Below are 57,671 nucleotides of genomic sequence, written 5' to 3' on the forward strand. Positions count from 1 at the left end.
ATCATTGCATCTGCGTCATTGCGCTGCTTGAAAGATGCAATTTGCAGGGTGTATTCATAGCTGGCGCGTGGGGCTACTTTAGGTTGGGGAACTTCCACTTCCATTTTTGGCAGCTCGGTATAAAACTCAAACTCAGGTTCTTTAGGTTCAGCTTTGATTGTCTTGGCTGGTGGTTCTTTTTTATCCGCTGCTGGCTTGGCAGGTTCTTTTTTAGCAGGCGATGTTTTTACTGGGGACTTTTTAGCAGATGCAGTTTGCTTAGATGATGTGTTGTTATTTGCCTGAGCAGGTGCAGTGTCGGTGTTTTCACCTAGCCACATTAAAACGGCACCAAAGCTGCCTAAAAGAATTAAAATACAACCAATTAGCAATATTTTTTTACTAAAACCATTCGTTTGGCTGTTTTTTCTTCTATTTGATGTTGTGCGATTAGAGGCAGTACGAGTTGATGTTTTTCGGGCTGCTGGCTTTCTTGAAGAGAGGCGACCTGAACCACCGGGATCAGATTTCCCTCGGCTGGCTGCTGGTTTTTTGCGTTTACTCGCAGGTGTTTTAGCAAAATCCCGTGGCATAAATATTGTATTTCCGTTTCGCTTCTGTCTTGAGCTAGTGTTTTGGGTTCGAACGCAAATGTTAGTACTGCTAATTTGGCTCGGAGTTCATTTCAGTATGAGCTGTAATTCTGAAAATCTCTGCTTGGGAAGACCGCAAGACAAACTCATATGTGATAAGCAATCATTATCAGCTTGCTGAATTTTGGTGCAAGTGCCAAATGAATAAAAGCTGACATTTTAATATAAATCTTGCGGATCAATATCAATTGACCAGCGATAGCGGCTATTGGCTGGTTGCAACCAAGGTTGGTTCAGTAAAATAGCCATCGCCTGATGCAGACTACGTCGGTCATCTGCCTGTATCAATAGTTGTTGCCGGTATCGGTTGGCCCGTTTTTCCATGGGCGCAGCTAAAGGCCCCATTTGCATTAAACTGCCACTGGAAATTTGCTTTAGGCAGTCTGCCATTGGTTGTAATATTTTTTTTGCTGAATCGGCGTTAATTGCTTCGGCGCGTAGCATTGCCATATGACTAAATGGCGGCAAAAGAGCCTGTTCTCTTAATTCCAGCTCTTGCTGTGCCCAACTGTTATAGCCCTGTTTCAGCAAACCTTGTAATTGAGGGTGCTCCGGTTGGCGACTTTGCAGGCAAACTTCACCGGCGAGCTCGCCTCGGCCAGCTCGCCCGGCAACTTGAGTGACCAACTGTGCTAGTTTTTCTCCGGCTCTAAAATCACCACTGAAAAAAGCCCCGTCCACATCAAGAATGCCGACCAAAGTCACTTTGGGAAAATGATGGCCCTTGGCCAGCATTTGCGTTCCCAGCAAAATCATCGGTTCACCGGCATTAATTTGTTGCAGAATTTTATCGAGGCTGCCTTTTTTTCGGGTTGAATCTCGATCAACTCGAAGCACTGGCCAGTCATCGAATGTTTGAGCCAGTTCTTGTTCTAATCGTTCAGTGCCCAAGCCAACTGGCACCATATTTTCACTTTTACAGTCGGGGCAGGTTTCTGGCAAACGCCGTTGATTATCACAATGATGACAATGCAGCCGGTGCGGATTTTGGTGCAGTGCCATTTTTGCATCGCAACTGGGGCATTGAGCTAGCCAGCCGCAGTCATGGCACATTAACACTGGCGAGAAACCACGGCGATTGAGAAACAATAAAACCTGTTGATTACTTTCCAGCGTGCGGCGAATTTTATCGCGCATGGTTGGGCTTAAACCTGCGTTCAAATGACAGCTGCGAATGTCGAGCAAAATCTTGGTCGGTTCTTTGGCGTCACTGGCGCGATGGGTCAGCTTGAGCAGCTGATAGCGATCGGTATTGGCGTTGTGCAAGCTCTCTAATGCTGGCGTTGCACTACCTAATACTACGGGCACTTTTTCCATTCGAGCTCGAACGACTGCTAGGTCTCGGGCGTGATAGCGAAAGCCTTCCATCTGCTTGTAAGAATTGTCGTGTTCTTCATCGACAATAATCAGCCCCGGTGACTGCATCGGCGTGAAAATCGCCGAACGGGTGCCGATGATTACTGCCGCTTCGCCATTGCTGGCGGCTTGCCAGGCTCGAAGTCGAGCGGTGTCGGTTAACCCGGAATGTAAAACAACCACCGGCTGACGAAATCGGGCGCGGAAACGTTGCAAGGTTTGCGGTGTTAAGCCAATTTCTGGCACCAGCACTAAAGCTTGCTTGCCTTGAGCAACCACGGTTTCGATTGCTTGCAGATACACTTCTGTTTTACCGCTGCCAGTAACACCTTCAAGTAAAAAAGCGGCGAAGTGACCTTTATCTTTATCTTCTGATTGGGTTTTAGCGTTAATGCTGTCGACGGCGAATTGCTGCTCTTCACTGAGCGTGAGTGCGCTTGATGGCGCTTCCTCGGGAAGATCTAATGCAGCGGGTCTTTCGATCGATTCAATCCAGCCTTTTTCTTCTAGAGCTAGTAATGGCTGACGAGACTGACCTGCTGGCCGAAGCAGTTGTTCGTCGATGGTTTGGCTGACTGGCGAGTCGGGTTGCTCTTGCTGCATGAGGTTGTGCAGCTGCTGCATGACTTCCAGCTGTTTTTTGGCGCGTTTTACCACATTCAATGAGACTTTTTTGCCACGCTCAGTCAGTTGCCAGTGGATGGTTTGTGGTAACTGATTGGGTTGACCTTTACGTAACAGAATCGGTAAAGCATGAAACAGCACATCACCTGCTGGGTGGTGATAATAATTAGCGGCCCATAAGCATAATCGCTGCAATGAATCAGTCATGGCTGGCTGACTGTCGATCAATTGAGCAAATTTGAGTTTTTCTGGCGGGCAGTCAGTGGAATCGGGCAGGGCAGTGATAATGCCGGTGCGCTTGCCTCGGCCAAAAGGAGCCAATACTCGAAGACCTATCAATTTAACTTGATGGGGAGTTGCCGCTGAATCATCAATACTGGCCTGACTAGCAGATAGCAGCGGGTCTCCGTTAAGTACCGGATCTAATTGAGTGTCTAATAGATAGTCGAAGTGTTGCCGAAGCGGCCCAGGCAGAAGGACGCGAATCAGTTGGTGTTTCAGCATCGTGTCAGTCTACTGTTTTTTTACAACCTGTTAACACTAAAGTGATCAGACAAAGTCCGCTTAGCGTTAACAGGTCGATGGGGCAAATCCAATCAAAGTGAAAGCAGTTGAATTACAGGCCTTCAGGCCAAACAAAGCCTTTGGCGGCCAACTCTTCACGAGAAAGGGCTTCCAGTTCGTGGGGCAGTACAATCCAGTCATTTGATCCGAAAGTGCGCTGATAAAAATCAGGCAACATATCGACCAAATTGTTCTCTGGTTTGTAGTAAAGCGCTGCAGTCATTACATGTGCTTCATCACAATCAATTTCATTGATCACTTTTTCGTAAACCGCTTTAAAGGTCTTACCGCGATCAAAAATATCATCAACAATCAGCAACCGGCTATCTGGGTTCATGCGTGCTGCTAATGATTTAAGATTCTCTACTCGCACTTCTTCATCGGCTTCAAATACACCGGTGTAAGACTGAGCATGGATCGTCGTGAAAGCTTTTGGTTTGCCTGACAGTAAGGCAAACACTTCTTGCATATAGATTGAGATTTGCGCACCGCCGCGGGTAATACCGGCGATCACATCAAAATCGTGCCCTTCTTTAAAAATGTTGCTAGCTAGCTGCCAGCAATCGCGCTCAAGCTGCAAAGCGTCAATGAAGATTTTGTCGGTCTGGCTCATATCAACCTCTTCGGAATAACCAGTGGGATCATAATGAAAAACTCGCCTTGCGGGCCTGATTTCACAAAAGGCTCCCTGCACAAAAAATTGCATAGGGAGCCTTCTATACCGAAACCATTCCAAGATGTGTGCTCAGGGATCCCCAAGGGCTGGTTTATAAACGTTTTATGCTTCGTTATTGATTTTGAAAAGGGAAAATACCATTCGCTTCAATCAATGCCTTGCCTGAAACATTTCTAATTCCAGCTGAACCTTACACCTTGGAATAGCTTGGGTATAAGCAGGGATGGTAGCAGGCAAATATTTTAGAGCAATGACTCAGTTCGCTTTGAATCTAATCTAATCGGATCAGTTTTCGATAACAAGTCTGGCAACTGTTTGTTGTATATTGACTTTCGTCGTTTTTTTTCGACAACTTGTTGTTTGAATTTGCTTGTAGTTGCACTGCGACTTGGATATTATGCCCGCCTCGCGTGGTGCCTGACACATTTTACCCTGCTTGCCAGCAACTGCTGAAGTGGTGGTAACCAACGTGATCAGGTGGCGACGTATATCATCACACTGAGGTTTTACCATGAAAGCTGATATCCATCCTAGCTACGCTGAAATTAGCGTAACTTGCTCTTGCGGCAACAAATTCCAAACCAACTCTACTGGTAAGGACCTGACTCTGGACGTATGTTCCAAGTGTCACCCTTTCTATACTGGTAAGCAGAAAGTTATGGACACTGGTGGACGTATCGACCGTTTCCGTCAGCGTTACGCGAAGAAGTAATCAGATTTCGGGCAGACGATTTTCTCGTCTGCCCAATCTTATTGTTCAGAATAACTTTCCTTCTCCTTGTTTTAATCCCTCTCGATACCAGTCAATTTCTGCTGATTTTATTTTCGGCTCTATTTTCTCACTCAGTTTCTGACAGCTTTCCTTTTATTGATTTTTTGTTAGCTAATTATTAGTGCTTTTCAATTCCAGTATCTGAAACTAACAAACAATGACGGTCTGGTCATAATTCTTATATTGGATCTATCTTGAAGTGGCTTGGGTATAAGGCTCGCTACATCAACACCGGGTAAGTGTGTTTGTTTTACTATGCGTGCCCGAATCTCTCTGATTGATCAAGCTGTTAATACAGCAGTTAATGGGAATAAATCGAGTTTTGTTCTCTCAAACACTGGTCAGTAGTTAACAATTTGTTTATTCTGCTAATCCTTTTTATCTACTGTTTTGCTGCCTATCTCTAGGTTGCTGACAGCAGTAAAGCTAGTGCAGAAGAAGTAACTGGAAAGCATCATGTCCAACGACCAAAAAAAAGCAGCACTGGATTATCACGAGCTGCCACGCCCCGGAAAAATTAGCGTAGAAATCACCAAATCCACTACCACTCAGCATGATCTGGCCATGGCCTACAGCCCGGGTGTCGCAGAACCTGTCCGAGCAATTGCAGAAGATCCAGAAAATGCCTATCGCTTCACCAGCAAGGGTAATCTGGTCGGTGTGATTACCGATGGCACAGCCATTTTGGGCTTGGGCAATCTTGGCGCGCTGGCGTCGAAACCTGTAATGGAAGGCAAGGGTGTTCTGTTCAAGAAATTTGCTGGAATTGATGTATTTGATATCGAAGTGAATTCAGAAAGCTCTCAAGCCTTTATTGAAACTGTGGTTCGCATGGCACCTACTTTCGGTGGCATCAACCTAGAAGACATTAAAGGACCTGAGTGTTTCGAGATTGAACAAGCGATTGCCAGCAAGCTCGATATTCCAGTATTTCATGATGACCAACACGGTACCGCGATTATTATTTCTGCCGGACTGCTCAATGCGCTAGAAGTCCAGAAAAAACAATTGTCTGACTGTAAAATTGTCATTGTAGGTGCTGGTGCTGCTGGCATTGCTGCCGGGCATTTATTGCGCGCGCTGGGCATGCCTAAACAGAATTTATTGATGGTTGATTCTCGTGGTGTGATTCACTCTGGTCGAAGTGATCTGAACGCTTACAAGCATGCTTTTGCTGTGGACAGTGAATGCCGCACGCTAGCAGATGCCATGAAAGATGCCGATGTATTTATTGGAGTCTCTGGGCCAAATATTCTTAAGGCTGAAATGCTGGCCAGCATGGCTGATCGTCCGGTGGTGTTTGCATTGTCAAACCCGGATCCTGAAATTAGCCCTGAGTTGGCGCATCAGACCCGTGATGATTTGATTATGGCGACTGGCAGAAGCGATTATCCCAACCAGGTGAATAACGTTTTATGTTTCCCATTTTTGTTCCGCGGCGCTTTAGATGTTCGTGCCAGCAAAATAAACCGGGAAATGCAGATTGCTGCAGTACATGCGATTCGTAATCTGGCAAAAGAAGAAGTACCCGCGGAAGTGCTGCAGGCTTATGGTGTTGAGAAAATGGAATTTGGCCGGGATTATATTATTCCAACCCCATTGGATTTACGCCTAATCGATGTGGTTTCTCCTGCGGTTGCTCAGGCTGCTATTGATACCGGTGTTGCCCAGTTAGATTACCCTTACAGCCAGTTCCCGCCTTCGCATATTTTCTGTCGTTAATCGTCAGATAATTAAAAACCGGAGCCATTGGGTTCCGGTTTTTTTATAAAAATTTACATTTTTAAATGATTAATCAATTTTAACAATTTATTATTGTTGGCTGCTGGCTTTGGATTCTAAGCTTTAAATACTTTTATCTATAAATATTTATAGATTTATTTAATGCTGATTTTATTGATTTTAAATAGAGAAAATTGAAAGAGATTGTTGGCCGAGCAAACCTTTTGCGAGTGCCCAGCCAATAATTAAACTAACCGCCTGAACCACCTTGAGAAGGGTGAGCGTAATAGCAGTTTTGAGCGGTTCGTTCACTGGCGGTTAGTCGATAACAAGCTGGAAGAGATTGGCTGGCAATTGGCTGACCATTTTCATCTGCTGTCCAGTGGATGATATGCCCGCTTAGTGCGGTTTGTTGAGGGCCAGGTTGACCATTAAAATGCTGGGCCAAGCTTTGGCTGTTAATTGCTGGGCCTGAACCGCCGCCGGCAGAACTGCCATTGGCAAAAACAGAGCTGCTAATGGTTAATGCTACGTAACCATTCAGCATGTCACACCAACCGATCCAATTTCTCCTGAATAAAGTCCGGCCATTTACCCGCAAATAATAACGACAAAGCTTCCCCAACACCGACCCCATTTTTTTGGCAGGTCGATATATAGCTCCGGATTCTGCAATACGCTTTCACGCCATCCCATGAGCGGAAGCAGCCTGATATCTTCTGCTGAACCTTGCTCATACGGAAGTCCCGTTCACCCTGATTATTGGTAAACGGTGCTCGGGTATTACTCATAAACCGCAGCACGTCTGCTTCAAAATCTCGCAGCCGTTCTAATAAATTTCTCGATTTACTTCGTGCTAATTTCCCTCGTTTTAATTGACCTTTTTTATCCGCTTTTTTTGGCTCAGGTGCCGGGCATTCCCGGTCACCTGCTTTTAATATTTTTCGATATCGCTTCACCCATTTTTGACACTGCTTTTCATCCAACTCACCCCCCGCCTCATTGACTGCTGTATTCATTTCATAAAGCAGATCTTCCATTGCCTTGGCCCACTGCTGGCCATCTTGCTCATGGGCTCGCGCCAATTCACGTACATGATGGGCGTTACACAATACATGCAAGCACAGCACAAATCGGTAGTAGCTTTTCCAGTGATCGTGTACCAATAAACCGGTAAATTTAGGCAAGATGTCGATCGCTTCCATTGCCTCGATACCTCTTGATTCATGCGCTTCAATCCACGTCCAGCGGTCATTGCTCGCGACATGTAGCCACTTTCGTTTACCATTGATATTGACGCCGGTCTCATCGGCATGAAGCAAATCTCCAGCACGCAAAATAGTCGGTACTAACTGATCAAATGGCTTCAGTCGATGAAAAGCTTCCGGATTAACATTGGCAAGGCTACCGGTGCGGATTGGCGCATCCAATATCTCAGCGAAGTGCTTTTGAGTCCGTTCATAAGGAATCAGCTGGTAGCTCGACATATAAACCGCGTTGGCTTTAAACTCATTGCCATATTGTATTGGCCGAGTGACCCCTTGCGGAAACTCAGCAACAAACTGGTTACCCTGCTCGTCTTGTAGAATCTGCGCCCGATATTCGGTGACATATCGGGTAATACGAACATCAACTACTTGGCGGCTTTCACTGCCAACAACACGGTATTTTCCTTTCGGCAATTGGCTACGATCAATCGTAATATCCAGCACTTCATCTGGGTCTTTCACCGGTGATAAATTACTGCCTTTATGGCCAGGCTGCCCGCCTGGGTTTTTATTGCTTTTGGCGCGCGATTTCTTTTCTCGATTAGGATCTGCCGATGGCGGAATGCTGGAGTTTTTGCTGTTTAGCCCTTTGCTATCAAGCAATATCTTAACGACGAGCATCAGCATACGAACCATCGCCACCAGTTCGGGCGGTAAGCTTTTGCTTTTGGCTAACAATCGCTCGGTTTCAGCGATGGTTTTATTAATTTCGATTGAGTCCATGCGGTTATTATCGCACAGGTTTTCAGGGTGGTTTTTTTGTCTCTGAGGCTTACTGTGGCGACTTTTTAGAAGCGGAATGCTGATGCGCTATTCTGAGCAAAAAACATTGATAATCAGGTGTGTTAATAGCAGTTTAATGCGGCGTTTAAGTGGTATTCTGAAAGAGGTGCTTAAATTCGGGAAAATATCAAAAAACCTGTCAAGCGATTTTTATATTAAATTGTGCTGAATGGTTACAATGCTACGAACAATAAAAGTGAATTTTTCATATGCCATCCTTGGTTAACTGCTTTTGAGCGGAATTGTTTTAAACAATTTTCGCTATCCAACTAACTTAGGTTTGTTGCTTAGGCATATGACTAGCTATTGAGAAAAGCGTGAACTGACGCAGCTTTTTACCCCTGAATAAATTAATTCAGGGATAAAAAAAACTGATTTTGGCGGGTTTATTTGGATTTAAATCTGAATGATCATGCTTGTTGCAGGGAAGCTTGCTTCTTTTGTTCTAGCAATTGTTTCCAAGCGATGATCTGTGGTGGCTGATTAATCCGAGGTGATTGGCTGCCTTGTGATTGCTCCAAATGATCAAGCACTTCACCCATCGCCACCGCCTTTCGTTTGTGGATAAATAAACCACGCACATGCGCAATGGCGTAAAGCTTACCGCCTGAGACAAAGCGCTGCTCTACATAAAAGTACTTTTCATCCCAGCCGACCATCCGGGTTTCCAGAGTAAACTTTTGAAATGGACTCAGCTCACGTATATAAGAGATCTCTTGGGCGTTCATGATCACTTTCCAACCACGTTTGACCACGCTAGAAAGTTGCCCCATTTCTGCCAGCATCCAAGTTCGGCCTAAATCCATCATGCCTAGATAACGGGAATTGGTTAGGTGTAGATTGATGTCGCAATCATGCGGCCAAACTCGAAAATGCATGTGGCTAGCTTGTTCAAGTGTAATAAATTGTTTGATGGTTCTGATTCTGGCAATCAGTAATAACAGGCGTAGATACAGGTTCATAGTCAATCATCTGCCGAGGCAGTTTTGCTCTTTTAAACTGAAGCGGGCCGCCATCTATATCGAATTCAAACGGGCGTTTCAATAGTTGACTGTTTATGTAGGTTATTTTCACAGGGTATATCTGAATGTTGAAGCAGTTGTCAGGTGAGCTGGTTGGTGAACAAGTTATTAAGAAAAGTCGCTTTATTGTATTGGCCAGATTTTGTCCTGATCGAGCAGCATTAGCTGAACTAAGAAAAGACGCTGAGCAGCGTTGGCCCAATGCGCGTCATTATTGTTGGGCATGGACCAGTGCCGGAACAGTACCAGCAGATATGGCGATGTCAGACGATGGTGAGCCAAAAGGAACTGCCGGAATGCCGATGTTAAAAGTGTTGGAGCTGGGTGGTTGGCGGCAAACCGGTGCGGTGGTGATTCGGTATTTTGGCGGAATAAAGCTTGGAACCGGTGGCCTTGCCAGAGCTTATGCAGGCACCTTGCAACAAATGCTGGAGCAGGCGCAGGCGCAAACCATTCCGTGGGTACCTAGAACTAATTTTTCTCTGATCGCTGATTTTTCAGTGCAATCGAGTGTGCAGCATATGCTGCAAAAGCTATCCATTATTATTAATGAGACCCGTTACTCTGGACGGGCAATTTATCAATTGAGTATGTCTCAAGAGGAACAACTTGCTCTTGAAAGTGAGCTAAAAGGTTTGCCCTGGCAGTCTTTCGTATTAAAAGAGCAATAATTTATCGAGGTTAATTTTCCCGTTATCTTTAGTGTAATTGTCTGCAAAACAACAGCGACGTCTAGCACAGATTAGTTTTTAAAGTTTTGATCAATTTTGATTTTGTATCGCTACAAAACGTAAACTATCTAGCTTTGCCTTTTCGGCTGTGTTATCAAACCAGTAACGTCAGGTTCGGTTGTGCTAGCTTCGGTTTTACCGGGCAGTTGCTGGGGTAGTAATGGGCTCATATAAGAAAGCTCTGTATTTAATAACAATTTTATGTCTTTCAGTTTTCTTCAATGCAGTATCTGCCGAGCAGGTGATGAGATTGGAATCGGCTGAGACGGTTTATCGCCCGGGTTTTGTTGCCCGATATCTGGAAGACCCACTTGCTGAGCTAAAGCCGCGCCATTTAAGACAAGCGATGTGGCAAGAGAGCTTTCTACCTACCAGAGGATCTTGGCCAGGGTTTGGTCTGAGTCAATCTGCGTGGTGGTTGACCTTTATTCTGGATAACCAATCTAAAAATACGGAAGTTTGGTGGCTAGATATTGGCTATGCGCCATTAGACAGTCTCGAGCTTTATGTATTGAACCCGTCGGGTTACCCGGAGCTGGTTGGCAAGAGCGGTGACCTATCGGGTATTCCCAAAGCGTATCGTTCTACCGGTCATGGTTTATTCAAGCTGGATATTACGACCGGCACTCGGAAAACCTATTTCTTAAGGGTGCAATCTGACAGCTTTTTAATGCTGCCAATAAAGCTGGTTTCGACCGATCAATTGTTGACTTCTACTCGAATTGAATCTTTGTTCAAAGGCATATTTTACGGTGGCTTGTTGGTATTGATTGCTTATAACTTGCTGCTTTTTACTGCTATTCGTGACACCAGTTATTTGTTGTATGTTTTTTATAGTCTGATGATTTTTCTCAACAGAGCCAGTGTTGATGGTTTGGCATTAGAGTTTTTCTGGCCAGGTGCGGTGGAATTTAACGGCCGAATGCCAATGATCAGTCTGGGGCTGGCATTAATGCTCGGCCTAATGTTTATGGGGCGGTTTTTAAAAACTGCCTATGAAATTCCGTGGCTGAAACAGATTTTATATGGTTTTTATGCATTGCTTTCGGGCTACACATTGCTGAGCTTGTTTGGCGAGCTTCGCTTAGGTGTCTGGTTGTCTGGCCCGATTATGATGCTGTGCTTTGCTCTGGTGGTGGCGGTTGCTGTTTGGTGCTTATGGCAGGGAGATAGAGCTGCTCGATTCTTTCTAGCAGCTTGGCTGGCATTAATGCTGGGGGCGATGATTAATGTTTCAGCTAGCTATAGCTGGTTGCCGGTTAATTTATTTACCTTGTATAGCGGCCACATAGGCGCAGGAATTGAAGCAGTTTTATTATCACTTGGTCTGGCTGAAAGAATTAGCCGTGATCGGCATTTAAAAGCCAATGCGCTGCAAAAGCAGCGAGATATGGCTCAAGAATTACAGCGAGCTGAAGAACGAATGATTCAGCAGGCATTTTCTGACCATTTAACCGGCCTGCCAAATCGCGCCAGTCTGGTAGCTAGAATGCGTAGCCTGACGCTTATTGGCGGACGGTATCAATTGGTGCTGCTGCAACCCATGCGTTATCAGCAAATAAAAAATACATTGGGACATGAACAAGCTGCCAAGTTACTGGTGTCTTTGGCCGGCAGAATTAGCAATTTATTACGAGACTATCCCGGTGTTCTTAATCTAGATCGACCGGCAAGAGATGCTGCGATTGCAGTTCTTGAAGGCCCTGCTTTGGCATTTATTGTTCGTACTCGTGATCAGTTGGAGCGAATCGAAAAACGATTACAAAAACTGCAACAGCCGCAAGATATTGGTGGCATGCGACTAGACCCAGGTCTGCGCGTTGGCGTTTCTAGTTTTCCAGAGCATGCTTCCCACCCGGAATTGTTACTGCAATATGCCCATGTTGCAGTAGAGCAAGCCGAAGCAAATAATAGTTTTCTGGCCTGTTATCAAGCAGAGCAGGACCCTTACAGTGAGCGACATTTAACACTGCTGGCTGATTTATCACATGCCATTAAGCGCTCGCAATTGGTGTTGGCATATCAACCTCAGTGTGATTTGGACAGCGAGCGGATTATCGGAGTGGAAGCACTATTACGCTGGCGTCATCCTAAAAATGGTTGGGTATCTCCGGCTGAATTTATTCCGATGGCAGAGCAAGGCGGCATGATGCGCGAGTTAACCCACTGGTTAATGGAAGTTGCATTACGCCAGTTGGGAATATGGCGTGAGCGGGGAATTGACATCAGCATGTCATTAAATTTATCTGCACAAAATTTGCTGGAGCCAGATCTTCCTGAAAGATTCAGCCGTTTGTTGGATAAATATCGGTTAAACCCAAAACAGCTTATCTTGGAGATTACTGAAACTACCATGATGTCCGATCCCGATCAGGCATTGATTATTTTGAGTAAATTCCATGAGCTGGGTATTCAGTTATCGATTGATGACTTTGGAACTGGCTATTCTTCGATGGCTTACTTACGCAAATTGCCGGTGAATGAAATTAAAATAGACCGCTCATTTGTTGTTGGTATGGTGCAAGAAAAGCAAGATGCACTGATTGTTAAAACCATTACGGTGATGAGTCACAATCTGAATTTGAAGGTGGTTGCTGAAGGTGTCGAGGATCTGCAGACGATGCGTTTGTTAAGAAAAATTGGCTGTGATGTGGCGCAAGGGTGGTTTATTGGTCGGCCGGTATCAGCCAGTGAGATCGAGCGCTTAATGCTGCAGCTACCCGATGTTCATCCGGTAGCTGCTTTAAGCTGATTGTTGTTAACGCAGAGGGTTATTCAAGGTATGTCGCACTAGAACAATTCTTCTGCGTTTTGTTGTTCACCAGTTTCTGTGCCGTTATTTTCATTGCTTTGTTCGGTTTGGCTGACGGCTTCCACTTGAGTCGTTTGTTCAGGTGCATTTTCATGACGGAATGCTTCAAAAATTGCTTTTGGATCACCCGATTGCGCTAATAAACCATTTTCTGGATCAATTCTTAAGGTCACAATTCCATCAGGCTGGGTAAGTGTTGCTTCAGGTGTTTCTTTTAATGCCTGCTTCATAAAGCTAATCCACATCGGCAAAGCGGCGCGTGACCCAAACTCATTGCGACCCATGCTGCGTGGTGTGTCAAAACCGGTCCATGCGATTGTCACTCGATCGCGATTGAAGCCGGAGAACCATGCATCAATGAAATCATTAGTGGTGCCGGTTTTACCTCCAATATCCTGTCGTCCCAAACTACGTGCTCGGCGCCCGGTACCCTTGCGAATTACATCTTGTAATACTGAGGTCATTAACCAAGCATTTCTAGCATCTAACACTCGTGATGCAGCGAGTAATGTTTCCTGCTCACCTTCGTTAATTAATTTCAATTTGTTACTAGAAGGTTTTTCAAACAGTGGTTGATAGCGTGGCATTTTTAAACGATCACAAGTTAAGTCTTCGCAAGCAAATTGAACCTGTTGTTGAAATAACAGTTCGCCGCGAGTGTCGGTAATTGATTGAATCGCCCATGGTTCAACCAAAAAGCCACCATTAGCAAAAACGCTGTAACCACGAGCCATTTCAATAGGGGTTACTGAGCCTGAGCCTAAAGCTAACGACAGGTTTGCTGGTAGCTGCTGAGTATCAAAGCCAAACTTTTTAATGTGCTTGAGGGCATTTTTAACCCCCATGCTGCGTAAAATTCGAATCGATACTAGGTTGCGAGATTTATACAAAGCTTTGCGTAATCGAGTAGGGCCGCCGAATTTTCCACTGTCATTTCTTGGTCGCCAAACATCTTCCAATCCAGCATCTTTTAAAACGACTGGAGCATCGTTAATGATGCTGGCTAAAGTGAAGCCATTTTGCAGCGCTGAGGAGTAAATAAAAGGCTTAAAGCTCGAACCAGGTTGGCGGTTGGCCATAGTCACACGGTTGAATTTACTACGAGAAAAATCATAGCCTCCAACCAAGGCTTCTATGGCACCTGAGTCGGGGTTTACTGAAACTAATGCGCCATTAATTTGCGGTAGCTGCGCTAAATTCCAAATAGGTTCTGCAAAAGCAGCCCCGGGATCTTTTGTATTGGTTTTACGTTGTCGAATACGAACCACATCACCTGGTTGAATAATGTCACTGGCTGTTTTTGGTCGAGCACCAACCTTGTTGTCATCAATATAAGGTGCAGCCCATTTCATGGCTGGCCAATCTAGTTCGACAATTTCCTGAGAACCTAAAAGAATTTTTGCTGACCGCTCTGCTACTTGGAGTACCAGTGCTGGGAGCAGATCCGCAGAAGAGCCAATTCTACGAAGTTTTTTGGCTAAAACAGGTAGGTCAGGAATTTCAGATAAGGTTATTTTTGACTCTGCACCTCTCCAGCCGTGGCGACGATCATAATTGGTTAAATTATCGCGCAATGATTGGTTGGCAGCCTGCTGTGCCGTACCAATGATCGATGTTTTAACGATAAACCCGTCGGTATATGCTGCTTCACCATAGCGAGAAACTAACTTTTCACGAGCCATTTCTGCAACATGAGGTGCTTCAACTTCAATATTTAAGCTATGGTATTTGGCTGTTACCGGTTGCGCTGACGCTTGGTCATATTCGCTGCGCGTAATTTGCTCCAATGACAGCATTCTGCGCAAAACATGATTGCGTCGAACTAATGCCCCTGAAGGGTTGCGAATTGGATTTTTGGAAGAGGGTGCTTTTGGCAAGCCGGCAATCATCGCCATTTCAGCAAGCGATAACTCATTCAATTGTTTGCCGTAATAAACTTCGGCTGCCGAAGCGATACCGTATGATCGTTGGCCAAGAAATATTTTATTGAGGTAAAGTTCTAGGATGTCTTGTTTTGTGAGCTCGCGTTCAATTTTTAGTGCTAGTAGAATTTCTTTTAATTTTCGGGTGTAGGTTTTTTCACGGCTAAGGAAAAAATTACGGGCAACCTGCATGGTTATTGTACTGGCACCTTGTCGCTTTTCGCCGGATATCAAGTGAACTACTACCGCTCGAGCTACGCCGACAGGATCAACTCCCGCATGCTCGAAAAAACGACTATCTTCTGTTGCCAGAAATGCTTTAACCATATCCTCAGGAACTTGTTCCAGGCGAACAGGTTTACGGCGCTTTTCACCAAACTCAGCAATTAATTGATCATCTGCGCTATAAACACGGAGCGGTGTTTGTAACTTGACGTTTTTTAGTGCAGCTGTTTCTGGTAGTTGTGGCAAAAGATAAAAGACCGTCGAGAGGCCTGCCAGAACAACGAAAAAAGTCAGTGCAGCTGAGCCGATCAGACCGATTCTGATCACGCGACGAAAATTTATCATCAAAATCTCTTGAAATTACACAGGATAGCGACTGCATTATATAGGATTGAAATGATTTGGGGCAGGAACTATTACGCAATCAATAATGAGTTGTTGTTAGCTTTAGTGGTCGTTATCCTCGGATGTGCGGCAGCGCAAATTTTTACTGCTTCAGATTCACAAATACTCGAAATAGACGATGCTTATAGGGAATAAGCGCTTGATTCCCAGTAGTGCAAGTGTACTATTCGATGAGAAAGGCATAATCAATAAGGACTGTTGGCGGGATCAATATGTTTCCATTTCTTCGTGGAAAGCAACAACCTCTGATTGGACTAGATATCAGTTCAACTTCGGTAAAGCTGTTAGAACTTAGTAAAGTTGGCACGCGTTATCGGGTTGAAAGCTACGCAGTAGAGCCTCTGCCACCAAATGCGGTGGTTGAGCGTGATATCAAGGACGTCGATGGAGTTGCTGAGACTGTACGTAAGCTGATTGACAGAGCTAGGCCTAATGCAAAAGGGGTCGCAATAGCAGTAGCTGGATCAGCCGTTATAACTAAAGTGATCCAGATGGAAGCGGGTCTCACTGAAAATGATATAGAAAGTCAGATAGCGGTAGAAGCAGATCAATACATACCTTATCCACTCGATGAGGTGAGTCTAGATTTTGATGTCATGGGTTCAAACCCTAAGGACGCATCAAAAATGGATGTGTTGTTGGCTGCATCTCGAAGCGAAAATGTTGATAGCAGAGTTGCTGCAGTTGAAATTGCTGGATTAACTCCTTTGGTTGTTGATGTTGAAGCTTATGGTATGGAGCGAGCTTTCCACCTCGTTGCAGATCAATTGCCTGGTCGAGGTGAAGGTCAAACCATCGCAGTAATGGATGTAGGTGCAACCATGTCTACACTTTCTGTGCTACATGACCGTAAAACTACCTATACCCGGGAACAGGTTTTCGGAGGTGCTCAGCTTACTGAAGAAATTCAGCGTCGTTACGGTTTATCGTATAGCGAAGCGGGTATGGCTAAAAAGCAAGGCGGATTACCTGACGATTATGTGCCTGAAGTTTTAGAACCATTCAAGGAAGCAGTGGTTCAGCAAGTGACGCGTTCTCTCCAGTTCTTCTATTCATCCAGTCAATATACTGAGATTGATCAGATTGTTTTAGCAGGTGGTTGTTCTTCAATCGCTGGCTTGGATGATTTGGTAGAAGAAAGAATCGGTACCCCTACAGTGGTTGCCAATCCGTTTGCTGAGATGTCGTTGTCCTCCAAAGTTAGCGCTCAGGCACTCAGTAATGATGCCCCTGCGTTGATGATCAGTTGTGGACTGGCGCTAAGGAGTTTTATCAACGATGGCAAGTATTAACCTTCTAGACTGGCGCGAAGATCGGCGAGATAGGCGGAAGAAGGAATTCATCACTGTCCTCGTCAGCGTAGTGGTTGTTTGTCTAATGCTACTGTTTCTGACTCATATGGTTTATGAGTCATGGATTGACGGTCAGCGTCAGCGAAACAATTATCTTAAAAATGAAATTTCAGTATTGGATCGGCAAATTCGAGAAATTCGGGAGCTGGAAGACCAGCGTCGTCAACTCGAAGATCGCATGAATGTGATTCAAAAGCTGCAATCCAGTCGGCCTCAAGTTGTTCGATTATTTGATGAAATTGTTCGGGTCATGCCGGATGGTGTTTATGTCACTAAAATCGAACGCAAGGGAAAGCTGATTTACCTTGAAGGTCGTGCTGAGTCGAATACGCGGGTTTCTCGCTTAATGAGAAATATCGATGAGTCTGATTGGTTAGATAAACCAGTACTCAGCGTAATTCGTGAAGCTAAAGGTGGCCAAGGCGGTGCAAGTCGCGAGTTCCGTCTGACCTTACGTGAAGGTCAGCCTGAGCAAGAAAACTCAGAAGCGGAGCGGGGGTGATAAATGGCAATTGACTTAAAAACCTTTGGCGATGAACTCAATAACCTGGATCCACATCCAGGAAATTGGTCAGCAGCGGTAAAAACTTTTTTTATCATTCTTGCTGTAATTGTTGTATTGGCGGCTGGTTATTACTTTGTAGTTCAAGATCAAGGCGCTAAATTACAACGTGAGCAAAAGCAAGAGCAGACGCTACGTACTCAGTTTGAGGCCAAACAGCAGAAAGCTGCCAACATCGATTTGTATAAAAAACAAATGGTGGTGATGCAAGACTCTTTTGGAGCACTGCTTCGACAGCTGCCAGCTGAAACCGAGGTTCCAGGGTTGTTGGAAGATATTTCCCACACTGGTATTTCAAATGGTCTAAAGTTCAACGTGATTAATCTTCAAGCTGAAAATGCCGTTGAGTTTTACGCTGAATTGCCAATTTCGATAGAAGTCATTGGTGAATATCATCAGCTGGGAGAATTTGTGAGTAATGTAGCGGGATTACCGCGAATTGTGACATTGCACGATTTCTCGATTTCTACCAGCAAGAATAAAGAAAATAAGTCACGCCTTGCGATGAAAATTCAGGCCAAGACATATAGGTACAGCGTGGAGGGTGAAGGATGATCAAAAAACTCCATCTGTTGCTAGTTTTATCTATTTTGGGTTTGACTGGTTGTGAAGAGACGAACCTACAAGGACTGGAAGGTTGGGTAGGTGGCGTCAAGAGCAGGCAACCAGAAAAAGTCAGACCTTTACCTGAAGTGAAGCCATATGAAGCTTTCGTTTATCAGGCAATAGATTTACGTAGTCCGTTTATCAACGCATTCCAAGATGTAGCAGAAACCACCGAAATTACTAGTGATAATGGTATTCGGCCAGATGCAGCAAGGGTGCGGGAAGTATTGGAAGGTTATCCACTAGATACACTTTCAATGGTAGGTGTGCTGCGTAATGACCTAGGAGTATGGGCCATTATCAGGGACAAGGAAGGAACTGTGTATCGAATTGCAAGGGGTAATTACCTAGGCACTAACCATGGCCGGGTAGATACTATTGAACAAGATCGCATTGAACTGACAGAGATTATTCCAGACGGAAGAGGTGGTTGGATGGAACGACCAACAACTCTTGGACTGGATCAGTGAGAAAAAGGGGCTGGGTGATGATAACAAGATGGACTGAGCGTATGGGAAATACACTGAGCCTTGCCAGGGCAAACCTGAAAAGGACATTGGCAGTAGCATTAGTTGCAATGTTGCAGCTGTTTTTTATTCAGGGTGCACTAGCACAGGAAAATCCGGTTTTAGAAAGCGTTGATTTTAGCGTTTTACCGGGTGATCGAGTTCAAGTTGATTTGCAATTCAATCAGCAAGTAGCGCTTCCACAAAAATTTTCTACCAATAGTCCAGCTCGTATTGCTCTGGATTTCGAAGGCGTCAGCAATGCTTTGGAGCGTCGCTCCTTACCAATTGGTATTGGCCTTGCTAAGAGCATGACCGTCGTTGAAGCTCAGGGACGTACACGAGTTGTTTTTAACTTGGTGAGCTTAGTTCCTGATGAAGTGACTAGTGAAGGTCGGGTGATTCGTGTTCTGCTAGGTGCCGATGGTGCAGCAGCTCCAGTAATAGAATCCACTTCTGCAGTAGCCTCTTCTTCTCCTGCTTCAGCATCTCGAGCAATCGACAGTATCGATTTCAAGCGCGGCGATGAAGGCGAAGGTCAGGTGGTGATTCGTTTTAACGACCCGCGCACTCCAGTCGATTTACGTCAGGAAGGAAGCCGCATATTGGTAGATTTAGTTGATTCTGCCATCCCAGCTGATTTAATTCGTCGCTTAGATGTAACTGATTTTGCTACTCCGGTTCGTTTTATCGATGCCAGCCAAAAAGGCGGCAATGCCCGAATTAGCATTGAAACTTCAAATGACTTTGAGCACCTGGCTTACCAAACAGACAACGTCTTTACTGTTGAATTCAAGCCGCTGACTGCTGAAGAAAAAGAACAACTCGAAGAGTCTCGCTTCCAGTTCACCGGTGAGCGTTTATCGCTTAACTTCCAAAGCATCGAAGTTCGTGCAGTATTGCAGCTGATTGCTGATTTCACTGGTCTTAACATGGTGACCTCTGACTCAGTGCAAGGCACTTTGACGCTACGTTTACAAAACGTACCTTGGGATCAGGCACTGGATATTATCCTGAGAACGAAAGGTTTGAGTAAGCGTCAAACGGGTAATGTAATTCTTGTTGCTCCTTCTGAAGAAATTGCAGCGAATGAAAAACTGCAGTTAGAAGCAACTAAGCAAGTTGAAGAGTTGGCTCCATTGCGCTTGGAATTCATTCCAATCAACTATGCAAAAGCAGCTGAGCTTTCATCGTTATTATCAACTGGCGGACAAGGTCTGCTGTCAGAGCGTGGCAAGGTAAGCATCGATGAACGAACCAATACTTTAATGGTTCAAGAAACGGCAGCTCGTCTTGATGAAATCCGTAATCTGATTGCCCAGCTGGACGTTCCAGTTCGTCAGGTGTTGATCGAAGCTCGTATCGTCATTGCTGATAACAGATTCCGTGAAGAGTTGGGGGTTCGCTTTGGCCTTTCAGATCGCAACTCTGACGGCGCACTTTCTGGTAATATCGATGGTAACGACACATTGCGTGCCGGTAATACGCCTTCAGTTAATGATCGGTTGTTGGTTGATTTGCCAACAGTCAGTTCTGCAGCTGGTTCTGTTGCATTCCAGTTGTCACGAGTGACTGATGGCACCTTGCTAGATTTGGAATTATCAGCCTTGCAAAATGAATCTCTGATTGAAATTGTCGCCAGCCCTCGTTTGATTACATCAAACCAAAGTGAAGCGTTCATTGAATCAGGTGAGGAAATCCCATATCAGAATGCGACTTCAAGCGGTGCAACATCGGTTGAATTCAAGAAAGCAGTTCTGAGCTTGAAGGTGACGCCACAGATTACTCCAGACAACCGGGTAATCATGGATCTCAGCATTAGTTTGGACTCTCGCGGTGAAGATACCACTGAAGGTCCTGCAATCAATACTCAAGAAATTAACACTCAGGTATTGATTGAAAATGGTGAGACCGTAGTATTAGGCGGTATCTTTAACCAAACCAAGACAGATACCATTAACAAAGTACCTGTTCTGGGAGATCTACCATTTGTGGGATGGCTATTCCGCCGCACTATTAATGTAGATGACAAGCGTGAGCTTCTGATCTTCGTAACACCTAAGATCATCAAAGACACCCTGTCAGTACAATAACTAACGAACCAGCCGCCACTTTTAACGAGGTAGCGGCTGGTTTGCGTTTGTGGTTAGTGTTATTCTTCCGCAGCGCAAAATGTACTTGTTCCCGCCAAAGAACAGTCTTCACTTCTATCCAGTTGTATTTTCGGAAGTTATGAGACGAACAGCTAATATTTTTCTAGTTGGCCCCATGGGTGCCGGCAAGAGTACCGTCGGAAAACAGCTTGCCCGAGTGTTGGGTAAAGAGTTTGTAGACACGGATCAGGAAATCGAGCGACGCTCTGGCGCCGATATTTCCTGGATTTTTGATGTCGAAGGTGAGGATGGTTTTCGCAAACGCGAAGCCAGCGTCATCGACGAATTAACCCAGAAGCAAGGGATTGTCCTGGCTACTGGAGGAGGCGCTGTCGCTGATAAAGACAGTCGTGCTCGTCTGGCTGCCCGTGGCACCGTGGTTTATCTGGAGGCTTCAATTGAGCAACAGCTCGATAGAACCAACAGAGACCGCAATCGTCCGTTGCTCAGTAACTCCGACGACCCTCGAGAGGTTCTGGAAGCATTGATGGCAGAACGTGATCCTATGTATCGCGAAATTGCCGATATGATTGTTCCAACAACTTCCCGTACGGTTAAGTCGGTTGCTAATGAGATTGTTGAGAGCCTGAGGCTCTAATGAGGTAGCTGTGACGCTAGATGTAAACCTCGGAGAGCGAAGTTATCCTATCCATATCGGAACGGAGCTGCTCAATAATGCTGAGCTAGTTGAATCTTTAGTGATTGATCGGCAAGTGCTGATTATCACTAACGATACAATTGCTCCGTTATATCTGAGGGCGACTGAAAAGTTGCTGTCTAGTGCTGGCACGCTATCTTCATTGATCTTGCCTGATGGTGAGGCGTTTAAAAACCTCACTACCTTAAATCAGGTATTTGACCGTTTGTTGACCCTAGGATACAGCCGTAATTGTATCCTGGTGGCGCTGGGTGGTGGTGTAATTGGTGATATGACCGGTTATGCCGCAGCCAGCTATCAACGCGGTGTCGATTTCATTCAAATCCCTACCACACTATTGGCTCAGGTGGATTCGTCTGTGGGCGGAAAAACTGGCGTCAATCACCCGTTAGGCAAAAACATGATCGGTGCTTTTCATCAGCCTAGGCTGGTATTAGCAGATATGAATAGCCTAAAAACCTTGCCTGATCGTGAATATGCAGCAGGTTTAGCGGAAGTGGTTAAATACGGCATTCTCGGCGATAGCGAATTTTTCAGTTGGCTTGAAGTCAATGCTGAAAAACTGCTTGCCCGGGATCCAGTGCTGTTGGCACAAGCGGTTGAGCGCTGCTGTCAAAATAAAGCAACCATAGTAGCTGAAGATGAAAAGGAGTCTGGTAAACGGGCACTTTTAAATCTGGGGCATACTTTTGGTCATGCGATTGAAGCACATATGGGTTATGGCCGTTGGTTACATGGTGAAGCGGTTTCAGCAGGCATGGTAATGGCTGTCGATCTGGCCCAACGATTGGGCTGGTTAACCGAACAAGATGTAAGCAGGGTACGCCAATTATTATTGGTTATGCAGTTGCCAGTAGAAGGCCCGGCTGAAATGGCAGTCGATGATTATTTGCCAAGAATGGCTGTGGACAAGAAAAATCTAGACGGTCGGTTGCGTCTGATCTTGCCCCGTTCGATTGGTTGTTGTGAGATGGTTAGCACCGTAGACCATCAATTGTTGTGCGAGACTTTGCGCTCCTGTTCGGCCACTCGATAAGTTTTAAAATACTATTTTTTAAATAATAACGAGCTGTCGGATTTTCAACGATAACTTGAACCAGACATCACGGATTTCTGATGAGCAACACTGCACCTGATCTGCAGGCAAAATCTGCACCTTTTCTGCCTTCAGACCAAGTTTCTGAAATGCTTGAGCAAGCTATTTATATGGCGCGCTTTAGCGACCTTCTTTTATTGGTATCCGGTGATTCGGGAAGTGGCCGCACCAGTTTTGCTCGCGAGATCATTCGTCGTGCAGCAGATCTTGATGTGCTGGAACTCGATGCACTGAATATTAATAGCCTGGAACATTTGCAAAATGCGATCTGCCAAAACATTGGCCTTGAGCAAATGCGCTTGCCCGGGGATACGTTAATTCCACTATTTGTGGACCAGCTATTACAAAATCACAGTCGCGCAGCCTCACTGCTGATTGTTGATAATGCTGACCGATTAGATCTTGAAGCCTTAACCTGGCTGGTGAATTTACAAAAACATGCCCGCCAGAAAAAACTCCGACTGCCAATTTTATTTACCGCAGAACCTAATTTTGAACATCGAATGGTGTTATTGGAAGATCAGGTAGCTTCTGGCCAGCAATATACTTTTCACCTTCATTCGATGGATCGTGAAGAAGCGGCCTCTTGGTTAAACCACCCTCTATTACTTCGCGCGCTCCGACGAGATCCTCTCGGTAGCGAACAGATTGATAATATCTGGCAACAGGCCGATGGCCTGCCAGGTAAAATGCTGCAGCTGCTCAATATTGAAATGCTCGAAATCCCCAAGCCAAAATCGGGAAAGACAGGATTTGTTTTTGCGGCTGCGGGTTTACTGGTTGCCTCATTTGGGATTGCCTGGTGGGTTAATGGCGGTACTGATGCCATTTTTGCCAAAGAGCAATTACCTGAGTGGGCTGCCAAATCTCAACCAACAACTCCAAAGTTTGAAGTCAGAGATGAACCTCCAGCAGAGCCGATTCGTTTGGCAGATACCAGCACTATTATTGAGTTGTCGTCAGAAGCTGAAGCTCGGCCAAAATTAGTTGAGTTAGACCGCCAGCCGGTGTTATCGACCGAGCCAGCAGAAAGCGCCCTTGCTGTTGAAGCAGATACTGCGAGTGAAGCTTTGGTAGAACTACCTGTTCAACCTCTCGACGAAAAACCTCAATTAGTAGCTGAAGCTCAACCAGTACTGTCTGAACAACCAACAGTTATTGCAGTTATTGAGCCGTTAGAAACAAAAACTAATACCAAACCACAGCAGCCAGTTATTGAAACTGCTGCGATTGAAGCGCCAGTCGCTGAAGAAATTATTCCTGAGCTGGAATCTGTTGAAATTGATGAAGTTGAAGCGCCACCACTTCAGCTGGTGGATGCCGCAGCTAAGGCAACCAATCAGCCGCTAGTTGTCGAGAATCAGCCAGTCCCAGAAAAACCAGTAGCGGCAAAGCAAACGCAGAAAGTAGCAAAAGCAGTACTAGAAATAGAGGTGGAAGCTGAGCTTTCTGAAGTAGAGCCTGAGGCCAAATCAGCGCCTGCCACCAAGCAGGAAATGACTCGCTGGGCTGAGCAGGAAATGGAAATTCAAGCCAGAGATAGCAAGCACTGGACCATGCAGATTTTAGCCGCATCCAAGCAGAAGATTCTGGACAAAGCGCTTAAAGAATATGGGTTAGCCGATAGTACGAATTACTACCGAGTCATGCGTAACGGCAAGATTGGGTATGTGCTGATCTACGGTAATTTTCCTAGTAAGCAGGCTGCATTTGATGCTGTCTCAGCCTTGCCTAAAGAAGTGCGTAAGTCCAAACCATGGATTCGCCGCTACTCAGTAATTCACAAGTCACTCGGCCAAGTGGAAGTTGATCTGAAATAATCTGACTGGCTATCATGACGATTGCAAAGGCTCGCTACGGCGGGCTTTTTTTTGTGGATGCAACATATATCTGAAGGTGTTTGATACTTTTCGAATCTCTGGGGTATGAACCGGAAGAACCCCAGCCAAAAAATCCTAATAAAAGATGGTTATTAATTACATCTGCAAAAGATGTTTTTTTTGCTGCAATTTCGTCTTAATTAAGAGTAGATTAGGCTCTGAAGCCCAGCCGGGCGGCTGTTTGTGCTATCAAGACATTGATAGTAGAATGAGCGACCATTTTGCCCGGAAAAAATTATCAGTCGATTGAAATGTAACAAAAAAGACTGACTGGGCAGGGTATTCAATCCAGTAGCAGAAAAATGGCCACCTTATGCGTAGTAGCTTGTACAGTCCAGATCTGGATCGGGATAACTGCGGCTTCGGCCTGATTGCACAGATGGATGGTGAGGCGAGTCACCACCTGTTGCAAACCGCCATCGACTCTCTAGCCCGCATGACCCACCGTGGTGGTGTTGCGGCTGACGGAAAGAGTGGCGACGGTTGTGGTCTCCTGATTCAAATGCCGCATGGTTTTATGCGAAACCAAGCAGAGCAAATGGGTATCAACCTCACTGATAGATTCGGTGTTGGTATGGTATTCCTCAGTACCGATTCAGCCAAAGCGTCCGCTGCCAAGGACGTATTGGAACAGAAAATTAGTGAACAAGGGTTAGTCCCTGTTGGCTGGCGTGAAGTGCCAGTTAATCCACAAGCCTGTGGTGATCACGCTAAAACCATTCTTCCGCAAATGGAGCAGGTGTTTATTAATGCACCGGCTGGCATGGACGAAGAAGCCTTCGAACGTCGTTTGTTTGTTGCTCGTAAAAAAGCCGAACAAGCGCTGGTCGATGATTCGGTTTTTTATATCCCGTCGTTTTCATCACGCGTTGTGTCCTACAAGGGCCTCGTGATGCCTGACGATCTGCCGGTGTTTTATCCGGACCTGAATGACGCACAAATGGCGACTGCGATTGCGGTTTTCCACCAGCGTTTTTCTACCAATACGCTTCCTATGTGGCATTTGGCACAACCGTTCCGCTTTTTAGCGCACAACGGCGAAATCAATACCATTGAGGGTAACCGTAACTGGTCGGTGGCACGCGCCAAGAAATTTGTCTCGGCTGAATTGCCTGAGCTGCCAGAACTTCACCCATTGGTGAACCGTACAGGTTCCGATTCTTCTAGCTTGGATAATATGCTGGAAGTGCTGGTTGCTGGCGGTATTGACCTATTCCGTGCACTTCGCATGTTGATTCCACCGGCATGGCAAAACGTTGAAACCATGGAGCCAGATCTTCGGGCTTTCTATGAATTCAATTCCATGCACATGGAACCGTGGGACGGCCCCGCCGGTATTGTTTTAACCGACGGTCGTTATGCAGTGTGTACTCTGGACCGTAACGGTTTGCGTCCATCACGTTATGTGATCACCAAAAACCGCTACATTACTTTGGCTTCTGAAATCGGTGTTTGGGATTACGATCCTGAAGACGTAGTCGCTAAAGGTCGTCTCGGCCCAGGACAGATTCTGGCGGTCGATACCCAGGAAGGAAAACTGTTAACGCGCGATGATATCGATAACGCGTTGGCGAAAAAGCATCCTTATAAGCAATGGCTGCGTCAGCGCTCCATTCGTATCGAAGCACAGCTGGAAGAAACCGGCGTGGCGCTTTCGCAATTAGATGCTGAAGAATTAAAGCAGCACCAGAAAATGTTCCAGCTGACTTTTGAAGAGCTGGATGAAGTGATTCGGGTGCTCGGTGAAAGTGGTCAAGAAGCCACCGGTTCTATGGGTGATGACACCCCGATTGCCGTGTTATCTACGCGAGTTCGCTCGCCTTATGACTATTTCCGCCAAAAGTTTGCACAGGTAACTAATCCACCGATAGATCCATTGCGTGAAGCGATCGTGATGTCGTTGGAAACCTGTATTGGTCAAGAACTGAATGTTTTTGACGAAACCCCCGATCATGCCCACCGAGTGCTGCTCGATTCACCCGTATTAACCCACGGCAAGTTTGCCCAAATTGTTGGCTTGGAAGCTGAAGGTTATGGCGTTGAGCATATCGAACTGCAATATGACGCAGATGGCGACCTGAAACAAGCGGTTGAAAAACTTGCCGATCAGGCGTGTGAAGCGGCTAAAGCCGGTAAGGTTGCAATTGTCCTGAGTGATAGAAATATCCAACCGGGAAAATTACCGATCCATGCTGCATTGGCTACCGGCGCGGTATTCCACCGACTGGTGCGTGAAGGCCTGCGTTGCGATTCCAACATTATTGTTGAAACGGCCACCGCACGTGATTCACACCATTTTGCGGTATTGCTTGGTTATGGTGCGACTGCGGTTTATCCATATCTGGCATTTGAATCACTGACCGAATTGGTAGAACGCCAATCGTTACCGGTGATTCCTGCCCAGGCAATTTTGAATTTCTGCAAAGGCATCGATAAAGGCCTGCGTAAGATTCTTTCGAAAATGGGTATCTCGACCATTGCTTCTTATCGTGGCGCACAATTGTTCGAAGTCGTTGGCCTGTCCGATGAAATTGTCGATTTGTGTTTCACCGGTTCAGTAAGCCGTATTCAGGGTTCTGAGTTCTCTGACTTGCATAAAGATCAGCAAGCACTGGCCAAAACTGCCTGGAACCAACGCAAAAAAATTCAGCAAGGTGGTTTGTTGCGCTACGCCCACGAAGGCGAAGATCACGCATATAACCCCGATGTCGTTCGTCAGCTGCAAGATGCGGTGCAAACCGGCAGTTACGACAGCTACATGACCTATGCTGGCATGGTTAACAACCGCCCTGTTTTGGCGTTGCGTGACCTGTTCAAGTTGAAAGATGCTTCACCAATTTCGATTGATGAAGTCGAAAGCGAAGCTGAGATCCTCAAGCGCTTTGACTCTGCTGGTATGTCTTTAGGTGCCTTGTCGCCTGAAGCACACGAGTCATTGGCAATTGCCATGAACCGACTCGGTGGTCGATCTAACTCCGGTGAAGGTGGCGAAGCAGTTTATCGTTACGGCACCGAGAAGATGTCGAAAATTAAGCAGATTGCTTCTGGTCGATTTGGAGTGACGCCGCATTACTTGGTCAATGCAGAAGTTCTGCAGATCAAAGTCGCCCAAGGTGCCAAGCCAGGTGAAGGCGGACAGCTGCCGGGCCATAAGGTCAACAGCTTAATCGCCGAACTGCGTTATGCAGTTCCCGGTGTCACGCTCATTTCACCACCGCCGCACCATGACATCTATTCAATTGAAGATTTAGCCCAGCTGATTTTCGACTTGAAAGAAGTCAATCCAAAAGCTCAAGTGTCAGTGAAACTGGTTGCAGGCCCAGGCGTGGGTACGATTGCTGCCGGTGTCGCAAAAGCTTATGCAGATTTAATTACCATTTCCGGCCACGACGGCGGTACTGGCGCATCACCACTGACTTCAGTGAAATATGCCGGTACACCTTGGGAATTGGGACTGGTTGAAACCCAACAGGCATTGATCAACTCTGATCTGCGTGACCGGGTAAAAGTACAAACTGACGGCGGTCTAAAGACCGGCCTTGATGTCATCAAAGCGGCAATTTTTGGTGCAGAAAGCTTCGGCTTCGGTACTGGCCCAATGGTCGCATTAGGTTGTAAATACCTGCGGATTTGTCACTTGAATAACTGTGCCACCGGCATCGCGACTCAAAATGACAAGCTGCGTAAAGATCACTTTATCGGCCTGCCAGAAATGGTCATGAACTACTTCAAGTTCATTGCCCGTGAGACCCGCGAGCTTATGGCGCAACTGGGTATTCGCACCATGCAAGAACTGATCGGTCGGACTGATTTGCTGTTATCAGCACCTCAAACCGAGCGTCAGGGCAAGCTGAACCTGCTGCCTTTGCTGGCGCCTTCTGCTGAAGGTAAGCCACGTTCTTGTGCCGTTGAGCGCAATGAACCTTGGGATAAAGCGGTTCTGTCGGCAGAAATGCTGGCCGAGATTTCGCCGGCAATTAAAGCGAAATCAGGTGGCGAATTCAGTTATCAAACGCGCAACGTCGACCGCTCTATCGGTGCCCGTCTTTCGGGTGCGATTGCCACGCTTCACGGCAATAACGGCATGAGCACTGCGCCGATTACCGTTAAATTACGCGGTACTGCAGGCCAGAGTTTTGGTGTTTGGAACGCCGGTGGCTTGAACATGTACCTAGAAGGCGATGCTAACGACTACGTCGGTAAAGGCATGGCTGGTGGTAAATTGGTACTGCGTCATTTCGATGACTCCAGCTTTGAAAAGCACACCACACCGATTATTGGTAACACCTGCCTTTACGGCGCAACCGGCGGCAAGCTCTACGCAGCGGGCACCGCAGGTGAGCGTTTGGCAGTGCGTAACTCGGGCGTGCATGCGGTAGTTGAAGGTGCAGGCGACCACTGTTGTGAATATATGACAGGTGGTTTGGTGACGGTACTCGGTAAAACTGGCCATAACTTTGGTGCCGGCATGACCGGTGGCTTTGCTTATGTGTTGGATATGGACCGGACCTTTGTTGATCTCTACAACCATGAGTTGATCGACATTAACCGGATCAATACCGAAACCACTAAAGCGTATCGTAATCACTTGTTCTCAGTGATCGAAGCGCATGTTGCCGAGACCGGCAGCGAATGGGGCCGTGAAATTGTCGATTATTTCGACGATTACATTGGCAAGTTCTGGCTGGTCAAGCCCAAGGCGGCTGACCTCGGTGGATTATTGCAGTCATTACGTCTGCGTAACGAATAATCCGTGAGGAGCAGTTATGAGTGATCGTTTAAACAACAACTTCCAGTTCCTGGATGTTCAGCGTATCGATCCGGCTAAGGTGCCGGCGCGCGAGCGGGTACTGGAATATAAAGAAATCTACCATGGTTTCGAAACCGACGATGCAGCAGATCAGTCACATCGGTGCCTAGACTGCGGCAACCCTTATTGCAGCTGGAAGTGCCCGGTGCACAACTACATTCCAGATTGGCTGCAACTGGTGTCGGAAGGTCAGATTCATGAAGCGGCTGAACTGTGCCACCAGACCAACACCCTGCCAGAAATTTGCGGCCGGGTTTGTCCGCAAGATCGTCTTTGCGAGGGTGCTTGTACCCTGAATGACGGTTTTGGCGCAGTCACCATTGGTTCGGTTGAAAAATACATCACCGACACCGCCTTTGCCGAAGGCTGGCGTCCGGACATGTCCGGCGTAAAAGCAACCGGCAAAAAGGTAGCGATCATTGGTGCTGGCCCAGCAGGTTTGGGTTGTGCCGATATATTGGTGCGTAACGGTGTTCAGCCGATTGTTTTCGACCGCTACCCAGAAATTGGTGGCCTGCTGACCTTCGGTATTCCGGAATTCAAACTGGAGCAAGGCGTAATTAAACAACGCCGCGAAGTGTTGGAATCAATGGGCATCGAGTTCCGACTCAATACCAACATTGGCACCGACATTCCGTTCCAGCAATTGCTCGACGAATACGATGCCGTATTCCTCGGCATGGGCACTTACAAGTTCATGAAAGGCGGTTTCCCCGGTGAAGATTTAAACGGCGTACACGAAGCACTGCCGTATTTAATCTCTAACGCCAACCGTTGTTTGGAGCTAGAAAAAGACCCAGCTGAATTTGTCAGCATGCAAGGCAAAAAGGTCGTAGTTTTAGGTGGTGGTGACACCGCGATGGACTGTAACCGTACCGCGATTCGTCAAGGTGCCCAGCGCGTTACTTGTGCCTATCGCCGTGATGAAACCAACATGCCTGGTTCGCGCCGTGAAGTAACCAACGCCAAAGAAGAAGGCGTAGTGTTCCAGTACAACCGCCAGCCGGTTGAATTGGTCGGTAACAATGATGGTCATGTGACCGGCGTTAAAGTGGTCACCACCCAAATGGGTGAGCCAGACGCCAGTGGTCGCCGTCGTCCTGAGCCGATTGAAGGTTCTGAAGAAGTGATTGCAGCAGATGCCGTAATCATTGCCTTCGGTTTCCAGCCTTCACCGGCACCATGGTTTGCTGACTTCGGTATTGAACTCGACCAGTGGGACCGGGTAAAAGCGCCTGAAAAAGCCGAATTTGGCTTTCAGACTTCAAACCCTAAAGTGTTCGCTGGTGGCGACATGGTCCGTGGTTCTGACCTGGTAGTTACCGCTATCTGGGAAGGCCGCCAAGCCGCAGAAGGAATATTGGATTATTTGGAAGTTTAGGCTTCTCGATAACCCATTGTTGTGTTGAGCCAAAGGTAAACCACAACAAATAAAAACCGCCGTTACTGAAAAGTAACGGCGGTTTTTTTATGGGGTTCATCACAGCAATGATATGGATTCTGGCTTCTCGGCTTTGGCATCCTGCGTCGCCCATGCACTTCCTACTCGGAATGACGGGCTCGGAGTTTGCTGCTGAAAATTTCATTAAAACAAATACTTTTTAGATAAGTGGCATCGACCCTTGATCTACCTTGATTTATAGTCTTCAGTCTAAAGGTGAAGAGCATTATCTTTGCTAAACCTGATTAGGGTGGTTTTTTTGCAGATCCAGTTTCGCACCAACAAACTTGAAAAGTGCTATTTAAAGCACCAACAAGCGATTAAGGCGTTTGGTGATCAGGTGGCTAAAAAGTACATCCAGCGAATTAACACCATCAAAGCAACTACTAGTATTGAAGACTTGATGAAACTACCCGGGCTGCGTTGCCATCCATTAAAAGGTGATAGAAAAGGTCAGTATGCGGTTAACCTGACTGGTTTTTATCGACTGATATTTACCATGGAAGGCAATACCCTGAAGATTGCAATGATTGAAGAAGTGAGCAAGCACTATGATGACTGAACAGCAAGCCATGTCTGATTTGGCTATTCCTCCAGGAGAGTATCTTCTGGAAGTGCTTGAAGATATGGAAATTAATCAGGCTGAATTGGCGCGCCGAATGGGGCGGCCAGCACAAACAATTAACGAAATTCTGAAAGGTGATAAAGCAATCACTCCTGAAACTGCGTTACAGCTGGAGCAGGTTTTAGGTGTCCCCGCCTATTTTTGGAGCAACCTTGAGTCTGAGTATCGTTTGGTCTTGGCAAAAGAGGCCGCCTTTCAACAAGCGCAAACGGAAACAGAAATTGCTACGGCCTATCCCTATAATGAAATTGCCAAGCTAGGTCTGGTCGAAAAAACTCGAGTAGCTGTGGAAAAGGTTAACCAGCTGAAGAAATTCTTTGGTGTGTCGTCTCTTTTAAACATTGAATCAGTCAAGGAATATCAACCAGCTTTCAGGCAACACGAGAATGCCAATACCAGCAATACTGCACTGGCTGCATGGCTACGTGCCGGTCATACGCTGGCATCACAAATAAAAACTAGCCCATTTAATAAATCATCACTTTTAAATGCGCTGCCTGATATTCGTGCCTTAAGTTTGGAAACTCAGCCGGAAAAGTTGTTATTAGCGTTGAGACAACACCTTGCTAGCTGTGGTGTTGCATTAGTTGTGATTCCGCATTTCACTAAAACATACACCACCGGTGCTACCTATTGGGTTGGTAAGCAGAAAGCAGTCATTATGATGTCGTTGCGTGGTGGCTGGACAGATATTTTCTGGTTCAGTCTGTTTCATGAGATTGCACATATTTTACTGCACGATAAACGTACAACCTTCCTCGAAGCAGATGCTCAGAATCCTCAATATCGTAAACAAGAAGAACAAGCTGATCAGTTTGCTCAGACTACGTTAATCCCACAGGATCAGTATGACGCGTTTGTTGTAGAATCTGATTTCAGTGAGTCAGCCATTATTCAGTTTGCCCAGAATATCGGCATCTTTGCAGGAATAGTTACCGGTCGTTTGCAGCATGACAAGCATTTGACATACAACAAAAATCACCATCGAATTCGGTTTAGATGGGAATAAGTTTAGTTATTGGGTCATGGTTCTGACCTAGTAGTTACCGCTATCTGGGAAGGCCGACAAGCCGCAGAAGGTATTTTGGATTATTTGGAAGTTTAGGCTTTTATATAACCAGTAAAAACCCCGCCATCGCTTAGCGATGGCGGGGTTTTTTATTGCTGGGAGCGCGGGCGGCTCGCCTGCAAAGCGCTTAAGCGCATTCTTATCCCGGTGTTTGAAATAGTGAAGCGAAAAAATAATTTTCAGCTCTGAATTCTACTTCCGCTGTTTCAGGTTTCGATAAACTTCATTCTTATTGCGCTTACCAACCGCCAGTACATAAACAACAACTTCATCATCGAGCACTTCATAAGCCAATCGATAACCGTCCGTTCTTAGCTTGATCTTGTAAACATTGTCATAGCCGCGTAATCGGGCAGAGGGAACATGGGGGGTTTGCTAGCCTTTCTTCTAAACGGCTTTTGAACTGACTTTGAATCGAACGATCCAATTTGCTCCATTCCTTTAGCGCCTTGGCTCCACACTAGAAAAAAGCTATTTGAGCTTATAAGTCATCTAACGACAGGTTTTCTAGGGGAGCGATCGCCAGTTCTTTTTCTTGTCGTCGCTCAGCAACAATCTTCGCTAACTCCTGATCGTCCAAAGCATCCATCATCCATTCGTAGGTTTCAGCTGGAACCAGATAAGCCGCGGGTTTGTTGTGGTTCAGAATCACAATTGGAGCGCCATTGGCTTCGCTTAACAGTGCCGAAGGGTTCTTCTTCAGTTCCGAGATATTTGCCGAACAATCTGACACAACTTTTCCAGAACAGAGCCCAAAATGATAGTTAAAAACAGGTGTGTACTAGGAGATTTCAAGTTGGTGACAAGGTGAGTTGTTCAATGGCATAGTGCTGCCTATGATGAAAGAAAATTTATCTAGGGAATGGCTTATGTCAGATATAGAAGTTACCGTTATTTATACTTTGTATGTGTTAACGAATAGCTATTTTACATACTTGCTACTTCGCTGGAAGTGCCAAGAACCAAAGTCAATTGATAGCAAAATAATAATGTTCATAATAAATTATGTTTTTATAGGGGCTTTAATTGTTGCACCTCTTCTTATGAAAAAGCCGCCTCGAAAAAATAAACCAATGACTGCTTGGGAGTCTGTGCAAAGCAGCAATTATTATGAAAGAGGAAGAATATGGTTTTGGCAAGATTGAAATGAAACTGGGTTAAATTAATCCCCCACAATTTATTTTGTTATACAAATTAGCTATCCTGAAAAAAAAGATGTCCCAATGACCGGGAATTTGTCTCATCGTTAGCCACCCGGATTATCGATATTAAAGATAAAGAAGTGGTTAATTTCGACGGCACGCTGGATGAATATCTGGCGCATAGTGCAGAAATTAAAAAAGCTGCCTGATTAAATGTGCTTTCTTAATTACCTCGACTTTAGAGTTTCAGAATGATTAATAGACAAACATCCTTGACATTTATGCGGAAAAATTTTTGCCGCGCATTGATTACTTTTTTTATTTTTTAGGGTGATCAATGCGCGGCCTTCAGAAGGAAATCCCCATCTCTTTCTGGAGGCCGCATGCCCCGCTTGCATCATTCGATACCTGCCGAACTCTTTCAGTGGATCACATTTTTAACGCGGGCGATACCGCTTCGATCCATTCCTACTTTTATTGAATTATTAATAGGTTGCATGTTGACCAACAATGGGTTTGTCTGCGAAGTCTGGCACACTTTGTCATTACAAAACCATTGGACGAGTTATTACAAATGGCTACAGCAAGGTAAGTGGTCCTGGATCCAACTAGGGCTTCAATTGTTACGATTGGTTGTCCATTTTTTATCGCCTGCTTCGGTTATTTATCTTGAGCTAGATGATTCATTGATTTATCGAAAATCCAAAAAAGCGCCTGCAGCAAGTTTGTATCACCAGCATGGTAATAAAGCCAATCGCCCTAAATATGCATGGGGACAATATATTGTCACTATGGCCGTATCGGTAGTGCGTGATAATGGGGATATTACAGCGATTCCATTTTTATCTCGCCTCATTTCCAAGACAGGTAACGGTACTAAAATTAGTGCAGCGAAAGCATTGATTCGAGTGATTCAACCTGTTTTACCTGCCGCTAAAATACGATTGCTGGTAGATAGTTGGTATATGAAAAGCAGCTTGGTCACCGCTGCAATGGCGAAAGACTGGCATGTGATAGGGCAAGCGCGAAGAGATTTACGCCTCTATAGAAAGCCTGAGAAATGCTTAAAAAAACCTGTTGGCCGTCCCAGAAAATATGGTGAGCAATTAACGCGAATACGGCAAGAACAGCTGCCAAGGCGGGTAAAAACCTGGGAAGTCACAAAAGGCTCGCTTTGCTAGTGCGATTGTAATGGCACGCTTTTTAGACGGTAAATTAGTCAAAGCAGTTTGGAGTCAGCTACAAAATGAACGAGGAGAATGGAAGCCTGCCGCACTGATCATCTGCACCGATACAAAGATTTCCGCCGAAGCAATCATTCAAGCCTATGCACGACGCTGGAGTATTGAAACGGCATTCAATCAATTAAAATTGGCGTGGGGAATGAAAGAGTGCTGGCAGCAAAGCAAGCAGGTATTAATGCGGTGGATGCATTTAATGATGGCGGGTTATGGTTTGGTGCAGTTATTAACGTGTTTGAAGGCATCAGCGCTTGCTAAATTAAGCAACCATTCACCTTGGCGGCAAGATCACCCAACGACGGCAGGGCATCTACGACGAGGGCTGGTTCGGGATTTAATGCATGTTAATGTGCGAGGCTGGTGGCATCCAAAAGATCAAAAATTCGAACCACGAGATTACGAAAATAGCGGTTGAAAAATTCTGCGGTGGTAAAGTAGCGTAAAAACACAAGAAATCAGAGTAAGAAATAAACTTAAGAATGGTAAACGCCACCTTAAGCGGAGGCGCTCACTCTAAAGTCGAGTTAATTACTAAAGTTTACCCATAGATCATGGTGGATTTGTTTCCACTATGGTTGATGGATAGCTACCCTGCCATACCAGACCACGTCTTTTGAAAATTTTCCTGGCTAGCTTTGGTGCGGTGGTCTTGGGTAGTTCACCGCAACATAACTATTGGTAAGTAATGGCTAACTTAGCCTATTTCTGAAGGGCGAAGTACACAGCCTGCAGGCGGAGGTTTTTTGGCTTCTTCTAAGAGCTCCTTTTTGATATTTTGAAATTTACTTTCAATCCTGTTGATTAATTGCTCTTTTGACAATGACTCTTCAAATGGATTAATGCTCACAGGAATAAAAATATTGCTATAATTTTTCTTGAAAATAAAAACAAAGCTTGGCAAGTAATCTGTGTCTCGCTTATCAAAGTAATCGCCCTGAATTTCTTTTAGAATATATTTGTTTTCATCTGAATAAAACCCAGCTACTTCCATATAAATATCAGATAATACTTTTTTTCCTTTAAAGTGTACATCTAAATAATAGTCTGAATTTCCTTGCCGTTCCTTGGTGATTTTGAACTCCAAAAGTCCCATCGGCAAATTACATGACACATTCTTGAAGGGGAGAAAGTTATTTAGCTTATCATCCACTTTTCTTTCTTCTCTTGAACTGTAAAAGTTTGAATAGACGCGATTGTATTCAAACTTGAAGTAACCCAGAGAAGGAGCACAGTCCAGTTTTACATGTGAAGTATACTGATCGGCATTTGATGTGGCAGATAAAAGAAATATGGTCAAAAATAATACAAGTTGCTTCATCGATGATTCCAAGGCCGGAAACAGCTGCCAGCTTGTTTGGGGATTTAGCATCAAACTAACATCTTTCCTGTTGCCCTGGTATGAAATCAACTGGTTTGTTGACTCAGGTCGAACTGAAATTAACCCACAACTCATAGAAACTTTGGGGTGAACGGCGGCTAAGGATATCGGGTAATAGTCAGTTCATATTCCACCGGCTGTGGATACGCTGAGATTTCGATGGTAATCCAGCTGCCGTCACTATTGGCAGTTGCTGTGGTGATACCTTTCTTTTGCAGCACATCAACGCCGTTCCCACCTAATGACCACTGATGTTGTGGATTACTTTTGCCAAAGTCGATGGTAAAAGCCTCACCTGTAAATGCCAGAATATGATAAAAATTTGTATGCTCACCACCGACAAATCCATTCATACTGAAGGTTGGGTTTTTCAGTTGAATATAATAATGATCACGGCTGGTTTGCTCTACATGTTTGAGTACTTCTGCCGAGGCATTGGCAAAAGCCAATGCCGGAAGAATCAGAGAGAGCAATTTTTTAATTAATTTTTTATTTATCATTTTTTTCACAGGTTGTGCTTTTCTTATGGCTCATTCAGCTGGCTGCTTTACAAACTTCTTCTTGGTGGCACAGCGACATTGGCGAAGATTAACCCAGCAACTAGCGACATAAAAATCAAAAATATCTGCGAGCCCAGTTGCGGTTGTGACAACATCATTTCACCGGTGATCATTGCATTGAGGCCGATATAAGCCTTGCTGCCGGGCACTAGAATAACAATGCCCTGTAACAGAGCGATGGAGGCCGGTGCTTTCATCCAGCGGGCATATAGGTTGGAATAAATACCAACAATCAGCGCACCAAAGAAAATTCCGATTGAATCTCCAAAATAATGGCTGGCCGCAATCGCTGAAAAATAAGCCAGTGCGCCGGAAATAATTCCCCAAGGTGAATCTTTAATGCGTGCTTTAAATAAAACAACTAATGATGCAGATAGCAGTGGTACTGCGGCATATTCAGCCCAGCCGGGTAGTGCTGCCGGGTGAATGTAAAACACTTCACCAAATATAAAGTGGCCTAATGTAAGGCCTAAAATCGCACCAAAATAGAGCTTGAATAGCAGCATCATGGCATCCATGATTCGTGCTGTGCCGGAGATTAAATCTCGAGCAGCTAATTCTGATAACCCCATGGTTAATGCCAGGCCGGGAATAAATACAATAATGCCAGATAAAATAACCACCGGAATATTTATGCCGGGGTCAATAAGGGCGAAAGCACAGGCAAAGATGGCACATAAAATAGCGGCTAGCGGCTCAAGCATTTCTGCCATGCGGCTGGAACGCTCAGAAATATAAATCAGCCCGTAAACCATTAAGCCCAATAGGCCCGACCAAAAAGCATCGTTCCAGCTGGTATTTATTAACAAGGCAAAAGCTGCTGAGGCGACACCGAAAAACAATAAGGTTAACCCATCGCTATAGGGTTTTGTTTTTTCGCTGATTTCATGCAACCGTTCGAGTGCTTCTTCAACAGTACGCTGGCCTGAGGTTACTTCTTCGACTAATTCATCGGCCCGTGCCAATGAGCCTAAATCAACTTCGCCTGGAACAACCCGAGCCAAATGGTTGTATTCCTGCTCGCTGTCGTTATGCAGCACGAAGGTCATGGTGGTGGGGGATATTAAAAAATAGCCTTCGATTCCCAAGGTGCGGGCGACATTCTGCAAATGGGCTTCAAGCCGGTAAGCCGGGGTGCCAAATTTATGCAGTGCCTTGCCAAGCTTTATGATGAAGCGGCGTTTGATAAAAAATTCTTCGTTGCTCAAGTAGGAAGTCTCAATCGGGCTAGCCATTGCAAGTAAGTGTTGGCTAATGCTTGGAGGCGGTCAAAGAAGCAGCATTTTACCTTACCAACAGGTAAATGCATTGCCTGCTATCGGGAATTGCTAAACGGCAGCGGCTTTATTATGGGTATGGCCGCTTATGCCTTTGATGATTTATACAATAAACTATCGCTAGCCGGTGTGCGTGAAAATTTAGAATAAACTTAATTTTTTGTTTGCAGGTCTACCGTTAGCAAACTGTTAGGAAAGCAGCTATATCAAGCAATGATGGATCAATACTACCACTCCGACAGAGGGACCATGTCACATTATTTAAACGCAATCTATAAAGTGGTCACTCACCATAATATTAAAGCTAAGAAAAACCCGGCCACCGATAAATTTGGTTTTTTAAAAGATTCTAATTTGTTGGCACCAGTATGGTTGGGAGAGTTAAACGCTTTGGCTTATATCTGGTTAGTAATGGAAGGAAATAATGATAATTTTGATGTGCTGATCTCCAACCTTTCATGGGATAGTCCTTTATTAAGGAGGCTGCGTCTATATGAAACACTCGATAAAGCATATGATAGCCGCTCTCTTATGGGAGCAGGGTATATGCCAGGCAACGCTGAATATCGCTCAAGCTCAAATAGTAGTTCGATTTTAGTACCTAAAAAAGGTACTGTTCTTGATAAAATAACAGATAAAGCAAGGGCACAATATCAGGAAAGTGTCTATCAAACAGTTGCTGGTTTTTATTGCAGTTCCAGTGAGCAATATCAGGATATGATGTTGCTAGCAGCTTCTCTTTGTTCTCAGTCAGGCATGTATATTATTAAATATCAATTAAGCAAACGAGTAGCCCTGGCTGAACCGCTGAAAACCCATTGTATTGCTATAAAGTCTGATAGCGGAAAGTTAACAATATTCGACTGGTTATCTGGAACATTTTATATTGCTAATGAAGTAGCTCAGTTGCATGGAGGAGCAGTACTGCTAGAAATGCAGCATCTGTGGGGTTTGATGGGTAAAGTAGATATATTCTGTAACAAATTAGTTATAAGCTCCACTGCTAGTGATAAATTTATCAAACAACTATTAGATGAACATACTGAAGCAGGAGGTAGTGCTCTGTCTTCTAGATCGGCAACAAGTTTAATTGATGGAAGTGATAATGAAAACTTGAGTGATGATGGGGACATTATTTAGATTCAAGCTGATCAGAATCAGGAGATTGAACCAATAACACTCAGCAGAGAGTGACTTGTCACATCTTACCGAATAGCAAAAATACACATCATAAAAAAATAACTACTATCCAATATAACCACAGTGACTATGTTGCTTAATTCCTATTCCACAACAAGTGCGGCAGAATACAACAAGTTTTGGTGCTTGTTGTTTATTGGTAATGGTTTAGGGCTTAGGTATGAGTTGGCTAATTCTTGGTTTGGTATTGTTTTTTGCGGTGCACCTACTGCCGGTTCTGGCACCAGGCTACCGGCAGAAGTTAAAAGTTAAATACGGCGAAAATCGCTATAAGCTATTGTTTGGATTGATTTCTATTGTAGGTTTGGCGCTGATAATACTCGGCCTTAAATATGCAAACTATAGTAATCTTTATCAGCCAACCAGTTGGTCGCGCCACTTAGCAATGTCGCTAATGATGCCTAGTATTTACCTCTTTTTGTCTAATCAAGCTTTGCCGACTCGGTCGTTTATTAAGCGCCTGACGCCTAATCCACTCAATTGGAGCATTGTAGTTTGGTCTTCTGCTCATTTAATGGCCAATGGTGATTTACCGCAAGTGGTGTTGTTTTCAAGCTTTGGCCTGTTCGCTCTCATCAGTATTTTCAGCAGCTATCGCCGCAATCTAAAGCCAGCCAGAGGTAAGTTAAAAATTAAAGATGAACTGTTATTCATGGGACTATGTGCTGTAATTTATATCGGATTGTTTTTCAGCCATAGTTACTTTACTGGCATGCCGTTAATCAAGTGGTAATGCGGGCGCTGATAGCTCCATGTTAAAAATAGCTTTGTTAATCCAAAAAACTGCTAAATAATTTGCCGGATAAATTTTTTTAAAGTAAAACATATAAAATAATTGATGATATATCTTAGCTAAACGGTTGACTTGGGATTGCAACGTTCCTTCGCTATTTCGGAAAATTCCTAAGCTTGAGTCATAAAGCTGTATGGTTGAGTGCGTAATGTTATCAATAACAGTTAAGTGACTTTTGGGGCCGTTAAACGATAGCAATGAAAATCCTTTGTAATTAATGGCATGTTGGATAGCACTTTGTAATAAATATTCATTTTTATTATTGCAAGGAAAAAATCTAGGCGCTGAATTGATCTGAAAAAAATGTTGGAAAGAAGATATTTTGACTGACTGGGTACTTAACATTTTAGTCGAATTTAAAAAATTAAAACCATTAGTAAAAATAGCTTGTTTTCTGATTACTGATTGAATTTCTCCTTCAGAAAGGTTTTTTATTTTTTCAATATTGCCATTAGATTTGATATACAGCTCTGATAATGCGAAACAACAACCAGAATTAAAATCATCAAAAAATGGCATGTTCTGAGCGCTCGAATGATAGTAACAGTCTGGTGTAGGTATAAATTCACAGTGATTCATCTCTGCCAATTGATGCAGCGTAGCTTGTGAAGGATATGCCATGACGACCACAACAAGACTGATAGTAAAACAAGAATAGCTTACAAGGCTTTGGCTGCTCGAGTTGTATTGTTGTTTTCACTCACATTTCAAAGCGAACCTTCTTCGAGCGAATTACTTTACCGTTACGAATGACTTGTAAACGTCCGGTGTAAGTACCCTTTTGCCAACCGGCTTCAGGCATTCGTTTGCCGATATACCAGCTATATTGGGCTTTGTTGCGTTGCAATGCTTTACCAGGTACATCGATGAGCGTGCCAGTTGGGCTGAAAATAGTCAGACGAATTCTATCTTGCTGTTGTAGATTGATGATCCAGCTGTATAAAACCACCGCAGGCATGTTTTTTATGGATTTAAAATTAGGCAAACCATGGCTGGTTAAATCGCTTAACCCCATGGTGTTAATGCTGAACCCCAAGGCAAGGATTTTTGCATCGGAGTTGGCTTTTGGTTGTACTAACTGCTTTTGCGCTGATGAGTGCCATAAACTATTTTTTAAAGATTTATTTTTCTTAACGGGACTGTTACAGCGGTCTATTTGAGTTTGGTAATTTTTATTATTAACAGCCAAGCCGGTAAATGGGTCGATTACTTGGTCGAAATGGCGCACTGAAAAATGTAAGTGAGGAAACGCAGCTTTTCCTGAGTGGCCAACATAGCCTAGCAAATCCCCTGTCTTGACCTGATTCCCCTGACTGACTTGAATGCTGCCTTTGCGCAGATGGCAATATTGAGTTTCCCAGCCATTATCATGTTTAATTACCACACCATTGCCGCACTCTTTGCCTGATAACTGTTTTACTTCTTGCTGGGTTGTTACTAGCTTGTCGGTTGCTCCATCGCGCGCCGCTTTAATTAAACCATCGCTTGCAGCGATCACGGGAAAATTTTGCGAGACTTGTCGAATACTCAGCAAGCGAAAATCTGTGCCTTTATGGTTGTCGTAGCTGGCCTGATTACATTGGTAGTCATGGTGTTTAACCGATGGATCAACATCGACATATTGTTGAACAAAACAACTTTCACCCAATTGGCAGCTGATAGGCAGCTGAAATTTCGGTGATGGATATCGACTTGTTGAATTGATATTAGAGTTGCTTTTTGAATGATTAATCGGCGTCATTGCACTACTGCCGCCGCTAAAAACTATGGCAAATAAAACTAATAAGCAGTAAAAGGTGACAAAGCTTGCTGAAAAATTCAGCTTTTTAATATTTGGTCGTTGTGAATTAAACATTATCTCTTTTCCTGTCACCGCTTTTCCATAAGCAGAGCTGTTTATTACTATGGCATAAATTATTGAACGATATTTACAGCTAGGCCGCTTCATTTAAGTCTTTTAAGCGATCACACTAGAGTGTCTCCATACCCAAACTACTTATTGAAATAGATTGGGTATAGATAGGAACTCGCGCTTGAGATTTGGTTCGCAGCTAAAGGGCTTGAACTCGCCCAACGCGGCGATATGATGGATCAACTCTCAAAAGTGCTTGTTTAGACAAGAACACGAGGGTTCTTTTGATATAACTAACATTTTAGGAAATCATTGATGAGTGAAAAGCAGCCTGATTCGAACAACGTATTGTCGCCAACATCGGCCGGTGTTGAAGGGTTGTGCCCTCAATGCGGTGAACCGGTCGGCTGTGGCATTCTTGCAGGCAATGATCATTGCTGGTGCTTTAATTACCCGCCTTCAAGCAAAATGTCTAAAGACTGGCAACAACAGCAATGCTTATGTCAGAAGTGTTTGGAAAAAAGAAAAATTGCTGAAGGGATTTGGCAGCCAGAAAATGAAGCATAAAAAAACACAGAAAAATATCTGTGTTTAAAAAGATATATTAGCTGTTATTTCACTACTCAATCACTCTCGGCCAATTGCCATTTCCTTGGGCAATATAGCGAGGAATGTTCATCTCCCAACTGCGCTTAACCGTGTGGTTGTAGTTCAGGTAGAGTTTGTTATCGACAATCTTCCAGGCTGTAGGGTCGGCTGATGCAGTGTAGCCATGAGCGACTGCCCAAGCACAATAACCGCCAAACTGTGGTGCATATTTTTGAGGGTTGGTTTTAAACAAATCAAGATTCTGCTGGCTAGAGAACAACCACTTGGCACCTAAATATTCAAAGGTATATTGCTTGTTACCACGTACCGGTTTGCTCTGCTGAAAATAAGCAACACTGTCGTAACCACTGACTGCCTGATTGCCAACATAGCTGGTCGATATCGGCGATTTTGCCCACAAAGCTGAGCTGAAAAGTACTGAGCTGAGTAGTAGCAAACTGGGTAAGATGTGTTTTAGTAGCAGAGATCTCATGGTCATCTTCCAAATTTTTTATATCAATATTCCACTCTGACCTAACAGTCAGTCAGCAGGTTCCGCAAAGCTGATAAAATTTAGCATAGGTTCACATTAAAAAAATCTAAAGTGCTAGTAAATGACTGCTTAGTCAATAATTCAAAGCTTTAATTTCAAATGGTTGGCTAAAATTTTTATTAATTGAGTCGGCGTACCGAGCGATTGCCGTTAATCGGATAAGATGTATTTTAGTCTCTGGATTAATGCAACGCCGCAGCTCGAAATTACTTTGTGCAGTGATGCTGAAGTGAGTAACAACGACAGAAATTGAATACCTAGATGCGATCAATTGTTTCGCAGCCATCGCAAAGCACTGCAATCGAAATCACAGCTGCGAATTGAATTTAAAGCGAGATGGTTTTTTAGAGGTTGAGCCTATTTCAGCTCAATAACTTGAGTATTGGTTTGTCGGCTTTGTCCGGCATCTTTGAGCTTTTGCAAATAGTCAGTCCAATATTGCTCTTTTTCTTCAGCCAGTTTTCGCAGGTATTTCCAGTCGAATAATCCACTGTCGTGGCCGTCATCAAAAGTTGGTTTTAATGCGTAATGGCCGACGGCTTCTAGCTGGGTAATATTAACTTCTTGCTTGCCGACTTGAAGGGTTTCTTGGCCAATACCGTGGCCGCGGACTTCAGCTGAAGGTGAATGTACCCGCAAAAACTCACAGCTTAATTCGCATTCAAAGCCATCTGGCCAAGCCAGGCAGAGTAAGCGAGATTTCTTTTTAAGCTGAATTTTTGAGGGTTTCATGGTGACTGCTCGGTAGATGGATATGAGAAAATTGATGGGTAGATTTGATGAGTCTAAGACGCAATCAGACAGATGTCTGATTTCGTTGAGACTCATCAAACCTACATTTATTCCACCACTAACTACAGAATATAACGGCTTAAATCTTCGTCCTGAGCCAGTTCGCCCAGTTGCTTGTTTACATATTCGGCATCTACGGATAATTTCTCACCCGATTTGTCGCTGGCTTCATATGAAATGCTATCAAGTAAGCGTTCCATAATGGTGTGCAAACGACGAGCCCCGATATTTTCGGTTTTCTCGTTAACCTGGAATGCCAGTTCAGCAATCCGCTTAATGCCATCGTCGGTGAAGCTAAGCTCAACACCTTCAGTCGCCAGCAATGCTTTGTATTGTTCGGTTAATGAAGCGTTTGGCTCAACCAAGATGCGCTGGAAGTCATCGCTGGTCAGCGCTGATAATTCAACTCGAATTGGCAAACGGCCTTGTAGCTCAGGAATTAGGTCAGAAGGCTTGGCCATCTGGAAAGCACCCGATGCAATGAACAAGATGTGATCTGTCTTGATCATGCCGTGTTTGGTAGAGATCGTGCTGCCTTCGATCAATGGCAGCAAGTCACGCTGGACGCCTTCACGAGACACGCCACCGCTAGAATGGCCTTCCGATTTCACCACTTTATCGATTTCATCGATAAACACGATGCCATGCTGTTCGGCCATTTCTACCGCAGTCGCTTTAATGTCGTCTTCATTAACTCGCTTGGCAGCTTCTTCATCGCGCAGCATTTTGAAGGCGTCTTTAATCTTCAATTTGCGACTTTTGCGCTTATCGCCACCCATGTTTTTAAACATGTCTTGCAACTGGCTGGTCATTTCTTCCATGCCCGGAGGGGTCATGATTTCTACGCCAACTGAAGATTGCTCGGCAACATCAATTTCAATTTCTTTATCGTCTAACTGGCCTTCACGGAATTTCTTGCGGAAGACCTGGCGCGTTGCATTGTTTTCTGCAGGCTTAGCTTCTTCTTCAAAACCCGTCGGGCGAGCCGGTGGCAGTAAAGCATCAAGAATCCGTTCTTCAGCGGCTTCTTCTGCTTGTATTTCAACTTTTTTCATCGCCTGTTCGCGATGCAATTTAACTGAAACTTCTGCCAGATCGCGGATGATCGACTCGACATCGCGCCCAACATAACCCACTTCAGTGAATTTAGTTGCTTCAATCTTTAAGAAAGGCGCGTTAGCCAGCTTGGCTAAACGGCGGGCGATTTCAGTTTTACCGACACCGGTTGGACCGATCATTAAGATGTTTTTCGGGGTGATTTCACCGCGTAACTCTTCGGCAACCTGCATTCGACGCCAGCGGTTTCTCAGTGCAATTGCAACGGAACGCTTAGCATCGTTCTGGCCAATAATATGTTGGTCTAGCTCGGAAGTAATTTCACGAGGCGTCATATGCGACATCTTGATTAAGCCTCTTTAGAGTCAGTTTTTTCTGGCGCGTCAGCGTCCAGCATTTCAATGGTCAGGTTATTGTTGGTGTAGATGCAGATATCAGCAGCGATACCCAAACTTTTCTCAACAATGTCTCTTGCTGACATTTCAGTATTTTGATAAAGCGCGCGTGCTGCGGAAGTTGCAAAAGAACCACCTGAGCCAATGGCAATCAGATCTTCTTCTGGCTCGATCACATCGCCGTTACCGGAAATCATCAAGATGCCGTTTTCATCGGCAACAATCAGCAGAGCTTCCAGTCGACGCAGTGCGCGATCGGTACGCCAATCTTTGGCCATCTCAACTGCTGCACGAACCAAGTGACCTTGATGTACTTCCAGCTTTTGCTCGAAGCGTTCAAACAAAGTAAATGCATCGGCGGTACCGCCGGCAAAACCTGCCAAAACCTTATCGTGGAATAAGCGGCGCACCTTACGGGCATTGCCTTTCATCACGGTGTTGCCAAGTGAAACCTGGCCGTCACCACCTACTACAACCTGACCGTGACGCTTAACCGCCAGAATCGTGGTGCCTCTGTACTGTTCCAAAAGAATGTCTCCGGAATGGGGCATATCCCCGTCATGCTTGAAGATGCGACAGTGTTTACCGCCTAACTGCATCGCCAATTATCTTGGGGATAAATACAAAAAACGAATAGAACTGCAGATTGGGGCGGATCAGCTGATTTCAAGCGATACCGGCCAAGCAACTGATCTAGTCGTTGCACGGCTGCCAGCCTAGTGGTTATGACTGTGGCGAAGTGACAGGTTCACAGGAACCGAAAGGATCGCTCAAGCCAAGGGCCAGACTGCAGCAACGGTAATTATGGCAGAGGAAACAGCAACAATAATGCCACACCTTATTGACAGATTTATCTGCATGGTGACTTATAACGCCAAGGGCGAGTAACTAATGTTGGTAGATGGAAATGATTTCAAAGATTTGGGCTGAGCAGCTGACAGAGATGGGATACGGCACAGGACATGGGGTGAGCCTGAATCTGGAATGAATCTTGATCGGTTTAATATTGTCGTCGGCGCGAATAATTCGTCTAATTAAAGATTACCAGTAGTCAGAGGAAGGTATTGGCTTTCATCTCGACTAGCTGCTTGGTTCAACTGGAAAGAGTAAAAATGAAACCAAACTATTTGCCGAACAAAGCGGCACCATTTAAGACAAAGTAAAATTCTGTAAAAAAGCGGTTGAAATTATGAACCGGAAAAATTCCGAGTGGAAGAATATCGTTCAGTTTAATGATCTTTGTGTGAAAATATTTTCACATATTAAAAAGTAAAATTTTATTGAGTAGAAGAGAGTGTTTTTTAAGGGATACGAAATTACTGCTCAGGGGTAATAAAAAGAAAATCCCAATCTTGCGCAACAGCAACCTGACCATGCCTTCTAACGCTAGAGATTTTTTTCAGGTTGATCGTTTTTACTAGCCAGTTGCTATCGGTATGGTTATCTAATAAAGCCTTCCCACTGGCCAATACTCCATCATCAGGCAAGCCGATGTCTGGCCATGCATAGACACCGGCATGCCCCAAACTCTGGTCGATTAGTTGATTAAAGCTGGTTGCAGGAAAGTTCTGGTTATTAATTACTGCCTGAGCAACCGGCAGTTGATTTTCTAAAGCGCGAGCACGGCAGCTCATACGAACTCGCTCAAAACCGGCAACGCTATCGGTGCAGCTGGGTACCAAAATTAATTCAGCACCGGCTTGTTGCAACGCTCGACTTTGAGTTGGAAATTCGCTGTCATAACAAATGACTACCGCGAATTTAATTCCGTTATGTTCAAAGATTTTAAGATTTAAGCTATTACTCAGATTTAACGATTTTTCCAACCGCGTGCTGTGAATTTTATCTTGAAAATCACAAAGGCCCTTTTCAGAAAAAACATAACTGCGATGGAGCATTCCTAAGTCGGTTTCCACCACAATTCCCGGTGCCACAATGCTGATTTTATGTGCCACAGCGAGTTGTTGAAACAAGCGACAGAACGGATCGACTTGAAGTTGCAGCTGCTGTATTTGCTGTTGAAAAGTTGCTTTTGGCCATTGCCCGGTGAGTTCTAGCGCACCGTATTCTGCAAAACACAGTAGCTCCGCACCTTGAGAAACCGCATCCGATACCCGTTGCTGCTGTAGTTGTGAATAACTTTCAAAGCTTGAACAGTGAATCGCTGGGTGTTGCGCGATGGCAAGCGTCAGCTGACTGGGTGCTTGTGACATAGATTCCTTCACTTGATACAGAGCCTTATTAAGCGCAGTTTCCCGCGTTGCTGATTACCGGTCAATCAGAAAAAAGGTAAACTGCGCGCCACTCCAGCCATTCAGCTTTAAGTTTTTTTTAGCCAATAGCAGAGTGAATAGGTTGTAAATAATAGATTGAGTTAAAAGGAATGTTTGCATGGCCGTTCGTGCGCAAGACTGGATTTTAGCCCTAGCCGCTGGCGGTATGCTGGCGTTATTGATTGATTTTAATGGTGAGGTAGCCGGTTACGCTTCACCGACAATTTCCTCATGGGTTGCCCATGGCATTGGTTCAATCGCTGCCTTGCTTTTGGTCATCGGTGCGATGTTTTTTAGTAAAGCGCCGAGCAAAACCAAAACCCGAGGCCATATTCCATGGTGGGCTTGGTTAGGCGGCATACCTGGCGGTATTACGGTAGCTCTGGCCGGAGTGACGGTGATTAGTGAAGTTGGCGTATCCGGAACCATTACCTTGGGTCTGGTTGGCCAGGTTCTATTTGGTATGGTCTGTGATCATTTTGGTTGGTTGGGCGTGCCTAAAAAACCATTTAAAGTCAGAGATATTTATGTTGTGTTATGTGTGCTTGCGGGCACTTGCTTGATTGTTTTTGCGGGCTAGACAGCCAGCCTGGAGAGAAAAATGTTAAGTGCAATGGTATTACTCGCCGCTTTCAATGGTTTGCTGGTTGGCTTGAGCCGAGCTTTTAATGCACGTTTAAGTGCAGAGTTTGGCCCCTTTAAGGCTTCTCTGACCAATCATTTGGTAGGCTTTGCCCTAGTCAGTGTATTTCTAGTGATTGGCTCACTCACCGCAGTGGAGTTAGGTTTTATTAGCTCGTCCGATGCCGAAAAAAGTGCCTGGCTGGGACTGTTAAATACACCACTGTATGCTTTTTTAGGGGGTGCAGTTGGCGCGGTTTTTGTTGCAATCAACAGTTACGTTTTAGTACGACTCGGTGCTGCAAGATCTGCTATTTTGGTCGTCAGTGGCCAGATGGTGGGTGGTGTCTTGCTAGATATTTCTGGCCAGACCGGCTGGCAAATGCTGGCCAATGCTGCGGGTGTCACCTTGATTATTTACGGCATTTATTTGTCAGTCGATAAACCGCAGAAAACCGATAAAAAACAACCGAATTCTACAGAATACTTAAAAGAGAGCGCTTGAACAGAATGAGTCTTTCAAAGCAGATTTCAGCGATTGTTGGTTCTAAAAATCCGGTAAAAATTAGTGCTGCCAAGCTAGCATTAGCAACTATTTTTCCAGATGCAGAGATTGTTTGTGATGGCATTTCCGCACCCTCTAATGTGCCAGACCAGCCAATGACTGAAGCAGAAACCCGCCAGGGTGCAATCAACCGGGTAGAGTTTTGTCAAAAACAATCCACAGCGGATTATTATTTTGCCATGGAAGGTGGCGTTGACCGTTTTCCACAAGGCCCGGCGACCTTTGCTTTTGTTGCAATAGCTCACCAAAACAATTTATCGGTAGGTCGCAGCACCAACCTGCCGTTGCCCAAGCAAGTATTTGAGGCCTTGCAGCAAGGTGAAGAACTCGGCCATGTAATGGACCGGTTATTTAACACTGAAAATATCAAGCAGAAAGGTGGCGCGATTGGTTTGCTCACCAATGGCCATGCAACCCGGGAAAGCATTTACACCCAAGCGCTTATTTTGGCCATGGCACCATTTTTACATCCGGATTTGTATGATTTTTCGTAGGTTTGATAAGTCGAAAGCGTAATCAGGCATTTTTAAATTTATTGCTAGATATCTGATTTCGTTAACACTCGTCAAACCTACATCAGTGAGTTTATTTTGATGAAGCACCAATCAATGAAGCACCAATCAATGAAGTACCAGTGGATTTTATTTGACGCTGATGAAACCTTATTTCATTTCGATGCATTCAAAGGCATGAAATTAATGTTTTCTCGCTTGGATATTAATTTTTCACAGCAAGATTTCCAGCAATACCAAGCGGTTAATAAACCTTTATGGGTTGACTACCAAAATGGTGATATCACAGCGCACCAGCTCCAAACTATTCGCTTTCAAGCTTGGGCAGATAAGCTTGAAATCTCTACCGATCGGCTAAATGAGTTATTTTTGAATGCGATGGCCGACACTTGTCAGCCATTAGAGGGTGTGCCAGAAATGCTGCAGCAGCTGTTTGGCAAGGTAAAAATGGGCATTATCACTAATGGCTTTACCCAACTGCAGCAGATCCGTTTACAGCGCACCGAGCTAGAAAAGTATTTTGATTTGCTAGTGATTTCTGAACAAGTCGGCTTTGCCAAACCTGACTCAAAGATTTTTCAATATGCTTGGGATAAAATGGGTCAGCCTGAAAAGTCTCAGGTACTGATGGTTGGTGATAACTCCAGTTCTGATATTTTAGGCGCCAACCGGTTTGGTTTTGATAGTTGTTGGTATAACGCTAAGCAGCAACCCCCGGCCAAAGATGAACAAGGGCAGCCGATTGACATGACGTTACAAGTTACTAATTATCCACAGTTGATGAATCAAATATAATATTCTAAAGAGAGATTAAATTATGTTCATAATGAAAATGTTGGCAGGAGTTGTTTTATTCTTAGTACTCCATTATCTATATCGAGTTATTACCGCTAAATTGAATGAAAAAGAGAAAATTTCGAAGAAGAAATAGTCGCATAGATCTATTTAGCAAGGTAAAAATTGGCCAGCCTGAAAAGCCTGCTGTCAGTTCTGGTTTAAGTTCAAGCCAGAGCTACTTTTTACAGATAAAAAAGACTTATCAATTATTGAGCAGTATTTCGCTCAAAAATTAGCTCTCCAGCTATTAATGAGAAGTATCTTGCTCATAAAGTAAAAGTTATGCTGTTTTTGAGTAATATACTTCTCAATTTGATCGAGTGACTCTGTGAATAGCCTGACAGTTCAGATCTTCCATTCCGGACAGTGGCATGATGCAGCGAAGCTAGATGTATTGCAGCCAGAGAGTGGGTTCGCTGGGCCGGTAGCGCTGGGTTATTTGGATGATTATGCGGTGGCACAGTTGGATCGGGATGACTTGCATGCGTGTAGCTTACGGTTACCGGTACAGTTGATGTTACCCCACAGAAATCCTCACTGATTCGGCTTTCTGCAAGATATTATGCCCGCTGGATCTGGGTTAACCAGCTATCTCTGGGGCATTTGCCACAAAATCAGCAAGATTTCCCTTTGTTACAACCATGCCGCAACCGGATTATCTTCTCTAGATCAGAAAATGAAAGATTGGAATTTATTATGAAAAAATTAACCAGTGCTGAGCGAGAAGCGTTGCTGCTGGAATTACTCGATAAATTGTATAAAAAAGAAATGACTCAAGGGAAGGTGTCAAGATATTTGCGTAAAGATTATTTAGAATTCAATCAAGATAAATATGCAAAGCTGGTAAAGATTAGCCGTCGTACACTATCTGATATTGAAAACGATACCGGCCAGCAAACGCAAATGGTATTAAATAAAGCTTTTCGCCCATTTAATATCCAAATGCAGTTAGTGCCGACCGATATTTCAGTGCTGAATAATATTTTGTAAATTGATCGATAATTAATTCATACAACACTTTTTGTATTTCTTACCGCTGCCACATGGGCAAGCGTCATTGCGACCGATTTTCTGACCTTCGGTGCGCACCTGTTTTGGCGCAGAAGCCCAGGCTGCTTCTGGAGCGGCGGCGGCTAACTTGTCCATGACTTCAAAGTCATCGCCTAATTCAGGGAAAGCTTGTTTGAATGCATCTTTCTGGCCGGGAATATTGGCAAAAGCTTTTAGCGGTTCTGGTTGGAAGCAGGCCCAGCTTTCGGTTTCGGCAAATACATTATTGATCAGATATTGCTCATCTGGATTAATCCAGTGATCGCCTGCGCCATGCTGCAGTGCTTTTTCGACATCATCTAGCTTATAAAAATCTTCATCGACCAGTTGCTGTTCAAATGCGTTGTGGATATCTGGCAGTTGTGACTGCATATTGAGCAGTACGCAGCAACGAATCAATTCGCCCCAAACCACTGACTTTTTACCTTCCAGACCGCCTTGCAACAAGTGAATCAAATACTCTTTCAATTGGTCAGCTGTCAGCTGCTGTTGGTAATTTAAGGTCACCAGGCTGTTTAAAGCACAAGCACGAATGTAAGGATTAGCTTCGGTATCTTCGATCAATTGTTTGATCAGGTGTAGGTCACCGTTATAAGTCGATGCTAGCATACGCGGGTAGGCATCTGGCACGATATCGCCCAGCAAATCTGCAGCCAAACCTAGCGGCAAATGCCCTAGTTGTAATAACAGCGGGAAGGCTTTTTTCTCAGCAAACTGCGCCAGAAGGTAGCTAGAGAACAGCAAAAATGTGCCGTCTTCATCAATCACTTTTTGTGGCAAGGTCAGCGCTTGTTGTAAGCCATCGAGCAAGCGAGGAGTAACTTCATCTCTACGATCAATCGCCTGTTGCAGGGCTACTTTTGGATAATAGCTCTGGTGAAACTCGCTCAATTCTTTGATCAGATCATCAAGAGATAACGGCAGAGTCGGCTGCTGCCGAGCGCTTGAGGCTTCAAAAGGGGCTTCAACTGGCAATTCAACGGTCATAAGGAGTTCTTCGGTGCTGCTGATTCAATAAGGGCATCTATTTTCCGGCAACTAGAAGCAAAATGCCAATTTGGCAGATTGATGGCGATAGCAGTTTTTGCTTGAATGACCGTTATCAACTCAAGGTTGCACTAAAAAATGCATCAGTTTTGTAGATACTGCCAAAAGAAATCTACTATCAGAGTTTTAAAGGATGTATTACTCGTTCAGCGAAATAATTAGCTATTTTTGGCTGTATACTTTTGATGCTTTTGACACATTTTCATTATTTTTTGTGGTGTCCAGAGAAGGTGATGGCTGTTAAAATAACCTGCGCTATACCCAATACCGCCTGCACGTAAAACTCTCGCAACGATGGTTGCGCAGTTCTTTCTTACCACTCGATAATGAGAGTTCTCTTTTTTCATTATGCTATACCATTCATCGATCATTGCCTGTCGATTTAAACCAGTCAAATTAATTCGCCATGGTTGCTTATATTGTTTTGGAGTAATTCCTAATGATTCAGGAGATAGCATTTTATTAATTCTTAGAAGTTGAGCTTCTTCACTAGAATCATAATCCCATAATACTTCATGAACACCAAAAAAAGTATGTGCTTGCCTATTTTCAATTATTTCATAAAAAAAATCAGGATTTTCGGCAATTTCAGGATTTTGTCGCAGCCATGTAGCTGAAAGACTCGACATCGCTGTAAATGAGACCCTCTCAGCTTTTTGATCAGCCATGAAGTTTGTGCATTGGATTGCTGATTTTTTTCTTCCTGGCAGAATATCGCTCATTCCAGCACCACCTTTTCCGGGCCACCAGCTTACATAATTTGAAGAAGATATCTTGTCATTTTCATTGATTATCTGAACTGCAGCATGGCCATATGCACCAACACCATGTGAATTATTTGATGCACTAGAAATATCAAATGGAAGCCATATATAAACAGTACAATCAGTACCATTGAAGAAATCTGACATAAAAAACCCACCTTGATTGAAACGAGTAATCAATACAAAAGCAACGATACAACATAAGCTTATCATTTGTAATAAAAAAAGATCTCCGGTATTTTTTTTAGCTCATGCGGCTTGAAACTTGTGTTTAATTCATGGGCGTACCAAACAAAATCTAGTGAAGTGTTAATAGTTCAACGAAAACCACCTTCAAAGTCGCTCAGAAGTCAGACAATACTTTTTTGGAAAGTAATGGCGGTTTATTTTCCATGCGCTTAAATAGCGAGTATTTATTGCTTCTACAAATAAATGAAGTTTTTTTTAAAAAGACACTTGCATTTGCCATCAAAAAAAATTTAATCGCCTGCTTAACATTTATTTAAATAGGTCGAAAACCGCATGAATGAAACCTTGACGATTAAAGCGATTGCTGCTGAACGATTTCCCTTGTGGAAAAGATCATGCATCGGCATCGATGATATCAATTTCATTCGCCATGGGTTACTTCGATGCATAGGTTCGGCGCACAGTGGTCGTCACTATCTGCAGATCACCGATGAAATATATGGCGAGGCTATTCGCCACTCGAACTATTTTAATTCTTTAAAGTCAAAAAGACGAATGAAAATGGTAAAGGCAGTAGAAAAACAAAGCTATAAATTGCAGAGCCAAGCATTGTCTGCTTTGGGTATGGATTATCTAAAACAATTTCCTGAACTTAAAGAATATAAAGTTGAAGCAGCTGACGGTCATTTTGTACAGAACGCTTGTCACACAGAAAAAAAACATCAAAGGCAAAGTTCTTGCGGCAGGTTTTATTTATGCTTTAAACCACAGGAATGGCCTTCTTAGGCTGCTCTGTGTGGTGACGAATGGAACGAATCGGCATCAGGAAATTCCGGCGTTACGCAGCTATATTGAGCAGCAGGATGACAAAAAGAATACAGAGAAAAAACAGCTCTATGTTTTCATTTCCGGGTTTTCTGTCACCATTCCTGCCACCACTTTTATGAAACCAAGTGAGACATTAAGAAAACCCTAGAAAATAAAAAAGCCGCTGTTTATTTAAATAACAGCGGCTTAATGTGTTTTTAAAACAGCGATAAACGCTGAGAAACTCTATTCAATATTCTGAATCTGTTCCCGCATTTGCTCAATTAACACTTTAATATCGACCGATGCACCGGTGGTGTCTGATGCGGCGGATTTTGAAGAAAGTGTGTTGGCTTCGCGGTTCATTTCTTGCATCAGGAAATCCAAGCGACGGCCAATGACGCCACCTTTGGTTAAAATGCGACGAACTTCGTTTATATGAGTGACTAGCCGATCCATTTCTTCATCAACATCGAGCTTTTGAGCTAATAAAACCAGCTCTTGCTCTAGTCGCTCAGGGTTAGTTTCGGTGACGATTTGAGTTAGTCGATCGCGAATTTTTTCTTGCTGCTTGGCGATGATTTCTGGCACCAGTTTGCGCACTTCTGTGACATGGCTATCAACCTTATCCAGTCGCGGCAAAATGTGGTTTTTCATTTCTTCGCCTTCACGCATACGCGCTTCAAGCATGTTGTCCAAAGCGGCATCTAAACCGGCTAAGGCGACTTTTTGCAATGCTTCTGGTGTGGCCGATGAGGTTTTTAAAACACCGGGCCAGTTGAGTACATCAATTGCAGTTACTGGGGCAGAGTCCCAAAAAATTGACTGTACTTTTCGAGTGGCATCAGACAAAGCTTTGGCTGTTTCTTCATTGACTTGCAGACTTTCTGAACCTGAAGACAGCTGGTACTTGAGGAAGATATCGACCTTGCCGCGGCTTAGCTTGGCTTTGATTTTTTCACGCAGCGCATTTTCTAGCTCTCGCATTTGCTCTGGCAGTTTAATATTCATCTCAAGATAACGGTGGTTAACCGATCTTAATTCCCAAGTGACAGACCCTGCTTCGCCTTGCTCTGTATGTCTCGCGAAGGCGGTCATGCTTCTGACTGTCATACGGTTCCCCTTACCATGCCTAATAAAAATTACTTGGGGAGTGTAATCGACTTAAGGCTTGGCAGAAAACCCCAGCAGCTTATTGGACTGAAATAGGCTGCGTTTGATCAGGTTTATCGGTTAATAGACTATCTGTTTCTATTGCCGATATTCCTACCCGACAATAACGGCAGAACCCGTTATACTGCGCAGCATTTGATCCCCTATTCATAGTCTTGGAATCTTTATATGCGCCCTAGCGAGCGAGCAGTAGACCAACTTCGCACCATCAAAGTTACCCGTAATTTCACTTGTCATGCCGAAGGCTCTGTGCTGATTGAATTTGGCAATACCAAGGTGTTATGTAATGCCACAGTAAGCGAAGAGATTCCTCGTTGGTTGCGTGGCCAAGGCCAGGGTTGGGTGACTGCGGAATATGGCATGTTGCCGCGCGCAACCCATACCCGTAACCGTCGTGAAGCGGCTAGCGGTAAGCAAGGTGGCCGTACCATGGAAATTCAACGACTGATTGCCCGTAGTTTGCGCGCAGCGGTCAATCTGAAAACCCTTGGTGAGAATTCGATCACTGTTGACTGTGATGTGATTCAGGCCGATGGCGGAACACGGACAGCTTCCATTACCGGCGGTTGCATTGCATTGTATGACGCACTGCAGAAAATGGTTGAAGCCGGAAAGTTAAAGAAAAATCCGATGGAGCGTTTTGTTGCTGCAATCTCGGTCGGTATCTATAAAGGCACGCCAGTTCTGGATTTAGATTATCCAGAAGATTCTGATGCTGAAACTGATATGAACGTTGTGATGGATGAAAACGGCGGCTTTATCGAAGTTCAGGGTACTGCAGAAGCTGCGCCTTTCTCGGCAGAAGAAATGAGCAATATGCTGGCACTGGCGCAAAAAGGTATTAACGACCTAGTTGCCGTGCAGAAAGAAGCTTTAGGCCTTTAATGGCTTAATCGAGGTGGTGGTTTTGCTGCCACCTCGATGATTCAATTTCATATTTCATCGAAAATCCAATATAAGCAGAAGTAAATCGGAGCTTGGTAAAATGGCCTTACAGCAGTATCAGAGAGAATTTATTGAATTTGCAATTTCTCAGGGCGTTCTGAAATTTGGTGAATTTACCCTGAAATCTGGTCGGGTTAGCCCTTACTTTTTTAATGCAGGCTTGTTTCAGTCGGGCAGTGCGTTAGCGCATTTGGGCCGTTGTTATGCCAAGGCGATTGAAGCGACTTCAATTGATTATGATTTATTGTTTGGCCCAGCCTATAAGGGCATTCCTCTAGTAAGTACCACGGCAATTGCCATGGCCGATCACCATAATAAAGATCTTCCTTGGTGTTTTAACCGTAAGGAAAAAAAGCAACATGGTGAAGGTGGTCAGTTGGTGGGCGCACCGTTAAAAGGCAAGGTTTTGCTGATTGACGATGTAATTACTGCTGGTACAGCGATTCGAGAGTCTATGGAATTGATTAGCGCTGCTGGTGCAGAACTGGCGGGCGTGGTGATTGCTTTAGACCGACAAGAAAAGGGTCAAGGCGAGTTGTCAGCGGTACAAGAAGTAGCACGAGATTTTGGGGCACCGGTGATTTCTGTGGTGAGTCTCTCGCAATTGGCAGAATATTTACAGGAACAATCGACGCAAGCTGATATTCTTTCATCTATTGATGCATATCGTGAACGATACGGCATAGCAGTTGAATGAACGGCACGGCAGTGCGTTAATGTCTAGAGTAATACTATGCATGTGCCCAGGCGGAACCCAGGCTCGGAATATATGACCAAAATAAACAAAAAAACAGGATTTGGATTTTCTCTGATACGACAGGCATTGCTTGTTGGATTGGCTGGTTTGCTATTGGCGCAACCCGCATCAGCAGAGAGAAAAAGGTTTTATCGTTATATTGACGAAGGTGGTCGTACGGTAATTAACTATACTATTCCGCCCAAGTATGCCGCCAAAGGTTATGAAATTATTAACGAAAATGGCATGGTGCTAAAAAAAATTGCAGCAGCACTGACTCGCCAAGAATACAAAGCTCAACAGGATGCCAAACGACAAGCTAAGTTGTTGCAGGCCAAGGCCACCAAAAAGAAAGCAGAGCAGAGCCGTCTTGATGCCATTCTGACTTCGACTTATACCAGCGTGCAGGACATCTTATATTCGATGTTGAAAAAGCTCGGCAATCTGGAAACTCAAATTAACGTTACCCAAGGCAATATAGGCCGGTTGAATGATCAGGCAACTGACTTTCTGACTAATGCTGCCAATCTAGAACGTGCCGGTAAAGCGATTCCCGCCAGCTTAACCAGAAATATTCACGATACCCGCCGTCAGATTGCTGAAAGCCAGTCGTTCATTGAAAAGAAAAAGGCTGAAAAATCACAGATTCGTTCACGTCACATGGAAGATATTGTTCGCTTTCAGCAGATTCGGGAACGAGAACCACACAGATTTATTCGTTATCCTTCGCAGCGAGTGAGCTGTTTCTCCCCGAACCAATGCCAGAAGTTGTGGCAGAAAGCGGTTCGCTTTGTTGAGCAAAAAGCCACAGAGCCATTGGAAGTGCAACAAGACGGTTTGCTGATTACTCGCCAGCCTAATCAGAGCGAAAGTGTTTCAATGATGCTGACCCAGGTTTCGCAAAAGCAAGAAACCTGGATCGTAATGGAAGCGCATTGTAAGGCCTCGATTGTTGGTGAGCGATTGTGTTCCAGTGATTCAGTAAAAATCTTACCGGCCATTTTCCAAGATCGATTAAGTGCTAACTAGTTTTACCGATTAACACTACGCCTG

55 protein-coding genes (2 of these 55 running past the window's edge) are annotated in these 57,671 nt (G+C 44.5%); 32 read left to right on the forward strand and 23 right to left on the reverse strand.

Translation table 11 applies throughout. The features are described from left to right. The 3 genes from DC094_RS13265 to DC094_RS13275 all read right to left on the reverse strand — a co-directional run. Positions 1-572, reverse strand: partial view of an SPOR domain-containing protein gene (locus tag DC094_RS13265; protein ID WP_116687590.1) — the 5' portion only. It extends 184 nt beyond the left edge of the window; 572 of the gene's 756 nt are visible here — the first part of the coding sequence; its start codon is at positions 570-572; its stop codon lies off the left edge, out of view. A 219-nt stretch (positions 573-791) separates the two neighbouring features. Next, positions 792-3,116 (reverse strand): primosomal protein N', encoded by a 2,325-nt coding sequence (locus DC094_RS13270; RefSeq protein ID WP_206605659.1) that lies wholly within the window; start codon positions 3,114-3,116, stop codon positions 792-794. Between the two features lie 112 nt (positions 3,117-3,228). After that, positions 3,229-3,789: a phosphoribosyltransferase gene (locus tag DC094_RS13275; RefSeq protein ID WP_158527323.1), complete on the reverse strand. Its 561-nt coding sequence runs from the start codon at positions 3,787-3,789 to the stop codon at positions 3,229-3,231. Positions 3,790-4,363: 574 nt separating this feature from the next. Here DC094_RS13275 and rpmE point away from each other — a divergent pair. Together rpmE and DC094_RS13290 are read left to right on the forward strand one after the other, a co-directional pair. Then, positions 4,364-4,564 (forward strand): 50S ribosomal protein L31, encoded by a 201-nt coding sequence (gene rpmE, locus DC094_RS13285; protein ID WP_116687593.1) that lies wholly within the window; start codon positions 4,364-4,366, stop codon positions 4,562-4,564. Between the two features lie 516 nt (positions 4,565-5,080). After that, positions 5,081-6,346 (forward strand): malic enzyme-like NAD(P)-binding protein, encoded by a 1,266-nt coding sequence (locus DC094_RS13290; protein ID WP_116687594.1) that lies wholly within the window; start codon positions 5,081-5,083, stop codon positions 6,344-6,346. Between the two features lie 250 nt (positions 6,347-6,596). Here DC094_RS13290 and DC094_RS13295 read toward each other — a convergent pair whose 3' ends face one another. From DC094_RS13295 to DC094_RS13305, 3 genes are all read right to left on the reverse strand, one after another. Further along, positions 6,597-6,893: a hypothetical protein gene (locus DC094_RS13295; RefSeq protein WP_116687595.1), complete on the reverse strand. Its 297-nt coding sequence runs from the start codon at positions 6,891-6,893 to the stop codon at positions 6,597-6,599. Between the two features lies 1 nt (position 6,894). Then, a complete protein-coding gene (tnpC, locus tag DC094_RS13300) occupies positions 6,895-8,337 on the reverse strand; it encodes an IS66 family transposase (protein ID WP_116687596.1) in 1,443 nt (480 codons plus the stop codon). 470 nt (positions 8,338-8,807) lie between these two features. Next, a complete protein-coding gene (locus DC094_RS13305) occupies positions 8,808-9,359 on the reverse strand; it encodes a thioesterase family protein (protein ID WP_116687597.1) in 552 nt (183 codons plus the stop codon). 125 nt (positions 9,360-9,484) lie between these two features. Between DC094_RS13305 and DC094_RS13310 the strand changes: the two genes are divergently transcribed. Together DC094_RS13310 and DC094_RS13315 are read left to right on the forward strand one after the other, a co-directional pair. Then, complete coding sequence (locus tag DC094_RS13310) at positions 9,485-10,090, forward strand: IMPACT family protein (RefSeq protein ID WP_116687598.1); 606 nt, start codon at positions 9,485-9,487, stop codon at positions 10,088-10,090. A 220-nt stretch (positions 10,091-10,310) separates the two neighbouring features. Next, a complete protein-coding gene (locus tag DC094_RS13315) occupies positions 10,311-12,902 on the forward strand; it encodes an EAL domain-containing protein (RefSeq protein ID WP_116687599.1) in 2,592 nt (863 codons plus the stop codon). Between the two features lie 38 nt (positions 12,903-12,940). On the opposite strand, the gene DC094_RS13320 is transcribed toward DC094_RS13315, so the two are convergent. Beyond that, positions 12,941-15,454, reverse strand: a complete 2,514-nt coding sequence (locus tag DC094_RS13320; protein ID WP_116687600.1) for a penicillin-binding protein 1A — start codon at positions 15,452-15,454, stop codon at positions 12,941-12,943. Positions 15,455-15,726: 272 nt separating this feature from the next. Here DC094_RS13320 and DC094_RS13325 point away from each other — a divergent pair, with 272 nt between their 5' ends. From DC094_RS13325 to DC094_RS13380, 12 genes are all read left to right on the forward strand, one after another. After that, entirely contained in the window at positions 15,727-16,806 is a 1,080-nt protein-coding gene (locus DC094_RS13325; protein WP_116687601.1) for a pilus assembly protein PilM, read from the forward strand. Next, positions 16,793-17,368, forward strand: a complete 576-nt coding sequence (locus tag DC094_RS13330; RefSeq protein WP_116687602.1) for a PilN domain-containing protein — start codon at positions 16,793-16,795, stop codon at positions 17,366-17,368. The genes DC094_RS13325 and DC094_RS13330 overlap by 14 nt, the downstream gene beginning before the upstream one ends. 3 nt (positions 17,369-17,371) lie before the next feature. Continuing rightward, positions 17,372-17,983 (forward strand): type IV pilus inner membrane component PilO, encoded by a 612-nt coding sequence (locus DC094_RS13335; RefSeq protein WP_116687603.1) that lies wholly within the window; start codon positions 17,372-17,374, stop codon positions 17,981-17,983. After that, complete coding sequence (locus DC094_RS13340) at positions 17,980-18,504, forward strand: pilus assembly protein PilP (RefSeq protein ID WP_116687604.1); 525 nt, start codon at positions 17,980-17,982, stop codon at positions 18,502-18,504. Before DC094_RS13335 ends, DC094_RS13340 begins: the two co-directional genes overlap by 4 nt. 41 nt (positions 18,505-18,545) lie before the next feature. Then, positions 18,546-20,633: a type IV pilus secretin PilQ gene (locus DC094_RS13345; protein ID WP_116687605.1), complete on the forward strand. Its 2,088-nt coding sequence runs from the start codon at positions 18,546-18,548 to the stop codon at positions 20,631-20,633. Between the two features lie 139 nt (positions 20,634-20,772). Further along, positions 20,773-21,291, forward strand: a complete 519-nt coding sequence (gene aroK, locus DC094_RS13350; RefSeq protein ID WP_116687606.1) for a shikimate kinase AroK — start codon at positions 20,773-20,775, stop codon at positions 21,289-21,291. 10 nt (positions 21,292-21,301) lie between these two features. Beyond that, a complete protein-coding gene (gene aroB, locus DC094_RS13355) occupies positions 21,302-22,387 on the forward strand; it encodes a 3-dehydroquinate synthase (protein WP_116687607.1) in 1,086 nt (361 codons plus the stop codon). 80 nt (positions 22,388-22,467) lie between these two features. After that, positions 22,468-24,267, forward strand: a complete 1,800-nt coding sequence (locus DC094_RS13360; RefSeq protein ID WP_116687608.1) for an AAA family ATPase — start codon at positions 22,468-22,470, stop codon at positions 24,265-24,267. A gap of 373 nt (positions 24,268-24,640) precedes the next feature. Continuing rightward, positions 24,641-29,077, forward strand: coding sequence for a glutamate synthase large subunit (gltB, locus tag DC094_RS13365; protein WP_116687609.1), 4,437 nt, complete (start codon positions 24,641-24,643; stop codon positions 29,075-29,077). 16 nt (positions 29,078-29,093) lie between these two features. Continuing rightward, a complete protein-coding gene (locus DC094_RS13370; protein ID WP_116687610.1) occupies positions 29,094-30,518 on the forward strand; it encodes an FAD-dependent oxidoreductase in 1,425 nt (474 codons plus the stop codon). Between the two features lie 319 nt (positions 30,519-30,837). After that, positions 30,838-31,140: a type II toxin-antitoxin system RelE/ParE family toxin gene (locus DC094_RS13375; protein ID WP_116687768.1), complete on the forward strand. Its 303-nt coding sequence runs from the start codon at positions 30,838-30,840 to the stop codon at positions 31,138-31,140. Next, positions 31,130-32,212, forward strand: a complete 1,083-nt coding sequence (locus DC094_RS13380; RefSeq protein WP_116687611.1) for a HigA family addiction module antitoxin — start codon at positions 31,130-31,132, stop codon at positions 32,210-32,212. The genes DC094_RS13375 and DC094_RS13380 overlap by 11 nt, the downstream gene beginning before the upstream one ends. Positions 32,213-32,464: 252 nt before the next feature. On the opposite strand, the gene DC094_RS23010 is transcribed toward DC094_RS13380, so the two are convergent. Together DC094_RS23010 and DC094_RS13390 are read right to left on the reverse strand one after the other, a co-directional pair. Then, the gene (locus DC094_RS23010) at positions 32,465-32,593 is read right to left on the reverse strand and encodes a type II toxin-antitoxin system RelE family toxin (protein ID WP_439650633.1); all 129 of its coding nucleotides are present in this window, start codon (positions 32,591-32,593) and stop codon (positions 32,465-32,467) included. Between the two features lie 160 nt (positions 32,594-32,753). Continuing rightward, entirely contained in the window at positions 32,754-33,005 is a 252-nt protein-coding gene (locus DC094_RS13390) for a type II toxin-antitoxin system Phd/YefM family antitoxin (RefSeq protein ID WP_116687612.1), read from the reverse strand. Between the two features lie 136 nt (positions 33,006-33,141). Between DC094_RS13390 and DC094_RS13395 the strand changes: the two genes are divergently transcribed. The 3 genes from DC094_RS13395 to DC094_RS13405 all read left to right on the forward strand — a co-directional run bounded on the left by DC094_RS13395 (position 33,142) and on the right by DC094_RS13405 (position 35,070). Beyond that, positions 33,142-33,417 (forward strand): hypothetical protein, encoded by a 276-nt coding sequence (locus tag DC094_RS13395; RefSeq protein ID WP_133245551.1) that lies wholly within the window; start codon positions 33,142-33,144, stop codon positions 33,415-33,417. A gap of 380 nt (positions 33,418-33,797) precedes the next feature. Continuing rightward, positions 33,798-34,595, forward strand: coding sequence for an IS701 family transposase (locus DC094_RS13400; RefSeq protein ID WP_116687614.1), 798 nt, complete (start codon positions 33,798-33,800; stop codon positions 34,593-34,595). Between the two features lie 10 nt (positions 34,596-34,605). After that, positions 34,606-35,070: a hypothetical protein gene (locus DC094_RS13405; protein ID WP_116687615.1), complete on the forward strand. Its 465-nt coding sequence runs from the start codon at positions 34,606-34,608 to the stop codon at positions 35,068-35,070. 279 nt (positions 35,071-35,349) lie between these two features. On the opposite strand, the gene DC094_RS13410 is transcribed toward DC094_RS13405, so the two are convergent. The 3 genes from DC094_RS13410 to DC094_RS13420 form a co-directional block, all read right to left on the reverse strand. After that, positions 35,350-35,973, reverse strand: a complete 624-nt coding sequence (locus DC094_RS13410) for a hypothetical protein (protein ID WP_133245552.1) — start codon at positions 35,971-35,973, stop codon at positions 35,350-35,352. A 158-nt stretch (positions 35,974-36,131) separates the two neighbouring features. After that, positions 36,132-36,542, reverse strand: a complete 411-nt coding sequence (locus DC094_RS13415) for a hypothetical protein (RefSeq protein ID WP_116687617.1) — start codon at positions 36,540-36,542, stop codon at positions 36,132-36,134. 38 nt (positions 36,543-36,580) lie between these two features. After that, a complete protein-coding gene (locus DC094_RS13420; RefSeq protein WP_116687769.1) occupies positions 36,581-37,801 on the reverse strand; it encodes a threonine/serine exporter family protein in 1,221 nt (406 codons plus the stop codon). A gap of 318 nt (positions 37,802-38,119) precedes the next feature. Here DC094_RS13420 and DC094_RS13430 point away from each other — a divergent pair, with 318 nt between their 5' ends. Both DC094_RS13430 and DC094_RS13435 read left to right on the forward strand, forming a co-directional pair. Beyond that, positions 38,120-39,010: a hypothetical protein gene (locus DC094_RS13430; RefSeq protein ID WP_116687619.1), complete on the forward strand. Its 891-nt coding sequence runs from the start codon at positions 38,120-38,122 to the stop codon at positions 39,008-39,010. Positions 39,011-39,230: 220 nt separating this feature from the next. Further along, a complete protein-coding gene (locus DC094_RS13435) occupies positions 39,231-39,803 on the forward strand; it encodes an NnrU family protein (RefSeq protein ID WP_116687620.1) in 573 nt (190 codons plus the stop codon). Here the strand turns inward: DC094_RS13435 and DC094_RS13440 are convergent. Further along, a complete protein-coding gene (locus tag DC094_RS13440; protein WP_116687621.1) occupies positions 39,789-40,484 on the reverse strand; it encodes a hypothetical protein in 696 nt (231 codons plus the stop codon). The two genes, DC094_RS13435 and DC094_RS13440, sit on opposite strands and share 15 nt — an antisense overlap. Positions 40,485-40,563: 79 nt before the next feature. Then, positions 40,564-41,718: a M23 family metallopeptidase gene (locus DC094_RS13445; RefSeq protein WP_158527324.1), complete on the reverse strand. Its 1,155-nt coding sequence runs from the start codon at positions 41,716-41,718 to the stop codon at positions 40,564-40,566. Between the two features lie 312 nt (positions 41,719-42,030). On the opposite strand from DC094_RS13445, the gene DC094_RS13450 reads away from it, so the two are divergent. After that, positions 42,031-42,282, forward strand: a complete 252-nt coding sequence (locus tag DC094_RS13450) for a cysteine-rich CWC family protein (protein ID WP_116687623.1) — start codon at positions 42,031-42,033, stop codon at positions 42,280-42,282. A gap of 52 nt (positions 42,283-42,334) precedes the next feature. On the opposite strand, the gene DC094_RS13455 is transcribed toward DC094_RS13450, so the two are convergent. From DC094_RS13455 to DC094_RS13480, 5 genes are all read right to left on the reverse strand, one after another. Beyond that, positions 42,335-42,796, reverse strand: coding sequence for a YHS domain-containing (seleno)protein (locus tag DC094_RS13455; protein WP_116687624.1), 462 nt, complete (start codon positions 42,794-42,796; stop codon positions 42,335-42,337). A gap of 417 nt (positions 42,797-43,213) precedes the next feature. Beyond that, complete coding sequence (locus DC094_RS13465) at positions 43,214-43,588, reverse strand: gamma-butyrobetaine hydroxylase family protein (RefSeq protein ID WP_116687626.1); 375 nt, start codon at positions 43,586-43,588, stop codon at positions 43,214-43,216. A 122-nt stretch (positions 43,589-43,710) separates the two neighbouring features. Continuing rightward, complete coding sequence (gene hslU, locus DC094_RS13470) at positions 43,711-45,048, reverse strand: ATP-dependent protease ATPase subunit HslU (protein WP_116687627.1); 1,338 nt, start codon at positions 45,046-45,048, stop codon at positions 43,711-43,713. 5 nt (positions 45,049-45,053) lie between these two features. After that, positions 45,054-45,626 (reverse strand): ATP-dependent protease subunit HslV, encoded by a 573-nt coding sequence (hslV, locus tag DC094_RS13475; RefSeq protein WP_116687770.1) that lies wholly within the window; start codon positions 45,624-45,626, stop codon positions 45,054-45,056. Positions 45,627-46,415: 789 nt separating this feature from the next. Beyond that, positions 46,416-47,312: a nitrilase-related carbon-nitrogen hydrolase gene (locus tag DC094_RS13480; RefSeq protein WP_116687628.1), complete on the reverse strand. Its 897-nt coding sequence runs from the start codon at positions 47,310-47,312 to the stop codon at positions 46,416-46,418. A gap of 178 nt (positions 47,313-47,490) precedes the next feature. Between DC094_RS13480 and DC094_RS13485 the strand changes: the two genes are divergently transcribed. From DC094_RS13485 to DC094_RS13510, 6 genes are all read left to right on the forward strand, one after another. Then, the gene (locus tag DC094_RS13485; protein ID WP_116687629.1) at positions 47,491-47,952 is read left to right on the forward strand and encodes a DMT family transporter; all 462 of its coding nucleotides are present in this window, start codon (positions 47,491-47,493) and stop codon (positions 47,950-47,952) included. Between the two features lie 21 nt (positions 47,953-47,973). After that, on the forward strand, positions 47,974-48,498 hold the full coding sequence (locus tag DC094_RS13490; RefSeq protein ID WP_116687630.1) for a DMT family transporter: 525 nt from the start codon (positions 47,974-47,976) through the stop codon (positions 48,496-48,498). A 5-nt stretch (positions 48,499-48,503) separates the two neighbouring features. Then, entirely contained in the window at positions 48,504-49,052 is a 549-nt protein-coding gene (yjjX, locus tag DC094_RS13495; RefSeq protein WP_116687631.1) for an inosine/xanthosine triphosphatase, read from the forward strand. Positions 49,053-49,166: 114 nt separating this feature from the next. Further along, entirely contained in the window at positions 49,167-49,865 is a 699-nt protein-coding gene (gene yjjG, locus DC094_RS13500) for a pyrimidine 5'-nucleotidase (RefSeq protein ID WP_241504047.1), read from the forward strand. 370 nt (positions 49,866-50,235) lie between these two features. Next, entirely contained in the window at positions 50,236-50,448 is a 213-nt protein-coding gene (locus tag DC094_RS13505) for a hypothetical protein (RefSeq protein WP_116687632.1), read from the forward strand. A 155-nt stretch (positions 50,449-50,603) separates the two neighbouring features. Further along, positions 50,604-50,897, forward strand: a complete 294-nt coding sequence (locus DC094_RS13510; protein WP_116687633.1) for a transcriptional regulator — start codon at positions 50,604-50,606, stop codon at positions 50,895-50,897. Positions 50,898-50,909: 12 nt separating this feature from the next. Here the strand turns inward: DC094_RS13510 and DC094_RS13515 are convergent, their stop codons facing one another. Beyond that, positions 50,910-51,944, reverse strand: coding sequence for a DUF1186 domain-containing protein (locus tag DC094_RS13515; protein ID WP_116687634.1), 1,035 nt, complete (start codon positions 51,942-51,944; stop codon positions 50,910-50,912). Between the two features lie 218 nt (positions 51,945-52,162). Next, on the reverse strand, positions 52,163-52,915 hold the full coding sequence (locus tag DC094_RS13520; RefSeq protein ID WP_116687635.1) for a hypothetical protein: 753 nt from the start codon (positions 52,913-52,915) through the stop codon (positions 52,163-52,165). 709 nt (positions 52,916-53,624) lie between these two features. Here DC094_RS13520 and DC094_RS21875 point away from each other — a divergent pair. Then, entirely contained in the window at positions 53,625-53,933 is a 309-nt protein-coding gene (locus DC094_RS21875) for a hypothetical protein (protein ID WP_133245553.1), read from the forward strand. 77 nt (positions 53,934-54,010) lie between these two features. Here DC094_RS21875 and DC094_RS13530 read toward each other — a convergent pair whose 3' ends face one another. Then, the gene (locus tag DC094_RS13530; RefSeq protein WP_241504048.1) at positions 54,011-54,877 is read right to left on the reverse strand and encodes a YicC/YloC family endoribonuclease; all 867 of its coding nucleotides are present in this window, start codon (positions 54,875-54,877) and stop codon (positions 54,011-54,013) included. 228 nt (positions 54,878-55,105) lie between these two features. On the opposite strand from DC094_RS13530, the gene rph reads away from it, so the two are divergent. The 3 genes from rph to DC094_RS13545 all read left to right on the forward strand — a co-directional run bounded on the left by rph (position 55,106) and on the right by DC094_RS13545 (position 57,647). Further along, entirely contained in the window at positions 55,106-55,822 is a 717-nt protein-coding gene (rph, locus tag DC094_RS13535) for a ribonuclease PH (RefSeq protein WP_116687637.1), read from the forward strand. Between the two features lie 100 nt (positions 55,823-55,922). Beyond that, a complete protein-coding gene (gene pyrE / locus DC094_RS13540; RefSeq protein WP_116687638.1) occupies positions 55,923-56,579 on the forward strand; it encodes an orotate phosphoribosyltransferase in 657 nt (218 codons plus the stop codon). A gap of 72 nt (positions 56,580-56,651) precedes the next feature. Then, positions 56,652-57,647 (forward strand): hypothetical protein, encoded by a 996-nt coding sequence (locus DC094_RS13545; protein ID WP_116687639.1) that lies wholly within the window; start codon positions 56,652-56,654, stop codon positions 57,645-57,647. 15 nt (positions 57,648-57,662) lie between these two features. Here the strand turns inward: DC094_RS13545 and DC094_RS13550 are convergent, their stop codons facing one another. Then, positions 57,663-57,671, reverse strand: partial view of a DUF1127 domain-containing protein gene (locus DC094_RS13550; protein WP_116687640.1) — the final stretch only. The gene runs 216 nt beyond the window's last position; the window shows 9 of its 225 coding nt (coding positions 217-225); its start codon lies off the right edge, out of view — the gene reads right to left on this strand; the stop codon is at positions 57,663-57,665.

It is taken from the genome of Pelagibaculum spongiae (assembly GCF_003097315.1).
Lineage (GTDB): Bacteria > Pseudomonadota > Gammaproteobacteria > Enterobacterales > Pelagibaculaceae > Pelagibaculum > Pelagibaculum spongiae.

Excerpts from the sequence above, each read along its gene's own strand:
- DC094_RS13270 (WP_206605659.1), bottom strand. The coding sequence starts at position 3,116 with ATGCTGAAACACCAACTGATTCGCGTCCTTCTGCCTGGGCCGCTTCGG.
- DC094_RS13275 (WP_158527323.1), bottom strand. The coding sequence starts at position 3,789 with ATGAGCCAGACCGACAAAATCTTCATTGACGCTTTGCAGCTTGAGCGC.
- rpmE (WP_116687593.1), top strand. The coding sequence starts at position 4,364 with ATGAAAGCTGATATCCATCCTAGCTACGCTGAAATTAGCGTAACTTGC.
- DC094_RS13290 (WP_116687594.1), top strand. The coding sequence starts at position 5,081 with ATGTCCAACGACCAAAAAAAAGCAGCACTGGATTATCACGAGCTGCCA.
- DC094_RS13295 (WP_116687595.1), bottom strand. The coding sequence starts at position 6,893 with ATGCTGAATGGTTACGTAGCATTAACCATTAGCAGCTCTGTTTTTGCC.
- tnpC (WP_116687596.1), bottom strand. The coding sequence starts at position 8,337 with ATGGACTCAATCGAAATTAATAAAACCATCGCTGAAACCGAGCGATTG.
- DC094_RS13305 (WP_116687597.1), bottom strand. The coding sequence starts at position 9,359 with ATGAACCTGTATCTACGCCTGTTATTACTGATTGCCAGAATCAGAACC.
- DC094_RS13310 (WP_116687598.1), top strand. The coding sequence starts at position 9,485 with ATGTTGAAGCAGTTGTCAGGTGAGCTGGTTGGTGAACAAGTTATTAAG.
- DC094_RS13315 (WP_116687599.1), top strand. The coding sequence starts at position 10,311 with ATGGGCTCATATAAGAAAGCTCTGTATTTAATAACAATTTTATGTCTT.
- DC094_RS13320 (WP_116687600.1), bottom strand. The coding sequence starts at position 15,454 with ATGATAAATTTTCGTCGCGTGATCAGAATCGGTCTGATCGGCTCAGCT.
- DC094_RS13325 (WP_116687601.1), top strand. The coding sequence starts at position 15,727 with ATGTTTCCATTTCTTCGTGGAAAGCAACAACCTCTGATTGGACTAGAT.
- DC094_RS13330 (WP_116687602.1), top strand. The coding sequence starts at position 16,793 with ATGGCAAGTATTAACCTTCTAGACTGGCGCGAAGATCGGCGAGATAGG.
- DC094_RS13335 (WP_116687603.1), top strand. The coding sequence starts at position 17,372 with ATGGCAATTGACTTAAAAACCTTTGGCGATGAACTCAATAACCTGGAT.
- DC094_RS13340 (WP_116687604.1), top strand. The coding sequence starts at position 17,980 with ATGATCAAAAAACTCCATCTGTTGCTAGTTTTATCTATTTTGGGTTTG.
- DC094_RS13345 (WP_116687605.1), top strand. The coding sequence starts at position 18,546 with ATGGGAAATACACTGAGCCTTGCCAGGGCAAACCTGAAAAGGACATTG.
- aroK (WP_116687606.1), top strand. The coding sequence starts at position 20,773 with ATGAGACGAACAGCTAATATTTTTCTAGTTGGCCCCATGGGTGCCGGC.
- DC094_RS13360 (WP_116687608.1), top strand. The coding sequence starts at position 22,468 with ATGAGCAACACTGCACCTGATCTGCAGGCAAAATCTGCACCTTTTCTG.
- gltB (WP_116687609.1), top strand. The coding sequence starts at position 24,641 with ATGCGTAGTAGCTTGTACAGTCCAGATCTGGATCGGGATAACTGCGGC.
- DC094_RS13370 (WP_116687610.1), top strand. The coding sequence starts at position 29,094 with ATGAGTGATCGTTTAAACAACAACTTCCAGTTCCTGGATGTTCAGCGT.
- DC094_RS13380 (WP_116687611.1), top strand. The coding sequence starts at position 31,130 with ATGATGACTGAACAGCAAGCCATGTCTGATTTGGCTATTCCTCCAGGA.
- DC094_RS13395 (WP_133245551.1), top strand. The coding sequence starts at position 33,142 with ATGTCAGATATAGAAGTTACCGTTATTTATACTTTGTATGTGTTAACG.
- DC094_RS13400 (WP_116687614.1), top strand. The coding sequence starts at position 33,798 with ATGCCCCGCTTGCATCATTCGATACCTGCCGAACTCTTTCAGTGGATC.
- DC094_RS13405 (WP_116687615.1), top strand. The coding sequence starts at position 34,606 with ATGGCACGCTTTTTAGACGGTAAATTAGTCAAAGCAGTTTGGAGTCAG.
- DC094_RS13410 (WP_133245552.1), bottom strand. The coding sequence starts at position 35,973 with ATGAAGCAACTTGTATTATTTTTGACCATATTTCTTTTATCTGCCACA.
- DC094_RS13430 (WP_116687619.1), top strand. The coding sequence starts at position 38,120 with ATGTCACATTATTTAAACGCAATCTATAAAGTGGTCACTCACCATAAT.
- DC094_RS13435 (WP_116687620.1), top strand. The coding sequence starts at position 39,231 with ATGAGTTGGCTAATTCTTGGTTTGGTATTGTTTTTTGCGGTGCACCTA.
- DC094_RS13440 (WP_116687621.1), bottom strand. The coding sequence starts at position 40,484 with ATGGCATATCCTTCACAAGCTACGCTGCATCAATTGGCAGAGATGAAT.
- DC094_RS13445 (WP_158527324.1), bottom strand. The coding sequence starts at position 41,718 with ATGTTTAATTCACAACGACCAAATATTAAAAAGCTGAATTTTTCAGCA.
- DC094_RS13450 (WP_116687623.1), top strand. The coding sequence starts at position 42,031 with ATGAGTGAAAAGCAGCCTGATTCGAACAACGTATTGTCGCCAACATCG.
- DC094_RS13455 (WP_116687624.1), bottom strand. The coding sequence starts at position 42,796 with ATGAGATCTCTGCTACTAAAACACATCTTACCCAGTTTGCTACTACTC.
- DC094_RS13465 (WP_116687626.1), bottom strand. The coding sequence starts at position 43,588 with ATGAAACCCTCAAAAATTCAGCTTAAAAAGAAATCTCGCTTACTCTGC.
- hslU (WP_116687627.1), bottom strand. The coding sequence starts at position 45,048 with ATGTCGCATATGACGCCTCGTGAAATTACTTCCGAGCTAGACCAACAT.
- DC094_RS13480 (WP_116687628.1), bottom strand. The coding sequence starts at position 47,312 with ATGTCACAAGCACCCAGTCAGCTGACGCTTGCCATCGCGCAACACCCA.
- DC094_RS13485 (WP_116687629.1), top strand. The coding sequence starts at position 47,491 with ATGGCCGTTCGTGCGCAAGACTGGATTTTAGCCCTAGCCGCTGGCGGT.
- DC094_RS13490 (WP_116687630.1), top strand. The coding sequence starts at position 47,974 with ATGTTAAGTGCAATGGTATTACTCGCCGCTTTCAATGGTTTGCTGGTT.
- yjjX (WP_116687631.1), top strand. The coding sequence starts at position 48,504 with ATGAGTCTTTCAAAGCAGATTTCAGCGATTGTTGGTTCTAAAAATCCG.
- yjjG (WP_241504047.1), top strand. The coding sequence starts at position 49,167 with ATGAAGCACCAATCAATGAAGTACCAGTGGATTTTATTTGACGCTGAT.
- DC094_RS13510 (WP_116687633.1), top strand. The coding sequence starts at position 50,604 with ATGAAAAAATTAACCAGTGCTGAGCGAGAAGCGTTGCTGCTGGAATTA.
- DC094_RS13515 (WP_116687634.1), bottom strand. The coding sequence starts at position 51,944 with ATGACCGTTGAATTGCCAGTTGAAGCCCCTTTTGAAGCCTCAAGCGCT.
- DC094_RS13520 (WP_116687635.1), bottom strand. The coding sequence starts at position 52,915 with ATGTCAGATTTCTTCAATGGTACTGATTGTACTGTTTATATATGGCTT.
- DC094_RS13530 (WP_241504048.1), bottom strand. The coding sequence starts at position 54,877 with ATGACAGTCAGAAGCATGACCGCCTTCGCGAGACATACAGAGCAAGGC.
- rph (WP_116687637.1), top strand. The coding sequence starts at position 55,106 with ATGCGCCCTAGCGAGCGAGCAGTAGACCAACTTCGCACCATCAAAGTT.
- pyrE (WP_116687638.1), top strand. The coding sequence starts at position 55,923 with ATGGCCTTACAGCAGTATCAGAGAGAATTTATTGAATTTGCAATTTCT.
- DC094_RS13545 (WP_116687639.1), top strand. The coding sequence starts at position 56,652 with ATGACCAAAATAAACAAAAAAACAGGATTTGGATTTTCTCTGATACGA.